This window comes from Microbacterium timonense, assembly GCF_900292075.1.
Lineage (GTDB): Bacteria > Actinomycetota > Actinomycetes > Actinomycetales > Microbacteriaceae > Microbacterium > Microbacterium timonense.
This window is the reverse complement of sequence record NZ_OLMV01000003.1, coordinates 173,015-230,685: the sequence shown is the minus strand read 5'-3', so window position 1 is coordinate 230,685 and position 57,671 is coordinate 173,015. Positions and strand designations below refer to the sequence as shown.

Here is a 57,671-nt window from a genome sequence, read left to right as displayed (position 1 = left end):
CGATGATTCCCGGTCGAAGTGGTGATCGCGCCGAACCCGAGTCATTCGACGCAAGCGCCGGCCGAGGAGGGTCGCACAAGCTGACACTCAGATGAGAGGACCGCTCGCGGAGGGGCGGGTGCCGTGCGGTCGCGTACCAGTGTCGCGACGACAGATCGCAGCGGGGAAACGCTCCCGCAGCGACATCGTTCGGGCTGCTCGTCGATCTCGAAGCCATGCAGGAGACGGGTCTACTCGCCTTCCACACCAAGAAAGGGAACATCATGACCATCCCCACCCGCGCTCTCGGTGCGTACGGCCCCACAGTGTCTGCCATCGGACTCGGTACCCTCGGCATGTCGGATCTCTACGGACCGACCGACGAAGCCGAGTCGATCGCTACCATCCATGAGGCCATCGACTCGGGCATCACACTGCTTGACACCGGAGACTTCTACGGTTCGGGCCACAACGAGATGCTCATCGCGCGTGCGCTTCGCGAACGCAACCGCGACGACGTCATACTGAGCGTCAAGTTCGGTGCGCGACGTGACCCGAGTGGTGCCTTCCTGCCGGTGCCGTACGACGTGACGCCTGAAGCTGTGAAGGACCGACTCGCATACAGTCTTCGCCGTCTGAACACGGACCACATCGACATCTACCGTCCGTCACGGCTCAACCCCAGCATCCCGGTGGAAGACACCATCGGCGCCCTCGCCGAGATGCAACAGGCCGGCCACATCCGCTACATCGGCCTTTCGGAGGTCGGGCCCGAGGCCATTCGCCGCGCTGCCTCTGTGACCTCCATCTGCGACCTCCAGATCGAATACTCACTGCTTTCCCGCGGCCCCGAGAACCAGATCATCCCGACTCTGCGGGAGCTCGGGATCGGGCTCACAGCGTACGGCGTGCTTTCGCGAGGCCTGCTCAGTGGACACTGGAGTGCGGCGCGCAACCTCACCAACGGCGATTTCCGCGCAACCAGCCCTCGCTTTCAAGGAGAGAACCTCCACGACAACCTCCGCCTCGTCGATGCGCTAGGGCGGGTCGCCGAGAACCTCGGCGCCACGACGGCGCAGGTAGCCATCGCATGGGTCGCCTCTCGCGGCGATGACATCGTCCCTCTTGTCGGGGCGCGCCGCCGGGACCGGCTCGAGGAGTCGATCGGGGCGGCGCGTCTGCAGCTCAGCCGGGACGCGATCGATGCCATCGAGCAGGCCATCCCCGCCGGCGCCGCAGCCGGAGACCGCTACGCTGCCCCGATCATGGCCACGCTCGACAGCGAGCGCTGAGCCCCACACCATCGGGCCCAGCAGCGGCCCTCCTGCGTCCACCCGGGCCCGGCAGCGGGACCGAGCCCGACCCGCCGAGCCAGGCGTGGTGCACAGGCCGCGTTCCACAGCTCGAGCAGCGGCTCACGCTGTCGGCGCCTTGCCAGGCGTGATCCGGACGAGTCGATTGACTCAAGCGGGCCTCGAGCACCCCGGACGAGGGTGCTGTCAGGCGTTCCCGCTCGCGGGTGAAACGCCGTCCTTGACAAACCATCTCAGAGGAAGACACGCCGATGCCGTACATCACCACCACCGACGGAACCGAGATCTACTACACCGACCAGGGCTCCGGTCAGCCCATCGTCCTGAGCCATGGGTGGCCGCTCAGCTCGGATGCATGGCAGGTCGAGATCAAGAAGTTCGCGGACGCCGGCTACCGCGTCATCGCGCACGACCGCCGCGGACACGGTCGCTCGTCGAAGACCTATACGGGCAACGACATGGACACGTACGCTCGTGACCTCGCCGAGCTCATCGAGGCACTGGACGTGCGCGACGTCATCGTCGTCGGGCATTCCACGGGAGGCGGGGAGGTCGTCCGCTACGCCGCGCAGCATGGCAAGGGCCGCGTCGTGAAGGTGATCACCGTCGGGGCCGTCCCCCCGATCATGGTGAAGTCCGAGACCAACCCCGAAGGCACTCCCATCGAAGTCTTCGACGGCATCCGCGCCGGCCTCATGAAAGACGCCTCGCAGTTCTACAAGGACCTGGCTGAGACGTTCTTCGGCGCCAACCGCGAAGGGGCTGAGGTCTCGCAGGGTCTCAAGGATGACTTCTGGCGCCAGGGCATGCTTGTCAATCTCGCTGCAGCCTACGACTGCGTCAAAGCGTTCTCCGAGACGGACCAGGTCGACGACCTCAAGGCCATCGACGTGCCGATCCTCATCGCTCATGGCGAGGACGACCAGATCGTGCCCATCCAGGATGCCGCGTACAAGTCCATCGAGCTCGTCCAGAGCGGCACGCTCAAGACGTACCCGGGTGCACCTCACGGCATCCACGGCGCGTACCAGGAAGCGCTGGATGCGGACATCCTCGACTTCATCAGGGGATGATCCTCAGCCTGGGGTGGCTCCGTCGCAGACCGAGCCACCCCGTCCGCACCACTTTCCTCGCGCCGAGGGTGCACGCGCCCGCCGCACACGAAACGTTCCGGACGGTGAACAGTGACCGGTGATGGAACCCTGATGACCCGATCGCGACGATCAGAGAGCAATGGAGTCATTCGTCTCTATTGGGCCTACGCGCGCCCTCATGAAACTTGCCTCGGACGCTCTCACCTGAGGCGTCGGCCTACTGGAAAGGACTGCGCCATGTCGCATCACCTCGACTCGCCCATCGCTCGTCAAGACGTGCGACTGGACATCACCGACCTGTACGCCTTCCGCGGCGAGACCGGAACCGTCGTCATCATCAACGTCTCCCACTCACTCGGGAACCCGCCGATCCCGGGCTTCCACCATGAGGGGATGTACGAGTTCAAGTTCGACACCGACCACGACGCGGAGGAGGAGATCACTTATCGCTTCGTCTTCGACGAACGTGCTTCGGACGGTTCACAGCGCTTCGTGCTTCGCCGCCTCGACGGCGACGTCGCGAGCGACCCGTTCGCTGAAGGGCGGGTCGTGGCGCAGGGAGGCACCGACACCGCGGTCCTCGGCGAAGACGGCATCCGCGTGTGGGCCGGCGAGGCCGGCGATCCGTTCTGGATCGAGCCGACCGTGCTGCACGCCGTCGGCCACGCCGTCCAGGATGGGACCAAGATCGAGCTCGGCGATTGGGTGCCTGCAGAGGCCACGAACTTCTTCGCCGGCCACAGCGTCTACGCCATCGTGCTGGAGGTGCCCGACGCTGTCTTCGACTCCGAGATCGAACCGAAGCGCGTCGGGATCTGGGCGGTGGCGAGCCTGCAGACCGATGCCGGAGGCTGGCGGTCGATCAATCGGATCGGGCTGCCTATGATCCACCCCCTTTTCACCCAGTTCAACGAGCAGCTCGGCGACGACCTCAACGCTGGTCGTCCCAGCGACGACGAAGAGCGCTACGGCGATCTCCTGAGGAGAGAGGTCGCCGGCATCGTCCGCGCCTACGGCACGTCGGAAGACCCGGAGGCCTACGCCGCGGGCGTCGTCGCAAGATTTCTGCCGAACATCCTCCCGTACACCATCGGAACAGCGGCGTCCTTCGGATTCAACGGCTGGAACGGTCGTACGCTGACCGACAACGCCCCTGACGTGATGTTCAGCATTGCGGCGAACACCCCCGTGGCGCTGGGGATCGGCAAGGAGTCGGTGACCGACAAGCCGTCGGCCTCCTTTCCGTACGTGCCCGCCGTTCCGGCCGGTCGCTGACCGAATCGGAAAGTGACGACATGACCGCTCCCGCGACGACACTTGTTCGACCGCGGCCGGCCGCATCCGAGCGCCGGCGGACGACTCTGTCGTTCGCCGGCGTCGGAGCCGCCATAGTGATCCTTCACGTGGTCGGATTCTCACTGCTGCTGACGACGCCCGTGCCATCGGCGACCGGCACGACGCTCGGGGTGGGCGTCGGTCTCACGGCGTACACGCTCGGCCTGCGCCACGCATTCGACGCCGACCACATCGCCGCCATCGACAACACCACGCGGAAGCTGCTCGAGGACGGTGGAAAGCCGATCACAGTAGGCTTCTGGTTCTCACTGGGACACTCCACGGTCGTCCTCGGCCTCACGGTGCTTCTCGCCCTCGGTCTCAGCGCTGTCGCCGGCCCGCTGCAGGACGAGAGCTCCACTCTTCATCAGGTCACCGGAGTGGTCGGGACGACCGTGTCAGGTCTTTTCCTCTACATCATCGCCGGCATCAATATCGCTCTGCTGGTCGCCACCACTCGCACCTACAAGCGCGTGCGCAGTGGCGAGCTGAGTATGGGTCAAGTCGAGTCCGACGCCATCGCACGCGGACCTTTGTCGCGCGTCTTCGGCGGACTGATGAGGGCGATTCGGGCACCCTGGCAGATGTATCCGCTCGGGGTGCTGTTCGGATTGGGATTCGACACGGCGACCGAGATCGGGCTGCTGGTGCTGGCCGCGTCGAGCGTGGCATCCGGCCTGCCCTGGTACTCCCTTCTGGCACTTCCGGTGCTGTTCGCCGCAGGGATGTCGCTGCTTGACACGGCGGACGGCGTCGTGATGCGCTTCGCCTACGGGTGGGCGTTCGCACAGCCCGTGCGCAGACTCGCCTACAACCTGACCGTGACTCTCGTCTCGGTCGTCGTCGCCCTCGTCGTCGGGACCACGGAGCTGCTCGCCCTGCTCGCCGAACGACTGCACTTGAGCGGCGGCCTGTGGACCTTCCTCTCCGACATCGATCTGAACGCTGTCGGTTTCGGCGTCGTCGGCGGGCTCATTGCGGCGTGGCTCGCGGCTCTCGTGGTGTGGCGTGTTCGTCGGACGGCCACCGGGGCCCTTCCGGCCCGGAGCAGGGGATGAGGGATGCCGCGGCCGGCCCGCGGCTTGCTCGGCTGCTGCCTATCCGCTCCGCTGGAAGGGCCTCGTCCTCGTCAAGCGGCGTTCTCTTCGGTGGTGGTGCTCAGAACGTCTCGCAGTGCGGCGCGGCTGGTCACTCCCAGCTTCGGAAAGGCGCGGTACAGGTGTCCGCTGACTGTTCTCGGCGAGAGGAACAGCTTCACACCGATCTCTTTGTTGCTCAGCCCCTGAGCGGCGAGTTCGACGATCGACCGCTCCTGCGCGGTCAGAGCCTGCGAGCCCAGGCCATTTCTCGCCTCCGGGTCTCGCGCGGCACGCAGATTCTCCCGCGTTCTCTCCGACCACGAGCGCGCGCCGAGCATGTCGAAGGCATCCAGCGCCCGATGAAGCACCTCTCGCGCCCGGACGCTCTCCGCGTTTCGGCGGAGCCATTCACCATACGCGAGTCGGACACGCGCGAGGTCGAAGGGCCAGTGGTCGCCGCCCGGCACAGCCTCAGCCGCAGCGAACAGTCTGTCGGGCTCCGCGCCTTCCGCTACGAGCGCCTGGGCGCCGAATGTCATCATCGCCATGCGGGGCGAGATCTCCGACACCGCGTTCGCGACCATCGCGCGCACGTGCGCACGGGCTGCGGCGGGTCGCCCGGTGCGCATCGCTGCCTCGACAAGATCGAACGCGACCCAGAGGGCGTGGGGGGTGTATGGCGCCAGCTCACCGGCGGGGCTGAGTCGCTCGGCGTATCGGAAGGCGGCATCCCAGTCGTTCTGGGCGATCGCCGCCAGCGTGCGCGCATGGTGCCCGAAGCGCTCGGCACCCAGGGCGTTGCGGGCTGACGTGATCGCGGTCAGCTCCGATGCCCAGCGGAAGGCATCCGCGGGGTCCCCTCGCACTGCGGCGAGTAGGGCCCGGTGGAAGACGAAGTACCAGGCGATGAATGCGTATCCGTGGTCACGGCATACGGCGAGACCTTCTTCGGCGAGCTGGTGCTGCTCGTCCCACCGTCCGGTACCGAAGTCGTCCAAGCACAGGTGCATGTAGGCGCCGAGGCTCGAGCGCACTGCGCCGCCGGAGCGTCCGTCTTCGATGAGACGCCAGGCACCGGACCGGCACCCCCCGAGCAGGTCGAGGTAAACCGACGAGGTGTTGACCCGGATGATCCGGTTCGGATCGTGTTCGTCTGCCTGCTCTTCGATCAGTTCGGCCAGACGCGCACGCACCGGCGCGCCCAGGCGGACGGTGTCGGGGAAGGCCCTGCTCTCGATGAAGAGCAGCTCCGGTACGTGCTCGCCGAACCGGTCCACCGCACGGTGGAGGGAAGCCCAGTACTCAGGCTTGCCCGCCCACCAGCACAGCAGCAGCAGAGAGGTGACCGCTTCCACGAGCTCGGTGTTCTCGGGCGACCAGTCATGGGTGCCGCTCTCGATCGCGCGGACCAGGACCCGATAGGCACTGTCGACGTCACCATCGCCGTTCACGGTCATATAGGCGGCTGCGGCCGTGGCGTGCAGCGACGTGCCGGCCGCCGGGTGAGCTCTGCGCGCCTCGGAGAGGAGTCGCGAGGCGTACTCCAGCTCGCCCGTGATGTCGGCACCCAGGTAGGCGGCCTCGGCGAGCCTCCGGCTCTCGTCGGCACGCTCCGGACTGAGTCGCGCGGCGCGGATGAGCGCGCTCACCGCCGTGCCGGCGTCGCCGCGTCGAAGTGACCGGCGCCCGACGTTCTCCAGTGCCGTCGCGACCTCCTCATTCGGTCCGGTGGCCGCGGCGGCGATGTGCCACGCGCGCCGGTCCGGGTCCGTCACAGCGTCGGCGATCCTGAGGTGCGCCTCGCGCCTTTCGGCCGCCGATGCCTGTTGCACGACGGCGGCCCGGATGAGTGGGTGGGGGAAGCGCACGGCCATCGTGTGGGTGTCGACAGCGAGCAGCCCTTCCGCTTCCGCGGGGGCGAGGGCGTCGACCTCGACTCCAAGAGCGACCACATCGCGCATGCGCTCGCGACCGTCCAGAGCGATGATGAGGATCGCCTTTCGCGCGTACGCGGGCAGATCGAGGATCCGCTGTGCGAAGAGCGAGCCCAGTCGTTGCGTAAGAGGAAGCGTCGACATCACGCTGTCCGCACCGAGGGAGTCCGCGGTACTGCGAGCCAGTTCCACCAGTGCGAGCGGGTTGCCGCGGGCCTCCTCGAGAACGCGCGCCCGCAGACGAGGCGGCAGGTTGGCGTCTTGTGACAGGAGCAGGCGGCGCGCGTCGGCGGAATCGAGCGGCCGCACCTCGATCTGCTGCCACCCCTCGACGTTCACGTTCTTTGCATCCGAGCTGCGGAAGGCAGCTATCAAACCCACTCGTGTGCCGACCAGTCGCCGGGCGAGAAACTGCAGGACTGCAGCGCTCGCCTTATCCACCCATGGGAGGTCATCCACCACGAGCAGGAGCGGGGCGGTCGCCGACGCTGTGATCAGGAGGCTGAGGACGGCGGATCCGAGAACGAGGAGCCGCGGTGGGGGTCCATCGCCGAGGCCGAGCGCCACCTGAAGCGCGCTTCCTTGTGCAGGGGGGAGTTCGTCGAGCATGTGGAGGAAAGGGCTGAGCAGCATGTGAAGCGCCCCGTAGCTGATCTCCACCTCGAACTCCACCCCGGAGGCCGACAACACGTGCATCCCGCTCTCGGATGCGAGGCTCCTTCCCTCCGCCAGGAGGCGGGACTTGCCGACGCCTGCATCGCCGGAGAGGCAGAGCGCACCACCACCCAGCGAGGAGAGTCCGTGAACGAATCGCGCCAGTTCCTCGACTTCACTCGACCGCCCTACGATCTGGGGAGGCGTCGTTCGTGGGGTGAGCTGGCTCATTCGACCGAGTCCTCTCGTGTGGTTTCCGGAAGCAGAAGTAGCGACGCGAAGGTGATGACGGCGGCGCCCGCGAGATAGAGGCCGACGCCGACGATGTCGCCGTCAGGTTTCCAAAGCAGTAGCGCGAGCAGCGGCGCGAGCGAGGCCCCCAGCACACTGCCGACGTTGTAGACGATGGCCGACCCGGTGTACCGGACCGAGGGCGGGAACAGCTCGGTGAGGAAGGCGCCCATCGGGCCGTAACTGAGGCCCATCAGCGCCAGCCCCGCCACCACGAAGCTGACCACCTGGAGCGTGCCGGCCGCCTCACCGAACCACGGCTGGAAAAGCAGGCCGAACACGGCGATGGCCACGGTGACGGGAACGAGAACGGCGCGACGCCCGAAGCGGTCTGCAAGCCTGCCGGCGATCGGGATGAGCAAGCCCGTCGCGACGATGCCGACCAGGAGGAAGCCGAGGAACATGGGTCGGTCGTAACCGAGACCCGCCTTCTGTCCAGGGCCGGGCTCGGTCGGCGCCGTGCCGTAGCTCAGGGCGAAGACGGCCATCAGGAAGAACAGCACGTATGTGGCAACGGACGCCAGGGTCCCGAACACGATGCGCACCGGATAATGGCGCACGACCTGCGCCAGTGGCACCCGCGCAACCGCCCCCGAACTCCTCACGGCCACGAACTCGCCGGTTTCCGTCAGCTGCAGGCGGGCCAGCAGGCCTACCACGAGCAGAACTGCGCTCACGAGGAAGGGCACACGCCATCCCCATTGTTCGAAAGCGGATGCTGCGCCACTCGGATCCGGCGGCATGACGGCCGTCAGCACCAGGAAGACCCCGTTCGCAAGGAGGAATCCCAGAGGTATTCCCAGTTGCGGCATGCTTCCACGCAGGCCACGCTGGTCCGCCGGCGCGTCCTCCACGGACAGCAACGCAGCCCCGCTCCATTCGCCGCCCAGGCCGATACCTTGCACGACCCTCAGCAGTGCGAGCAGCAGCGGGGCGGCAACGCCGACTGCCTCGTAGGTCGGCAGGCAGCCGATGAGGACCGTTGCCATGCCGGTGACCAGCAGCGCCCAGACGAGCGTGTGGTGGCGACCGAGTCGGTCGCCGAAATGGCCGAACGCCACCGCACCGATGGGTCGAGCGAAGAACGCGAGACCGAACGTGACGAGCGACGACAGCTGTGCTGCCACGGGGTCTTCTGCAGGAAAGAACAGCGCCGGGAACACCAGCACCGCGGCGGTCCCGTAGATATAGAAGTCGTAGAACTCGATGGTGGTTCCGATGACGCCGGCCACGATGATGCGGCGGCGTACACGCAACGACGCATCGCGAGGTGCATCGATCACGGCCACACCGGCAACATACGAACTTCTCAGCGCGGTCGCCTGGCCCATTGAGTGTCACTTGGGTGACCCAGTCAGTGTCAGGCGGAGGCGTCGAGGTCGAGATCGGGCAACCGAAACTCGGGATCGCGTGCTCGCTCCGCCAGTTCCGCGATGAGGTCCGCGCCCTCGGAGCCCGGGTCGGGGAACAGGATCGACAGGTGGTAGCCGCCCGTCCCGGAGACCTCGAAGTTCTGGAATGTCATTTCGACCGGGCCAAGGGGCGGTATGTCGTGAGTAGTGCGTCCGACCGACCACGGCGACGCGTCGTGCCTGAGCCAGAAGTGCCGGAACTCGCGACTGCGAACGAGCAGGTCTCCGACGATCTGTCGATATCGGGGGTCTGTGGGATCACCGGCGTAGCGGAGTCCGGCGACGGTGCCCGCGGCCAGGCGCTCCCAATCGAAGGCGATTCGCTTGAACCCCTCGGAGAAGATGAATTGAACGACGTTGTCACCGACCGCAACAGTTCCCCTGGTGACGATGTCCAACATCCGGTTCGTCGCCACGACATCCATGTTCCGGTCGAGCATTCCGGCCGGAAGGTGCGGCCATGCGTCGAGGAGAGCTCTGATCTGCTCGCCTGAGAGCGTCTCCGACCGTTCGAGCTCCGCAGCCTCGGGGTCCGTGTGAGCCACCAGTCGGCGCATGTACGACTCGGCGGCATCATCGAGGAGCAGCGCACGTGCGAGTCCTTGCAGCACGGGCTCTGAAGGCGTCTGGTGGTGGCCCTGCTCGAGCCGCAGGTAGTACTCGGGGCTGATGGCGGCGACCCGCGCCACCTCATCCCGTCGCAGCCCGGCCACCCTGCGGTTGGGATCCCTGGGCAGGCCGACGTCCTCGGGGCTCACGAGCGCGCGACGCGCCCGCAGATACTCCCCCAGCGGCGATGTCATGGCCCTGACACGATGCGCGCCAGCGCATCCGCGGACTCTCCGTCCGCTGTGCCCCACACGCATAGCCTGTGACCGTCGGTCTCGGGGATGTCGAGCATCTGCCAGGTCAGGCGAAGGGTCCCAACCGTCGGGTCGTTCAGCACGACCATGCCGCCCACGTCCGCCGTCCCCTCCTCAGCCCATGAAGCCGCGAAATCGTCATACTCGACGGCCATGTCGCCGACGAGCTCGATGAACCCCTGGTCCGGGCTGCTCCTGTCGAGCGAGTCGCGCAGCGCAGCCGCGGTCATGCCTTTCAGCTCCGCCAGTTGCGCCTCGCTGAACCAGGGCAGACGGTTCTCGAACGCATACCGCACCACGTTGACGCCAGGGTCGCAACCGGGGAACAGTCGCCGAACGAGCGAGTTCGCTGCAGTGACGTTGAGGTGGCGGTCCACCATGAAGGCCGGCACCTCGCGCCAGGTCTCGATCAACTGCGCGACGCCTCCACCGGCTGATCCGGGCTCATTCTGCACCGACACAGCGGCAACGCTAGAACACGCGCCAGCGGGACGCACGCCTGCCGCCCGAAATAGAGTCATCGCACCTGCATGGGTGCACGGGCCGGCAACGCGCAGCGCCTCATGTTGCGCAGCATCCTGTGGTCGCGGGAACATAACCATCTGGTCAGTTAAGAAGGGCGCGCCATGGCCACGACAGCACGCGGCGACGCGACGCGAACGCGCATCCTCGACGCCGCGCTCGCGGAGTTCTCGACGCACGGCCTTGCGGGCGCGCGTGTCGACCGCATCGCCGTGGCCTCGAAGTCGAACAAGAACCTGATCTACGTCAACTTCGAGAGCAAGGAGCAACTCTTCAGACGTGTCCTCGAGCACGGACTGCAGGACGCGTACCGCACCCTTCCCAGGAGCGCGATCGACCTCCCTGTCTTCGCCGGTCGGGTGTTCGACTTCGCTCACTCCCACCCAGCGCTCTACCGCCTCATCGAATGGGCGATCCTCGAGGGTCAAGCCGCCCTCCCTGCAGAGCGAGGTGACTTCTACACCGCAACCCTGGCATCCGTCGCCGAGGGTCAGCGGTTGGGGACCGTGACGACAGCGCACTCACCGGCCTTTCTCATCACCATGACGATGGCGATGTCGACCGCGTGGGTGCCCGCGTTCCCCTTCGGTGCCCCGACCTCTCCCACCGGCGTGCCCTCCGACGCACGAGAACAGCTGCTGAGTGCCGTCGCCGCGATAGCTTCGCCCACCCGATCGGACGACCCCCGGCCCGTGCCGCAGAGGGGCGTGGCGGTCACGCCGTCGCAGCAGCCGGACCACTGGCGACGGTGACGCGGTGACGAATGCTCTGGGGGCGTACCTCAAGGCGCGGCGGGGGATGGTGCGCCTGTACGACAGCGGCGACGACTCGGCTGCGAGGCGCGTCACGGGCTCACGCGTGGAGGAGGTTGCCCACGCCGCAGGCATCAGCGCTTCCTACTATCGCCGACTCGAGCAAGGCCGCGTGGCGATGCCTTCTCAGCAGGTGCTGGCGAGGTTGGCCGATGCGCTCCAATTGGACGCGTCCGGGGCGGCATACCTCAGCCGCCTCGCGGGAATCCGGCCCTTCCGTGAGCCGCGATTGGGTGCACCGAGCGACCTCGACGTGACGCTTTCCACCGCATTGGAGAGATGGTCTCATCTTCCGGCGGCCGTTCAGACCCGCAACTTCGACATCGTGCTGATCAACCGACTCTTCGAGGCGTTGACCAACGGAACCGTCCAGCCCGGCGCCAACTTCGTCGAGCTGTTCTTCTGCGGCGAAGCCGCGAGGCAGGCTCCCGATTGGGAAGAGACAGCAGCCCACAACGTGGCTGCCCTGCGCTACTACGGCGACCCGGCTGATGTCCGGTTTCGCGAGCTCACGGGAGGCCTCCTGGTTCGAGATCGTGACTTTCGCCGACTGTGGTCGCGCTACGACGCCGAGCCGTTCGATGCGGGCAGGAGCTGGCACGTCGCCGAGGGATTCGGCACCTTCTCACTGAGTTTCCGCAACCTCATCATCCCGGGGTCGGGCGGACACCTGCTCACCGTGTTCATCGCGGAACCCGGATCGGTGGGAGAGGCGGCGCTCCGCGAGCTCGCTGAGGCGTAAGAGGTGGCGGTTGGAGGGGCTGACGGGAATCGAACCCGCGCTGTCTGCTTGGGAAGCAGAAGTTCTGCCATTGAACTACAGCCCCGGATGCCGGCATCCCGGCATTCGCGCACCTGTTACGGCGCCCGGCCAGCATAACAGCACCTCCCCGATAGGCTGGGCCCGTGCTGCTGAGTGACCGCGACATCCGGCTCGAGATCGACGCGGGGCGCATCGGGCTCGACCCGTGGGAACCCGCGATGGTGCAGCCCTCGAGCGTCGACGTGCGACTGGACCGTTACTTCCGGCTGTTCGACAACCACAAGTACCCCTTCATCGATCCCGCCGAGGACCAGCCGGAGCTCACGCGCCTCATCGAGGTCGACCCGGACGAACCCTTCATCCTGCACCCCGGCGAGTTCGCCCTGGGCTCCACGTTCGAGCAGATCACGCTGCCCGACGACATCGCCGCACGATTGGAGGGAAAGTCGTCACTCGGGCGACTCGGTCTGCTCACCCACTCCACGGCGGGCTTCATCGACCCCGGATTCACCGGGCATGTCACGCTCGAGCTCTCCAACGTCGCGACACTGCCGATCAAGCTCTGGCCCGGAATGAAGATCGGCCAGGTCTGCTACTTCCGTCTGACGTCCCCGGCCGAGAGCCCCTACGGCTCAGGCGCCTACGGCAACAGGTATCAGGGTCAGCGCGGGCCGACGGCATCCCGCTCCTTCCAGAATTTCCACCGCACCGATGTCGGAGCGACGGATGCCGGAGCCCGCGGCCGCTGAGCCCTCGGTGCACGTCGAGCACATCGACGGTCATGCCGTGCGGCTGCGTGCACCGCACGACCTCTCGTTCCTCGCGCGATGGGGGAGCGTGTTCCGCGTCTTCGACGAGCAGGACTCCGGCAACCTCTGTTTCGGTGTCGACCAAGAGGGCACTCGACTGTTCGTCAAATACGCCGGCGCGCCCACGACGCGCTACGAAGGCCTGATCCAGGACGCCGTGCGCCGCAGTCGCCGCGCTGTCGAGGTGTACCGCGCGCTGCGGCATGACACCGTCGTCGCCCTTCGCGATGCGACGGACGTGGCGAGCGGACACGTGATGGTGTTCGAGTGGACGGATGCCTTGTCCCTCGGCCGCCAATACGGCGGCGGCACCGCACTCGACGGGCTCGACCCGGCGCAGCGCGCGGCAGCGGTCCAGCAGATCTACGACTTTCACGTCCACGTCGCACGGGAGGGGTGGGTCGCCGTCGACCTATACGACGGGTCGGTGATGGTCGACCCGCGATCCGGTGCCGTGACGCTGTGCGACCTCGACTTCTACGAGCGCGGATCCGTTGTCAACACGATGGGTCGCATGTGGGGTTCGCGTCGCTTCATGTCGCCCGAGGAGAACCGGCTGGGCGCGACGATCGACGAGGTGACGAACGTGTTCGCGCTCGGCGTCCTGGCGCACACTCTTCTCGGCAACGATGCGACCCGCTCGACCCACGCGTGGCTCGGGTCGCCGCAGCAACTCGCGGTGGCTACTCGCGCACACAGCGTTGCTCGCGGGGAACGGTGGCCGTCGATCGCCGCGCTCGCCGACGCGTGGCGCGACGCAAGCGCGTGACGCGGCGGGCCTGACGGTCGGGCCCGCCCCCTGCCGCGAGGAATCCCGCACTCTCATCGCGGGGTGCGGAGCCGTTCCCTCTCCGTCGCCGTGACGTCGTCTCGTGCTCGCACAGCGTTCACATAGGCCCTTCACAGTGAGCGCGGGCGTGCCCGTCCCCACTCGTTCGGCACGCCCATCCACGAGGACGAGGAAGGACGCGACCCCCATATGCGGCCGAGCAGTCACCGCCCCGACGGCGGACACAGAAGATGGACAGGAAAGGCGGCTGCTGTCGCGACGGCGGTCGCCGGCGTGCTGGTGGCCTCGGCCATGACGGCACCCGCGGCATCCGCGGCACCACCTGACCACCCCCAGCCCACCCCGGCGTCGGCGCCGACGCTGACCCCGGCGGACGGCAGCTATCTCCACGGCGTCGTCACCGTCGCCGCCGACGCCACGACCGCGGGCGACCCTGTCTCGAGCCTGACCATCGACGGCCGGCCCATCGGGGCGGCTCCCTCGCCGGGCGTCGCACATCTGTCGTTCGAGGTGGGGAGCAACTCGGCGGCTCTCAGCTTCCACAACTACCTCGTGGTCAACGGCCACCGCATCGACCAGGATCGCACCTGGGTCTCGGAGCGCGTCGATCTTCCGGTGCCCAACGACTGGCTCGTCACCGGGGAGAACACGGTGGAGATCTTCGCCGGCACCGCCGAGGCGGCGTGCGGCGTGAACTACGACGACTTCGTGATCACCGACGTGGGACTCGAGCTGCTGGGCGAGGTCGCCGACGGCGAGGAGAACCCCTTCACGTTCTCGTTCGGCGACGGCGACTGCGGCACCCAGGCCGGTGACATCGTGCACGCCGAGCTCTCGTTCTTCATCCAGGGGGATCCGCTCGCCTCACCTGGTCTGTCGGCCGAGGTCGACACCACGACGCTGGCCAACGGCTCGCACGAGATCGTCGCAGTGACCGCCGCGGGCGGTCGCGCGGCCCACACGGTGACGGTCAACAACGCACCGGTCGGTGCCCCGACGCTCACACCCGAGGACGGCACGCTCGCACACGGCACACAGACCGTCACCGCCGCCCAGGCTGCGGCGGGACCCGGCGGCGTGGCATCCCTCACCATCGACGGCGCCGAACCGGCCGCAGCGCAGAGCCTCGGCGCCGGTTCGTCGACCTTCAGCTTCACCGTGGGCTCGAACTCGATCGAGAACCGCTACCAGAACCACCTCCTGGTCAACGGGCACAAGATCGACATCCTCGGCGACTGGGTCAGCCAGCGCGTGGACGTGCCGGTGCCCAACCGGTACCTCGTCCCGGGTGACAACGTCGTCGAGATCGTCGCGGGCGACATCAGCTCGTCGTGTGGCGCGAACCTCGACGACTTCACGGTCGCCGATCTCGCGCTCGCCGTGAGCACCGGCACCGCCAGCGGCGTGTCGATCGCGCCGAGCTACGCCATGGGCGACGGCAACTGCGGTTCGTCGACGACGTCCCTGCCCAAGGCCGAGACCCACTGGAGCATCGACGCCCCCGGCGTCGGCGTGCTTCCGACCCTCGGCTCAGGGGAGGCGACACTGAGCTTCACGGTCGGCTCGAACTCGATCGACTCATCGTTCGCGAACCTCCTCTTCGTCAACGGCATCCGCTACGTGCTCGGTGGCGACTTCGTCAGCGAGCGCGCGAACGTCGTCCTGCCCAACGAGTGGCTGCTGCCCGGCTGGAACACGGTCGAGTTCGTCACGGGCACGACGGCGGCCGGCTGCAACCGCGACGACTTCACGATCTCGGACGTGGCGCTCTCGCCTGCCTCCGGAACGGCGACTCCGCAGCGCGCGAAGACCTCGTACGCGCTCGGCGACGGCACGTGCGGCTCGAACATCAACCTCTTCCGCGAGGTCGACCTCCACTTCCTGGTGACGGATGCCACGGCCCGGGGCCTGCGTGCCGAACTCGACACGACGGCGGTCGCTGACGGCGCCCACGTGCTGGCCGCCGCATCCAGCACGGGCGAGGTCGCGACCCGCACACTGCTGACCGACAACTCGGCGCCCGCCGTGGCATCCAGCACCCCGGCGGCCGGCGCCACGATCACGTCGGCGGTCGCGCTGGATGTCCAGCTCGACGATGCCACCGGGCTCGTCGGAACGCCGGAACTGACGCTCGACGGCGAGCCGGTCGTGCTCGGCGCGCCGGTGGGCCCAGGCCTCAGCGCCGGTGAGCACACCATCGCGGTGACCGCAGCCGATTCCCTCGGCAACGCCGCGACACGCGAGATCGTGTTCACGTCGGCGGGGATCCCCGACGCTCCCGCCGACCTCGCTCCGGCGGGCGGGACGACGGGCGTCTCCGGCAGCGTCACGCTGCAGGCGACCGTGTCGGAGCCCGATGGCGGTGACGTGACGGCGGAATTCGAGCAGGCCGAGATCCTCACGCCGAACCAGGGCTGGCAGGGGTCGGCGCCTGGCGTGCCGACGACCCTGCGCGTCGAGGGCGAGAGCAACGTCGGCGGCACGAAGGCGCTCGCGCCGGGCGACGGGCTGACGCTCGATTCGCCGGCGAGCCGTGACGTCTCCTTCCAGCGCTTCGACGTGCAGGTCAAGGGCCATGTCGCCGACCCGGTGCTGCGCTGGGAAGGCGTCATCGATCCGACCCGGGTCGCGTCGCTGCGCGCGTGGAACCTTCAGACCGCGGCGTGGGATGTGCTGGCGAGCTCGCGAGGCGCGCTGGAGGGCAACACGCAGCTGAGCGCCATGGTCGACGAGCGGTACATCGACCACCAGCAGGTGCACGTGATGATCACCGGTGAGGATCCGTTCGCCGACGAGATCGATCCGGGCGCCGAAGGCTTCGCCGACCCGGCGTCGTACGACTTCTCCATCGCGCACTTCACGGACACGCAGTACCTGTCCGAGGGTGCGACCGAGCAGGAGACGGCGGCGGAGCGGGCCATCTGGGAGAAGGCGTACGGCGACACCACCCGCTGGATCGCCGCGAACGCGAAGGACCGCAAGATCCAGTACGTCGCGCACACCGGCGACATCATCGAGAACAACATCCGCACGCCCGCGGACGAGGCGATGATGCAGGAGGTCATCGGCGAGTTCGAGGTGTCGTCTCGCCAGCAGGGCATCCTCGACGCGGCCGGTGTGCCCAACCAGGTCATCGCAGGCAACCACGACAACCGCTCGGGCACCGAGGACGGCCCCGGCGCACTGTACAACCAGTACTTCGGTCCCGATCGGTACGCGGCGCTGGACGACCGGTGGGTGAACGCCGAGTACGGCGGACCGTGGCGCGAGGGCGACAACCAGAACAACTACACGCTGTTCTCGGCGGGCGGCCTCGACTTCGTCTCGGTCGGTCTGTCGTATGGGGTGACCCGCGAGGAGGCAGAGTGGGCGGACTCGATCTTCAAGCGGTACCCCGAGCGCAACGGCATCCTGCTGTCGCACGACTATCTCGCCGCCAGCGCGCAGCAGGACGGCCGGAACGCGGCGTACGCCGCGCCCGACGGATCGATGCTGTTCAAGAAGGTCGTGGAACCGAACCCCAACGTCTTCCTGATCCTCGCCGGCCACGTGCACGGCGTCGGGACGAACGTGAAGCCTAAGGTCGGCGACATCGGTCACGGCGTCATCGAGCTGCTCGCCGATTACCAGAACTACACGGTGTCGGCCGAGGACCTCGGGCTCACCGAGATCGGCGGCTACGCGCCGACCGACCAGCTGCGGTTCGGTGCGAGCTATCTGCGCCTGCTGCAGTTCGACGTGGACCGCGGCGAGATGATCGTCGACACCTATTCGCCGTTCCTCGACGACTTCGGTGCCGACGAGCACGACCCCGCGCTGCGCTACAGCCCGCTCGCCGACAACATGGTGCTGCCGGTCGACATCACCTCGCGAACCACGAGCTTCCGCACCGACTCGCTGGCGCTGTACAACCCCGTCGCGAAGATCGGCCAGTCGGCCGTCCCGTCGGGCGCGGTCGCCTCGGTCGAGTGGAAGGGGCTGAAGCGAGGTACGGCGTACGCCTGGCTCGTCGTGGCCCGGTCCGCGGGCGGTGGGCAGACGGCCTCGCTTCCGACCGTGTTCGTGACGAGCGGTGCGAAGCCGGGTGCGGTCGCTCCGGAGCTCAAGCCGTACGCGACGCCGACCCCGGCGCCGGCCGCTCCGACCGCACCACCGACGCCGTCGCCGTCACCGACGCCGACCCCGACACCGACGGGGACCCCGTCAACGCGGTGATCATGAAGAGCTGACCGAAGCGCCGCCCTGGCCCACAAGGCCGGGGCGGCGCTTCGCGTCGCGTGATCGGCGGATAGCCGAGACGACGGATGCCGCGCGCAGCGGCTCGCGGCATCAGGGCGTGGGCTCCACGACGATCGGGTCATCGGCATAGACGCGGACTTGGGAACCGTCCAGCACGAACTGCATGGGGGTGCCCTCGGGGAAACGGTCCCGCAGCGCCTTGGGCGACCCGCCGTCGACGACGAAGGACGCCTGCGCGGGGAACCGACCCGCGCCGCAGCCGCTGGTGCCGAAGCTCACGTTGTCGCCGTCACCCCGGAACACCAGCACGCACGGGATCGGAGCCGCGTTCGGGCCTGTCGGCATCGACTGCGCCACCACTGAGAGACCGTAGAAGTCCTCGAACACGAGGTGGTCCCCGGACGGTGTGCCGAACAGGCCGTCCGGCCATTGTCCATCCGGATCCTCGTGCAAGACCGCCACCCCGCCTGCGTCCATCGCCTGCACCCCGAGCGTGAGTCCGACGCCGATGAGCACGCCGGCGACCACCGAGCAGGCCCAGAGCAACGGAAGCCGCCGGCGCCACCAAGGTGTTCGCGTGGTCGGGTGCTCGCCGTGCTCCGTCGAGGGATCCGGGATGCCGTCATCCGGCGCGCGGACGTCGTCCGGCGTGGAGTCGTCGACGCGCCCTGGCGTTACATCTGCTGCGGGTGAGCCAGGCGGTCCGCCGGCAGGCGACGGCGCTGGTGGCGCCACTTCGCCCCGTCCGGGTATCGCCGGCGCCGGCACCCCGCCGGTCTCGGGTGTGTCGGCCGCAGCGCGCGGCGCGTCGGCATCCATCGGCGTCTGCGGCGGCGGGACGGACGGGGCCGGCGTCCGCTCCCGTGCCAGCGTCTCCAGCTCGTGGAGCCGGGCCATCGCGACGGGGTCGTCGTGGATGTCGGCGTCGGGCCCGTAGGCGCGCGCCCGCAGCGCGCGGAGCTCGTCGTCGGAGCGGTCGGTCGGCGTTGACATCGAGCCCATCCTGCCGCAAAAGCCGCGTGGCGGCGCCGGTGCGGGGCGAGTTCCTCCCGCCGGGCGCCGCACCCGACGACGCTGCTGAAGCGCCCCCGTGGCGCCCGGGGGGAGAGAGATCAGCTTCCGGCGACGGCCTCGCTGACCTCGGTCGGGCTGTCGAAGGAGTCCTTCCCCGAATTCTCGAGCGCGGCGACCAGGTCGTCGGGAGCGCCGTTGTCTCGCGCGGTGGACACCAAGTCGTCGCGGCTGGCCGGGTAGTCGACGCCGCCGAGGTACTTCTGCAGTTCGATGGGGGTGGGGTTGTTGTCGCTCATGTCGCCTCCGTTCAGTGGAAGCGCCACGGTACGTCCGTTCTGCCGCGCGAGTCTCGGGGTTGACAGTGTCCCTGACGCGGGTGACGCGCGCGGTCAGTGCGCGGTGCGCACGCCCACGAGGTCGTGCACGAGCACAACGGCGGCGCGCGCGCCCTGGCCCGCCGCGACGATGAGCTGTTGCGGACCGGGAGAGGCGGCATCCCCCGCGGCGTAGACGCCGTGGAGCGACGTGCGGCCGGAGCGATCGGTGACGAGGTTGCCGAAACGGTCGCGCTCGAGCTCGATCCCCGAGAGGAAGTCGAGCGCCGGATGCCACTGCGGCCGAACGAAGCCGCCGTCGATCTCCACGCGCGTGCCGTCGGTCAGGCGCACAGCCGATACGGCGCCGCGGTCACCCTCGAGGTCGTCGATGGCGCCGCGCTCGACGACGATGCCGGATGCCGCGAGCTCGGCTTCTTCGACCGTGTCCACGGCGTCCGATCCGTGGGTGAAGACGGTCAGCCGGTCCGTCCATCGTGCGAGCAGGCGGGCCCTCGTGGCGAGGTCCGGCGTCTCTCCGATGAGCGCGAGCGGCCGGTCCTGCAGCTCCCACGCATCGCACGCGGCACAGCTGAAGATGCTCATGCCGTAGAACGCGCGCAGGCTCGGGATGTCGGGCAGGGTCTCCCGCAGCCCGGTCGCAACGAGCACCGAGCGCGCCGCGACCGCCGGGGGTGTGCCGGCGCCGCGGCCCTTCAGCGCCGCGATGAATCGCAGGCCGTCGTCGCCGTCCTTCTCGAGGAGCGCCGTGACGACGGTGCGGTCCAGCACGCGCACGTTCGGGTACGCCGCCAGCTCCGCGCGGGCGAGCTTGCGCAGTTCCAGCGGGGGGATGCCGTCGCGGGTCAGGAACCCGTGGGAGCGCAGGGTCGCGGCGTTGCGGGGGCGTCCGGCGTCGACGACCACGACGGAGGCCCGCGCACGGCCGAGATTGAGCGCGGCGGAGAGACCCGCGGGGCCGCCGCCGATGACGATCACGTCGACCTCGGTCGACGCCGGGGGAACGGGTTCAGTCATGGCCGTCTCCTTGTGGAGGAAGGGCGGCGACGAGCGGGTGGTCCCTGCGGATCACACCGACCTTGGCGGCGCCGCCCGGGGAGCCGACAGCCGGGAGTGAGCCTGTCGAAATCTCGAAGAACTCGACGTTGGCCTTGTAGTAGTCCTGCCACTCGTCGGGCAGGTCGTCCTCGTAGTAGATCGCCTCGACCGGGCACACCGGCTCGCACGCACCGCAGTCCACGCACTCGTCCGGGTGGATGTACAGCGACCGTTCGCCCTCGTAGATGCAGTCCACCGGGCACTCGTCGATGCAGGCGCGGTCCTTGACGTCCACGCACGGAAGGGCGATCACGTACGTCACGGGACGAGCGTTCCCCGCGAGATGCGCACCTGCTCGTCGCGCGGCACGACCTTCACCCGCTCGCGGGTGTGGAGGTGCGTTGCGCCCAGCTCGCGTTCGTGGGCGTCGAGCGCGAGCCAGCCGTCCCACGTCGTGTACGCGACCTCGCGCTCGTCGAGCAGTTCGAGCACGTCGCCGTCGATCGCGGGTGCGGTCAGGCGTCCGGCCTCCGCGTCGGCGACGAGGTGTGCGACGGTCTCCATGGCGTCGGACTTGGTGTGACCGATGAGGCCGACGGGTCCGCGCTTGATCCAGCCGGTCGCGTAGAGCCCCGTGATCACCGGCGCGTCGCTGTCGCCCGTGACCCGGGCATCCTTCACCCGCCCCTCGACGTTCGGCACGACGCCGGCGCGCTCGTCGAACGGGGCGTCGATGACGGGGGTGCCGTAGTAGCCGACGGCGCGGTAGAGCTGCTGCACCGCGAACTCGCGGAACTCCCCCGTCCCTTCGACCCGCCCGTCGCCCACCGGCCGGGTGCGCTCGAAACGGATGCCTTCGACCTTGCCTTCGCCGAGCACCTCGACGGGCGAGTGGTAGAAGTGCAGGTGCAGGCGCCGGCTCGCGCCGGTCGACTCGCGTGTGCGCCAGCCGTTCAGGATGCGGAGCATGACCTTGAGCTGGTTGTTCGAGGCGTTCGCCGGGTCGGCGTCGACGAAGTCCTCGTCGTGCACGACGATCTCGACGTTCGGCACCTCGCCGAGCTCGCGCAGCTCGATCGGCGTGAACTTGATGTCGGCGGGACCGCGGCGCCCGAAGACGTGCACGTCGGTGACGGCGGATGCCTCCAGCCCGGCGAGCACGTTGTCGGCGATCTCGGTCGAGCGCAGGTCGACGGCGTGCTTCGCGAGAACGCGGGCGACATCGAGCGCGACGTTGCCGTTGCCGATGACGGCCACCTCGCGCTGGTCGAGCGGCCACTCGGTCGGCACGTCGGGGTGTCCGTCGTACCACGCCACGAAATCCGCCGCCCCGTACGAGCCGGGCAGATCGATGCCGGGGATGTCGAGCGCGGCGTCGCGGATCGCGCCGGTCGCCAGGATCACGGCGTCGTAGCGCTCGTGCAGTTCGTCCAGCGAGATGTCGCGGCCGACCTCGACGTTACCGATGAACCGCGTGGTCCCGGCATCCAGCATCTCGTGCAGGGAGTTCACGATGCCCTTGATGCGCGGGTGGTCGGGCGCCACGCCGTAGCGGATCAGGCCGTACGGCGCGGGGAGCGACTCGAAGAGATCGATCGCGACGGCGCCTCCGGCATCCGTGACGGAGTTGGTGAGGATGTTGCCCGCGTAGATGCCGGCGGGGCCGGCGCCGACGATCGCGACGCGGAGGTTGTGGAGGTGCGAAGAGGTCACGGGGTGGGGGCCTTTCGGGGTGCGAGCGGGTCGTGGTTCATGAGATCCAGGGTGGCCATGGCCGCGGGCGCGTAGGGGCTCAGCCGCACCACATCGCCGACGACCACGACCGCGGGGGAGCGGACGCCTCGTTCCGCGGCCTGATGCGCGATGGTCGCGAGGGTCCCGACAGTGACCCGCTGGCGTGGTCCGAATCCGTCCTCGACGATCGCGACGGGGCAGTCCCCGCCGCGCTCGCCGCGCGCCAGGGTGATGGCGGAGTTGGCGAGCGTGCCGACGCCCATGAGCAGCACGACCGTGTGGTCCCGGCCGCCGCCCAGTGACGCGATCTGATCGTGGGCCGTGGCGACGGTGAAGGCGGTGGCCACTCCGCGATGGGTGAGCGGGATGCCGGCGATCGCGGGCACCGAGATCGCGCTGGTGATCCCAGGCACGACCTCGACCGCGACTCCCGCCTCCTGACACGCGTGGACCTCTTCGCCACCGCGACCGAACACGTAGGGGTCGCCGCCCTTGAGCCGGACGACGGTCTTGCCGTCGCGGGCCAGCCGGACGAGGAGGGCGTTGATCGCATCCTGCGGCACGGCGTGGTGACCGGGCAGCTTTCCGACGTCGACGACCTCCGCCGTCAGCCGGACGCCGTCTGCGGCGAGACCGTCCAGCACCGCGCGGGCACCGAGGCGGTCGGCCACGATGACGTCGGCGCTCTCGAGGGCGCGCAGTCCCCGGAGCGTGAGGAGCCCGGCGTCGCCCGGCCCCGCCCCCACGAGCCACACCTTCCCTGCGGCGACGCGCGTGGCCTGGCCCGCGCGTCCCGCCCGCGCCGCGGCATCCGTCCTCCCCCGGTCGGTTTGTGCGGAGGACACGCCGTTATCCGATGCGCCTTCACGGCGTTCCTCCACCTGAAACCGAAGGAGAGAGGCAGGGGCGGCGAGCCAGTCATCGGGCACCTGCCGTCACGAGAAGGCCACGGCGCTTCAGCATCCGCCGCTCCAAGGGGCCGAAGAACACGAGCTCGATGAGGATGCCGATGGCCAGGATGAGGATGATCGTGCCCAGCACGCCGGCGAGGTCGGCGAGCTCGCGCGACTGCTGCAGCATCGAGCCGAGGCCGAAGCCGATCGTGCCGCCGACGGCGATGATCTCGGCCGCCATCAGCGACCGCCACGAGAACGCCCACCCCTGCTTGAGACCGGCGAGGTAGCCGGGCAGTGCCGCCGGGAGGATCACCGAGGTGGCGAGCTGCCAGCGCGACGCCCCGAGCACGGTGCCGACGCGCCGCAGCTGCGGCGGCACCTGATCGATGCCCGCGATGAGTCCGTTGATGATCGAGGGGATCGCCCCCATCAGGATGACGAAGTAGACCGTCGCGTCGGAGAGACCGAACCAGATGATCGCGGCCGGCACCCACGCCACCGACGGCAGCACCTGCAGGCCCGAGATGATGGGCCCCACCGCGCGGCGGATCGGGCGGACCTCGGCCAGGAGCAGACCGATCGGCGTGCCGACGGCGATCGCGATGAGGAAGCCGACGATGCCGCGCTCGAGGCTCGTCGTGACCGCCTCCTGCAGGCGGCCGGAATCCCACGCGGAGCTCAGGGCTCCCACCACGTCGGCGGGGCCTGGCACGATGTCGGGTCGGGGATGCGCGATGACGACGTACAGCTGCCACGCGACGATGAGGAGGATGACGAACACGATCGGCGGCACGACGCTCGTCGCGAAGCGGCGCCACGGTCCCGGGTCGGCCTTGGCATCGGTCTGGAGGTTGTCGAGCCCGGAGGAGAGGCTGCGCAGATCGTCGGGCAGGGCAGCCGAATCCGGACCGGCGAGTGATGGGCCGACGACCGTCGGGGTCTCAAGCGGCATTGCGGCGGATCTCCTTCCGCAGCTGATCGGTGATCTCCACCGAAAGCGCGGCCACCTCGGGTGACTCGATGCGTCGCCCGGCGGTCTTCGCGATGCGCCACTCCTGCACGACGCGCCCGGGGCGGCTGCCCATGAGCACCACCCGCTGGCCGAGGCGGGCGGCCTCGCGCACGTTGTGCGTGACGAAGACGATGGTGCGGCCGGTCGCGCGCCACACGCGCTCGAGCTCTTCGTGCAGCAGGTCGCGGGTGATGGCGTCAAGCGCCGCGAACGGCTCGTCCATCAGCAGCACCGGCCGGTCCTGAGCGAGGGCACGGGCGAGGGCGACGCGCTGACGCATGCCGCCCGAGAGCTCGTGCGGGCGCTTGTCGGCGGCATCCGCGAGGTTCACGGCATCCAGGAGCGACAGGGCCTTGTCGCGGCGATCCGCGCGTGGCACGCCGCGGAGTCGCAGCGCGAGCTCGACGTTGCGGCGGGCGGTGAGCCACGGCATGAGCGCCGACTCCTGGAACATGACGGCGGAGCCCGCGTCGGGGGTCTGGATGCGGCCGGCGGTCGGCTGGTCCAGACCCGCGATGAGGTTGAGGAGGGTCGACTTGCCGCACCCCGACGCGCCCAGCAGGCACACGAACTCGCCGGCCTGGATCTCGAGCGAGACGTCGTCGAGCACGACCGGGCCCGAGCCGAAGCGCTTGGACACGCCGTCGATGCGCACGGCCGGAGCAGGCCTGGTCGCCGGCGGGAGCACCGGCGCGACACCGTCGAAACTCGGGCCCAGCGCTGCGGCGGTACCGGTGGGCGCGCCCGCCTCCGGGGACGCCGGCGCGGAAGCTGCCTTCCGGGTCGGCGCGGCCCCGGAGGCGGAAGCGGGTGCGGTGCTCACGTCAGTCCTCGCCGAGACCCGCGGCCGACACGGTGTCTTCGCCCGCTGCCGTCAGCTGCTCGTTGAGCAGGCGCAGGTCGAACAGGCCCTCGATCGAGCCGTCCTTCTGGGTGCCCGCCTCGATGCCGTTCTCGACGAGCGTCTGGAACGTCTCGGCGTGCGGGTCGACCGAGAACGTCACGTGCTCGAGCGCCCGCTGGATCACCGCATCATCCAGCGGCTTGCCGGTCTCCTTCTCGATGGCGCCGTTGATCACGGCCGGCGCCTCGGCAGGGTTGTCGGCGATCCACTGCACGGCGGCCTCATGGCCCTTCAGCAGATCGGCGACCACATCGGGGTGCTCGTCGAGGAACTGCCTGCGCACGAGGAGGACTGTCGTCGGGAAGGCGCCGTCGTCCCACAGGTCGGCCTCGTCGACGAGCACGTGAGCGCCCGCGTCGAGCACGAGACGTGACACCCACGGCTCGGGCAGCCACGCCCCGTCGAGCTGCCCCTGCTGGAACAGCGTCAGCGTCTGTGCGTTCTCGGTCGGGGTGACCTGCACGTCGCCGCCGCCCGACGTGTCGGTCTGGTACCCCTCATCGGCCAGCCACTTGCGCAGCGCGACGTCCTGGGTGTTGCCCAGCTGTGGCGACGCGAGCGTGGTGCCCTCGAGATCGTCCGGGGAGTCGATGCCGTCGCGGACGACGAGCGCTGCTCCTCCGGTGGCCGCTCCCGCCACGATGCGCGCCGATTCGCCGCCGGACTGGATGAACGTGTTGATCGAGGGGTTCGGCCCGATGTAGGTCGCGTCGATCGCGCCGGCCGACAGGGCCTCGATGGCGGCCGGGCCGGCGTTGAACACCTGCGTCGTGACGTCGACATCGCCGAGCGCGTCCTGAATGAGCCCTTCCTCGAGTCCGACGAGAGCGGGCGCGTGGGTCACGTTGGCGAAGTACCCCAGACGCAGCTCGTCGACGGGTGCGCTGTCGCCCGTTCCGTTGTCGTCGCCGGTGGAGGATGCCTCGGCAGAGGCGCAGCCGGCCATCATCGCGGCCACGAGTCCCAGGGTTGTGATGACGGTCGCGGTGCGGATCTTGTTCACGGTGTCGCCTCCTTCTGTGCGGTGGTGCTCTCGGTGGGTGGTGGATGTGCGGTTCCGCCGGGCTCGAGGGTGGTCACACCCCGGCGGGCTCAGCCCCGCACGATGCCGGCGGCGAGCGTGGCGCCGTCGGACGGATGGATCACGAGGAACGAGCCCCCGTGGCGGCTGGTGCGGTAGGGCTCGAGTGGCAGGTCGGCTGCCAGCCGCAGCCGCACCCGGCCGATGTCGTTGGTCTCGAGCGTCTGCGCCGCCTCATGGGCCAGCGCGTCGAGGTCGTAGCGCGACTCGATCTGCGCCACGATCGCCTGCACGGTCGCGGTGCCGTGCTTGACGAGCACGCGGATGCCGGGGGTCAACGGTCGCGCGTCGAGCTGGAAGAGCTCGGCGTCGAACTCCCGCCGGCCGCCCGGCAGCGAGCCGGCCGAGACCACGAGTGCGCCACGGGCCGTGTCGACGTCGTCCTCGAGCTCGAGGGAGACCGACTGCGGCGCGGTGGCCTCATCGGTCTCCGCGCCGGCGACCCGGATGCCCTTCACCGTGGTGGCGATGCCCGATGGGAAGATCTCGACCCCGTCTCCGACGCGCACGGCGCCGCTGGAGATCCGGCCGGCGACGGCGCGGTAGTCGCGGAGCCGTTCGGCCTCGTCGGGGTCGGTGCCCGGAGCCAGGCCGCCCTGCGGGCGCAGAACGAGCTGCACCGGGAGGCGCAGCGGCTCGGGTGCGGAGGATCCGGCATCCTGCGGCGACGATCCGGCATCCTGCGGCGCGGATGCCGTGGCCGGGGTCGCGTCGGCCGAGGGCAGCGTCTCGAGCAGTTCCAGGAGCGCCGGTCCGTCGTACCACGGGGTGCGCTCGGAGCGCTTGACGATGTTGTCGCCTTCCAGGGCCGAGACGGGCAGCACGTGCAGATCCTCGATGCCGAGCTCGGTCGCGACCGCCCGAGCCTGCGCGGCGACGTCGGCGAAGGCATCCGCCGAGAAACCCGTGAGGTCGATCTTGTTGACCGCGAGGATCACGTGCGGAACCCGCAGCAGCGCGACGACCGCGAGGTGTCGCTTCGTCTGCTCGACCACGCCCTTCCGCGCGTCGACCAGCACGATCACCGCATCGGCAGTCGTCGCACCCGTGACCATGTTGCGGGTGTACTGCACGTGACCGGGGCAGTCGGCGAGGATGAAGGACCGGGTGCCCGTGGAGAAGTACCGGTAGGCGACGTCGATCGTGATGCCCTGTTCCCGCTCGGCGCGCAGCCCGTCGGTGAGGAGGGCGAAGTCGAACGCGCCGTGCGCGAATCCACGATCGGCCGACGTGCGTGCGACCTGCTCGAGCTGGTCGGCGAGGATCGCCTTCGAATCGTGCAGCAGGCGGCCGACCAGCGTCGATTTGCCGTCGTCGACGGAGCCCGCCGTCGCGAACCGGAAGAGGGTCGGGGTCGGGGTCCCGGGCGTTTCGTCTCGCTCGTTCCTCGCTCGCTCGACGACCGGGAGGGTCTCCGGCGTTTCGTCTCGCTTCGCGGCTCCTGAGCTTGTCGAAGGGCGCTCAACGACCGGGGCTTGGGTGTCGATGCTCATCAGAAGTACCCGTCCTTCTTGCGGTCCTCCATGGCGGCCTCGCTGAGGCGGTCGTCGGCGCGGGTGGCGCCACGCTCGGTGAGGGTGGACACGGCGACCTCGGCGACGATCGCGCCCAGGTCGGCGGCATCCGATTCCACTGCTCCGGTGCAGCTCATGTCGCCGACCGTGCGGTAGCGCACCGTGCGTACCTCGACGGTCTCGTCCTCGCGGGGCGGCGAGAAAGGGCCGACCGGACGCCACATGCCGTCGCGGGCATAGACCTCGCGCTCGTGCGCGAAGTACAGCGAGGGCAGCGGAATGCCTTCGCGCTCGATGTAGCGCCACACGTCGAGCTCGGTCCAGTTCGAGATGGGGAACGCGCGCACGTGCTGGCCGGGGGTGTGACGCCCGTTATACAGGCTCCACAGCTCCGGGCGCTGGTTGCGCGGGTCCCACTGGCCGAACTCGTCGCGCAGCGAGATGATGCGCTCCTTGGCGCGCGCCTTGTCTTCGTCGCGGCGCGCCCCGCCGAAGACGGCGTCATGGCGGCCGGCGGCGATGGCGTCGAGCAGCGGCAGCGTCTGCAGCGGATTGCGGGTGCCGTCGGCGCGCTCTTGCAGGCGTCCGTCGTCGATGTAGTCCTGCACGCGGGCGACCTCGAGGCGGATGCCGAGCCGGGCCACGGTTTCGTCGCGGAAGGCGAGCACCTCGGGGAAGTTGTGGCCGGTGTCGACGTGCAGCACCGGGAAGGGCACCTTGCCGGGCGCGAACGCCTTGGTCGCCAGGTGCAGCACCACGACCGAGTCCTTGCCGCCCGAGAACAACAGCACCGGACGCTCGAACTCGGCGACCACCTCGCGGATCACGTGGATGGCCTCCGCCTCGAGCAGGTCGAGCGTGGAGAGGATCGAAACACCGGTCGTTGAGCGAGCGAAGCGAGACGAAACGTCCTGAGCATTCGAGATCGTCATTCGTGCAGCCCGCATTCCGTCTTGGAGGAGCCGGCCCAGCGGCCGGATCGGGGGTCTTCGCCGGGGGCGACCGGCTTCGTGCACGGCTCGCAGCCGATGGAGGGGTAGCCGAACCCGACGAGCAGGTTCACCGGCGCCTTGTGCGCGGCGGCGTAGGAGAGCACGTCGTCGAGGCTCCAGGCGGCGACCGGGTTGACCTTGACGAGCCCGTTGCGCTCGTCCCAGGTCACGAGCGGCGTGTTCGTGCGCGTCGGTGCCTCGTCGCGGCGCACGCCCGTGAACCAGACTTCGTAGCCGCCGAGCGCCTCCTGCAGCGGCGCGACCTTGCGCCGCGCGCAGCACAGGCTCGCGTCGCGCTCGAACAGCTTGGCGCCGAACTCGGCGTCCTGCTCCGCCACCGTTTGAGTCGGGGTGATGTCGACGATGCGCACGTCGAGCGCGCGCTGCACCTCGTCGCGCGTCGCGTACGTCTCGGTGAAGTGGTAGCCGGTGTCGAGGAACAGCACGTCGACGCCGGGCAGCTGCTCGGCCACGAGGTGGGGCAGGGCGGCATCGGCCATCGAGCACGCCACGGCCGCGGCATCCGTCCCGAAGTTGCGTGCCACCCAGGCGACGACCTCCGCGGCGGATGCCTCGTGGTCGGTGAGGTTGCGCAGCTCGATGTTGCCCTGCTCGGCGAGCGCCTTGAGCTCTTCGCGCGTGCGCTTGGTCGTGGCGCGGGGTGCGACTGACACGGTCATGACGCCTCCTCCCTTCCGCGAGACTCCAGTGGAGCGCCGAGACTGCGCGCGCCGACCGCTGTCTCGGCGGCCCGATGGAGTCTCGCGAACAGGGGAGCGGCGGCGGGGGTGCGGGTCGGAATCGGCGGGACGGTCACTGGAGTGCCTCCTCTTCCGCTCGGTGTGCCCACTGGGCGAACGTCTCGTTCGACGCGGCGTCGCGATCGGCGAGGAAGCGGGTCACGACGCGCTCGACGTAGTCCGCGATGCCGTCCGCCGCGACCTTCAGCCCGCGCACGGTGCGGCCCAGGCCCGGCTCGTCGCGATCCTGCGAGGCGAGGCCGCCACCGAGGTGCACCTGGTAGCCGGGCACCTGCTCGCCGTCGATCGTGACGAGCTGGCCCTTGAGCCCGATGTCGGCGGTCTGGATGCGCGCGCACGAGTTGGGGCATCCGTTCACGTGGAGGGAGATCGGATGCGGCAGCTCGAAGCCCTTCAGCCGTTCCTCGAGATCGAGGACGGCCGCGGTCGCGTTGACCTTCGTCTCGACGATCGCCAGCTTGCAGAACTCGATGCCGGTGCAGGCGATGGTGCCGCGGCGGATGAGGCTCGGCCGGGCCTGCAGTCCGAGGGCGTCGAGCTCGGCGACGAGCGGCTCGACGTTCTCGGCCGGCACGTCGAGGATCACGATCTTCTGGTGCGGCGTCGTGCGCAGGCGCGTGGAGCCGTGCGCCTCGATGAGATCGGCGAGGCGTGCGAGGGTGGGCCCCGAGACACGGCCGACGATCGGGGTGACGCCGATGTAGAAGCGGCCGTCCTTCTGTTCGTGCACGCCGACGTGGTCGCCGGGGGTCGCTGGCCTCGGGGCCGCCGGCCCGTCGGGAAGGGCGTAGCCGAGGTACTCGTCCTGCAGCACCTGCCGGAACTTCTCGGTGCCCCACTCGGCGAGCAGGAACTTCAGCCGCGCCTTGTTGCGCAGGCGCCGGTAGCCGTAATCGCGGAAGATCTGGGTGACGCCGTGCCAGGCATCCGCCACCTGCTCCGGTTTCACGAACGCGCCCAGGCGCTCGCCGAGCCGGGGGGTCGTCGACAGCGCGCCGCCCACCCAGAGGTCGTACCCGATGCCGAGCTCGGGGTGCTCGACGGCCACGAACGCGACGTCGTTGATCTCGTGGACGACGTCCTGGCTCGGGTGACCGGTGATCGCGGACTTGAACTTGCGCGGCAGGTTGGCCAGCGTCGGGTCGCCGAGGAAGCGGGCGGTGATCTCGTTGATCTGCGGCGTGGGGTCGATGAGCTCGTCCGCCGCGATGCCGGCGACCGGCGAGCCGAGGATGACGCGCGGAACGTCGCCGCAGGCCTCCGTGGTCTGCAGGCCCACCGCCTCGAGGCGGCGCCAGATCTCGGGGATGTCCTCGACGCGGATCCAGTGCAGCTGGATGTTCTGTCGGTCGGTGATGTCTGCGGTGTCGCGGCCGAATTCGGTCGAGATGCCCGCGATGACGCGCAGCTGCTCGGTGGTCAGCTGGCCGCCGTCGATGCGCACGCGCAGCATGAAGAACTCGTCCTCGAGCTCTTCCGGGGTCAGGGTGGCGGTGCGGCCGCCGTCGATGCCGGGCTTTCGCTGCGTGTACAGACCCCACACGCGGAAGCGCCCGTGCAGGTCGGTCGGGTCGATCGAGGCGAAGCCGCCCTTCGAGTAGACGTTCTCGATGCGCTCGCGCACGCTCAGGCCGTTGTCGACCTGTTTCCACTCCTCGTTGCCGTTGAGCGGCGTCGTGCCGTCGATCTTCCATTGCCCGTTCGGCTTCGACGACGCGCGCGGCGGGCGCACGGCCGCGCGCGGGCGGTCCGACGCAGAGCGCGGTTCGGTGTCGCTGATGGTCACGGTGGCCTCCGGGGTGTGTCCCGGACCGTCGTCCGGGCCGGACTCTATCGAGTCCATTCCGTGAGGCTAGAAGCGGGGGCCGTCGACACCTATCCCAGCGTCAAGGGGCGTTAACGTGCGTAACCGGACGACACACAGTTGCAGGCCGACGGATTGGTGGACTCAGTCGGAGAATCCGGCGGCGGTACGGTAGCGCTCGACGACCAGCTCGACGAGCGCCGCGGGCGGTTCGTCAGCACCAAGCAGCGGCGGCGCGACGGGCGAGGTGCCGGCCAGACGAACAGCGAGGTCGTGGAAATAGCCGGGCGCCAGAAGGTAATTCGCGACGACGACCCGGCCTCGCGCGGTCGCCGCGGCGACGGCGGCATCCAGCCGCGGGTCAGCGGCGGCGAGGAAACCGACGGTGACCTCCCGGTCCACCCGGGCCGCCAGCATCCGCCCGATCTCACGGCAGTCCTCGTTCGCCCGCTCGTCGCTGGATCCCGCGACGGCGAGGACGATCGCGTCGTCTGGAGCCGAGTCGACGGTCGCAAGCCTGGTGAGGAGCACGTCGACCAGGCGCAGGTCCGGCCCCAGAGCGGGCGCGATCGTGACTCCCTCACGGCCGGCGGACTGCTTCCGCAGGTCGACACGCACGTGGTACCCGGCCGAGAGCAGCAGCGGCACGATGACCACCGGCGTGCCCTCGGGGATCGCATCGAGGGATGCCGCGACATCCGGCTGCTGGACATCGACGTGCCCCAGCCGCACGATGACGCCCGGAATCCGGCGGGCCACCGCAGCCACCAGCGCTTCGACCGCCGCCTGCCCGGTGGGCGACGACGTGCCATGCGAGATGGCGAGGAGCGCGGGGGCCGACGTCACGGGCCCATTGTGCCGTGCGCGTGTGACGGGCGTGTGACGCCGCCGGGCCCGTTGCGCCGGTCGCGCCGTGGAGACGCCGCTCTGCCCGCGTCTCGTCCGTGAGACATCACTGACGCGCCGAGACTTCGTGTCAGACACGAAGTTTCGGCGCGCAGGTGGAGTCTCGCGGAGTGAGGACGGATGCCGGGGGTCAGGCGGCGCCGTACTCGCGGCCGCGCAGGAAGCCGGCGTCGAACCCGCGCTCGTAGGCGCGCTGTGTGCGGCGATCGCCGTCGCGGTGACCCCGGAAGCCGTAAGCGCCGGAGCCGGAGTGACCCCGGAACCCGTGGTGCCCGTGTCCGTGGTCCTCGTGCCCGCGGCCGTCGTGCCCGTGCCCGCGGCCGTCGTGCGCGTGCCCGCGGCCGTCGTGCCCGTGGCCGTGGTTCCCGTGGCCTTCGTGGCCGTGGCCTTCGTGCCCGTGGCCTTCGTGGTTGCGGTGGCCGTGGCCGGCGTGCGGGTGGTGGCCGTGGCATCCTTCCGTGTCGCCGGACTCGCTGCTGAACGGCTCATCGAAGCGCTCGGCCGGGCGGCCGGGGCGCCCCGGAGCGAACCCGCGGTGCCGGTTGCGGCCGTAGCCGTCGTGGATGTCGGGCTCGAACGGCCGCGGCCGCCCGCCGAACCCGGGGCCGAAACCACGTCCGGATCCCCAGCCGGGTCCGAAGCCGGGGTGGAACCCGGGCGCACCCTTTCCGCCGAATCCCGCGCGGCGTCTGAAGCCGGAGAATCCGCGGTCGGCGGCATCCTCGTTCCAGCCCAGTTCGCGGGCGATCGACTCCAGCGAAGCTGTCATGGCGGCATAGGCCTCGTCGCCGACGGCGCCGACGACGCGTGAGCGGATGCCGTCGACGATCGCGCCGATGCGCTCCTTCTCGGCCCGGCCGGCCCCCGTCAGCGTCCATGTGCCGTCGCCCTGCTGCGCGACCCAGCCGCGGTCTTCGAGGGTGCGCAGCCGCTTGCCCTTGCGGGTCAGCCGCTCGCGCAGCTCGGGTGCATCGACGTCGCCGGACAGCACGTTCAGCACCATCCAGTCGCGCCGGTCGATGCCTTCCGATCCGAGTGCCTCCGCGAACTCGCGGGTTAGCAGTCCGTCGACGACGTGCAACCAGTACCCGAGCGGGCGAGGGTCGGTGGGGCGAGGGGTGTCGTTGTGTTCGTTCTCGTGGTCGTCCATGGGAAGTCCTCTCGTGCGGCGGCTCGATCGCCGCCGGAATTGCATGTCAAAACGCATGTACATGCAGTGTGACATGGAGTACGGATTCATGTCAAGTCGCATGTAAATTGGGAGCATGCCCGAGACCCCCGCCGATCCATCGGATGCCATCGCCGCGGCGCTCGCGCGTCTGCGAGGTCGTCGGATGCCGCGCCCCTGGGCGGAGGGACAGAGCGGGCGGGGACGACCCGGTCCGCACGGCCACGGCCACGGCGGGCCGCACGGGCGGCATGCCCACTTCGATGCGCAGGCAGCGAACGGCGGACCCGCTGACGGCATGCCCGGCCACGCTCCCTGGCATCACGGTGGACCGCCACCCGGCTTCGGCGCACCGCCCTGGGCCGCTGCCGCTCGCATCGGCGGACCCGCACGCATGCGCTTGCTCGAGGCGCTGGCCGCGGCATCCCACCCGCTCTCGGTGGGAGAGATCGCCGACGCCGTCGGGGTCGATCAGCCGCGGGCGTCGCGCCTGGTGCAGCAGGCGGTCCAGATGGACCTGGTGCGGCGAGAGGCCGACCCCGACGACGCGCGGCGCACCCGCGTGGCGCTGACGGATGCCGGAACCCGCCTGGTGCGCGGCTTCCGAGGGGAGAGGCGCGAGGCCGTCGACGCGGCCCTCGCCGCCTTCACCGACGAGGAGCGCGCCGAGCTCGCCCGGCTGCTCACCAAGCTCGCCGACTCCTGGCCGGCCTGACCGGCACGACTGGCGTCGCCCGGGTTCCGGCATCCCGACCCGCCGACTCCCGCCCGCGACGCGAGTCGACACGTTCCGAGCGAGTCGATGCGTTCCGAACGGGCAGAACGTGTCGACTCGACTACAACGTATCGACTCGTGCGGGGCGCCGGACCGCAACGTGTCGACTCGTGCGGTGCCGGACCACGACGTGTCGACTCGTGCGGCGCCGGACCGCAACGTGTCGACCCGTGCCGCGCCGGACCCGCCGACTCCCGCCCGCGACGCGAGTCGACACGTTCCGAGCGAGTCGATGCGTTCCGAACGGGCAGAACGTGTCGACTCGACTACAACGTATCGACTCGTGCGGGGCGCCGGACCGCAACGTGTCGACTCGTGCGGTGCCGGACCACGACGTGTCGACTCGTGCGGCGCCGGACCGCAACGTGTCGACCCGTGCCGCGCCCGGACTCGTCCGGCGCCCGAGCACGACGTATCGACTCGTGCGGTGCGCGACCGATCAGCCGTCGATGTCGCGGCGCTTGAGCTTGACGGGCAGCAGCAGCAGGAGGCCTGCCAGCAGAACGATGACGATGCCGAGGATGCCGTAGTGCGTCGCGCCGAACCACGCGATGAGCGCGGCCCACAACAGCGGCGACAGGAAGCTCATGACCCGGCCGGTCGTGGCGTAGAGGCCGAACACCTCGCCCTGCATGCCGCGCGGCGTGACGCGGGCCAGCAGCGACCGGCTCGACGCCTGCGCGGGGCCGACCGCCGCCGACAGGATGATGCCGCCCACCCAGAACACCGGCTTGCCGCCCTCACGGAAGAAGAAGACGAACAGGGCGCTGGCGATGAGGATCGTCAGGGCGGTGATGATGACCGCCCGCGCGCCGAAGCGGTCGTCGAGGCGCCCCGCCACGATGGTCGACACGCCGGCGACGAGGTTCAGCGCGATGCCGAACGCGATGACCTCGGTCGGACTGAACCCGAACGACACCGCGGCGAGCACGCCGCCGAAGGCGAAGACCCCGGCCAGGCCATCGCGGTAGACGGCGCTCGCGATGAGGAACCAGAACGTCGGGCGGTGCTCGCGGTACAGCGCCACGATGTCGTGCACCAGCACGATGTAGCTGCGGAAGAAGCCGACCCGCGGGCGGTCAGGCCGGGCCGGTGACTCCGGCACCAGGAAGACGAAGGGCAGCGCGAACACGACGGTCCATACCGCCGCCCCGACCGCGATGAGCCGGTACGCCAATCCGCCCGAGACGTCCAGCCCGAACCACCCGGCGGTGTTGAGGACGACGACGATCGCGAGCGCCAGGATGCCGCCGATGTAGCCGAGACCCCAGCCCAGGCCGCTGACCCGGCCGATGGTCTTGGGCGTCGACACCTGCACCAGCATCGCGTTGTAGTTGACGCCCGCGATCTCGGACGCGACCGACCCGAGCGCGACCAGGATCGCCCCGAGCCAGAAGAACTGCGGCTGCGCATACACGAAGAACAGCGCGAACTGCAGGAGCGCCAGCACCGCCGTGGCGCCGACCACCCAGCGCTTCTTGGTTCCCGACGCGTCCGCGCGCTGGCCGAGCACGGGAGCCAGCAGGAGGATCAGGATGCCGGCGGCGAACGTGACCCAGCCGTACCACTCCGAGAGATCCGCCAGGCCTCCGCAGTACGCCGTCGCGGCGTCGGTCGCGCGCGAGCACACCAGGTCGCCGTCCGCGTTCTGCGCTGCCACGTCGGCGGGCAGGAAGCTGTCGGACACGAGGTACAGCGACACGAAGACGAAGGTCAGGATGACGGAGTTGAAGGGCTGCGTCGCCCAGTCCCAGACCGCCCACGCGAACACCTGCTTGCGCGGCACCGGAGTGTCGTCGGCGCCCTCGGCGTTGAGGGCTGCAGTGGAGAGCACCGGCTCGACGGGGCGCGCCGGCTCGTCAGGCGAGGGTTCGCGGGAACTCATGTCGGACACTCAAGCCCCCTTCGGTGAACGGCTGGTGCGCAATCACCGTAGCGCCCGGCGCCCTCGCCGCGCCGACGGCTCGGCGATATGCTCGCGGCACGCACGCGGGAGGACGACATGGCCGACGACGTGGCGGACGGGCGTCTCGAGGGGCCGGTGTCTGCAACGGGTCCCGTCGCGCATCGGCGCGGCCGATCGGCGGGCCGGCGCGACCGACGGGCGGCAGCGGCGGGCGGGGCGCAGGCTCTCGTCGCGTACTTCAAGGAACGCGTGTACGCGACGTTCACCGGACTCGCGATCGTCCTCGTGGTCGCCGCGAACGAGCACGCCGATGTCGCGCATGCGCTCTTCGCCCTGGTCCTGGGCGTGGTGGGGATCACCGCCGCCGGGTTCGTCTCCGATGTGGTCTCGCACTTGGCGGTGCACCGGACGTTTCCGGGACGTGCCGAGCTCGCGATCTCGCTTCGGGTCGCCGGCGGAGCGCTCAGCACGCTCGTGACGCCCGGCATCCTGCTGCTCCTTGCAGTTTTCGGCGTCATGGCGCTCGGCACCGCGCTGCGCGCGGCATCCATCGTCTACATCGCGACGCTGGCGATCATCGGCTGGTTCGCCGTCCGGCGCTCCGACCTCGTCTGGTGGAAGCAACTCCTCGCCCTCGCGATCCTCGTCGCGCTCGGGTTGCTCGTGGTCGGACTGCAGACCCTCGCCCACGCGATCTGACCCGCCGAGGTGATGCCTCTCCGACCGAGCCGGCGTTTCCTCCGCGGAGGCGGACGCGCCACCTCGCGGTGACCCGCCTGGAGACCTGAGTCGCCTCCGGGCGTCTCTCGCGCGCGACACAATGAGACGACGATCTCCCGAAGAGGCCCGATGCCGACAGCTCCCCTTGTGCGTTCCGCGCTCTCGCGCTCGCTCGATCGCGCACTGGCGATCGTCGCCGTGCTGTCCGGCATGCTCGTCGTGATCGCGATCGGCCTGACGCCTCTCGACGGCCCGGCCGGGCTTCTGCTCGCCGCGCTCCCCGCCGTTCTCGGCGTCTACGTGGTCGCGGGACTGATCGCGTGGAAGCGACGCCCGAGCAACGGCATGGGGTTCCTCATCCTCGTCGCCGGCGTCATGGTCTTCATCGGCGCGATCGGCAACACCGACGTGCCCGTCCTCGTCGCGATCAGTGCGATCGGCGCGACGCTGGCGCTGCCGGCGATGGTGCACCTGCTGCTCGCGTTCCCCTCCGGCCGTCTTCCCGACCGCCTCTCACGGACTCTCGTGGCGGCGCTGTACGCGGTGTCGCTGATCCTGCAGGCGCCCGAGTACCTGTTCGACCCCGACGGCTCGTTCCCGCCGTTCGCGGTCGCCGATCTTCCTGCGGCGGTCGCGCTCTTCGGCTTCCTGCAGACCGCCACGGCCACCGTGATCATGCTGTGCGTGGCGGTCGTGCTGTGGGGCCGGCTTCGCCGAGCGGATGCCGCGCACCGGCGCGTGCTCATCCCGTTGTTCTCATACGGCATCTTCACCGTCCTCTTCATGCCGCTCGTCGCGATCGCGATCGACCGGGTCTTCGGCGTGGATCCGATGGTGCGCGGATACCTGCAGTTCGCCGTCATCGCGGGGATCCCCGTCGCCTTCACGCTCGGCCTGCTGCGGGGCGGGTTCGCCCGCACCGGCGAACTGGAGGAGCTCGGCACGTGGCTGGGCACCGCCGATTCCGCGAAACAGCCGGTGGCATCGGCGCTGGCACGCACGCTCGGGGATCCGTCGCTGCGCCTGTACTTCGTCGCCGACGGGGGACGGGAGCTGGTCGATGCGGACGGCCGGGTCGCTCCCCAGGGGCCTCGCGCCGACGACCGCCGCGGCTGGCAGCCGATCGTCCTGCAGGGGAGAGAGATCGGCGCGATCGAGTTCGACGCCGCCTTGCTGGCCGACCGTGAGCTGGTGCGCACCGCGGGCCGTATCGTGGCGATCGCGGTGGACCGCGAACGTCTCACGGCCGAGCTGCGGGCGAGCGAACGCGCACTGATGCTCTCGCGCGAGCGGATCGTGGAGGCCGCCGACCGGGAGCGCCGTCGCATCGCCCGTGACCTGCATGACGGCTTGCAGGTCCAGCTCGTGCTGCTGGCGCTGGAGGCGCAGCAGCTGGCCACGACACCCGGGGGGACGGTGGCCGACCGGGCGACGCGCTTGCGGGTCGACATCGATGCGGCTGCCGCCGACCTGCGCATGCTGGTTCGCGACCTGGTGCCGGCCGCGCTGATCGAGCGCGGCCTGACGACGGCGGCCGAAGACCTGGTGGACCGGATGCCGATACCGACGTTCTTCGATTCCGAGGTCGACGACGACGTGCTCAGCGACGTGATCGAGGCGACCACGTACTTCGTGCTCGCGGAGGCGCTCGCCAACGTCGTCAAGCACGCCCGGGCCTCGATCGCCCGCGTCCGCCTCGATCTTCACGACGGCCGGCTTCGGCTGGACGTCGAGGACAACGGTGTCGGGGGTGCCTCGATGGCGGCGGGATCGGGCCTGCGGGGACTGGCCGACCGTGTCGAGGCGCTCGGCGGCAGCATCTCGATCTCGAGCCCGCCGGGACGCGGAACACGAGTGTGCGTGGAGGTACCGTGCGCGTAGTCATCGCCGAGGACGAGGCCCTGATCCGCCGGGGGCTCGAGCTGGTCCTCCAAGAGGGCGGCCACGAGGTCGCCGCGGCCGTCGGCGATGCCGACCGCATGGCCGATGCGGTCGCACACGAGCGGCCCGATCTCGTCATCACCGACATCCGGATGCCGCCGACGCACACCGACGAAGGGCTTCGGGCAGCGCTGCGCATCCGGCGGGAGCAGCCCGAGACGGCGGTCGTCGTTCTCTCGCAGCATGTCCAGCGGCGCTACGCCCAGGACCTGCTGGCGGAGGGGACCGACCGGGTCGGCTACCTGCTCAAGCAGCGCATCGCCGATGTCGAGACCTTCCTGGCTGATCTCGAGCGCGTCGCCGCAGGAGGCACGGCGCTCGATCCCGACGTGATCGCCGTCATGGTCGGGCGGGCGCGTCACTCGGAGGCCGCTGTCAGCGGCCTGACTCCACGGCAGCAGGAGGTGCTGTCGCTCGTCGCCGAGGGGCGCAGCAACGCGAGCATCGCGGCCAAGCTCTTCCTCACCGAGAAGGCGGTCGTCCAGCACGTCTCAAGGATCTACGACGCTCTCGGGCTGGCGCTCGACAGCGACTCGCACCGCCGCGTGCGCGCTGTGATCCAGTACCTCAACCGCGGCTGAGAGATCGGTCAGGGGAGCGGACTCACAGGCGGCGCTGCGAGACTTCGGGCATGGCGCGAACCGTGACCCCGCGAGCCGGCGCGCGCGGCACGGGGACTGCCGGGCGCCGGCGCGGAGCGGCGACGGGGCGTGCCATCACCGCCCGCAGCCGCTCGGCATCCGCGCGCCGGAAGGCCGCAGGGCGGGCACGCATCGCCCTGGTCACGGTGTGCGTCACCGCAGCGCTCGCCGCCGTGATCGGAGTCGTGGCGGTGATCGGCAACGCGGTCCGGAGCCTCAGCGAGTGCTCGGCCATCCTCGCCCTCAGCGACGATCGGACCTCGGTCTCCAGCTGGAACGCCGAGCAGCTCGACAACGCCGCCGTCATCATGGCCGCGGGCAGCGACCTCGGACTGTCGCCGCGCGATCAGGCGATCGGCGTGATGACGGCCATGGGCGAGTCGTCGCTGCGCAACCTCGACTACGGCGACTGGGAGACGAGCGGGGTCACCAATCCCGACGGCTCCCGCACCACCTCGATCGGGCTGTTCCAGCAGCAGGACAGCTGGGGTCCGCGCGAGCAGCGCATGGATCCCCACGCCGCGGCGACGCTGTTCTATCGCGCCATGGTCGCGGCGGTGCCCGACGCCGAGCGACAAGCGCTCGACCCGAGCATGATCGCCCATCGCACGCAGATCAACTCCGACGCCGACCACTACGCCGAGTACTGGCCGGCCGCCGTGGCCGTCGTCGAGAAGCTCTCGGGCGCCGACACAGGGCTCCTTCCCGACACTCCCCGCCCGGCGCAATCCACCTCGGGCACGTGCGTAAGTTGAGCCGCGGCGTATCAAGTTTGACTTGACGGATGCTACGACCCCGGCGTATGGTTGAGCCATCGCGACTCAGCTTTGGGTCGACGAGCCGACTTTTCACATAAACCCCGGGCTGCGGCATCCGTCGTCGCCCATATGAAGGAGAGAACACATGGCACGTGCTGTTGGAATCGACCTCGGTACGACCAACTCGGTCGTGAGCGTCCTCGAGGGCGGCGAGCCCAAGGTCATCGCGAACGCCGAGGGTTTCCGCACGACCCCCTCGGTCGTCGCATTCACCAAGGACGGAGAGGTGCTCGTCGGCGAGACCGCCAAGCGCCAGGCCGTCACCAACGTCGACCGCACCGTCTCGTCGGTCAAGCGCCACATGGGCACCGACTGGACGTTCAGCGTCGACGGCAAGAAGTGGACGCCGCAGGAGATCTCCGCGCGCATCCTCCAGAAGCTCAAGCGCGACGCCGAGCAGTACCTGGGCGACACGGTGACGGATGCCGTCATCACGGTGCCCGCCTACTTCAACGACGCCGAGCGCCAGGCGACGAAGGAGGCCGGCGAGATCGCGGGCCTGAACGTCCTGCGCATCATCAACGAGCCCACCGCTGCCGCCCTCGCCTACGGCCTCGACAAGGGCAAGGAAGACGAGCTCATCCTCGTCTTCGACCTCGGTGGCGGAACCTTCGACGTCTCGCTGCTCGAGGTGGGCAAGGACGACGACTTCTCCACCATCCAGGTGCGTGCGACCGCCGGTGACAACCGCCTCGGTGGCGACGACTGGGACCAGCGCCTGGTCGACTACTTGATCAAGCAGTTCAAGGACACCACCGGTGTCGACGTGTCGGGCGACAAGATCGCGCTGCAGCGCCTCAAGGAGGCCGCGGAGCAGGCGAAGAAGGAGCTGTCGAGCTCCACGTCGACGAGCGTCAACCTGCCGTACCTGTCGCTGACCGACTCCGGCCCGGTGTCGCTCTCCGAGACGATCACGCGCGCGAAGTTCGAGGACCTCACCAAGGATCTGCTCGACCGCACCAAGAAGCCGTTCGAGGACGTCATCCGCGAGGCCGGCATCAAGGTGTCCGACATCGACCACGTCGTGCTCGTGGGCGGTTCCACCCGCATGCCCGCCGTGTCGGAGCTCGTCAAGCGTGAGACCGGCAAGGAGCCCAACAAGGGCGTGAACCCGGACGAGGTGGTCGCCGTCGGCGCGGCCCTCCAGGCCGGTGTCCTCAAGGGCGAGCGCAAGGACGTTCTTCTGATCGACGTCACCCCGCTGAGCCTCGGCATCGAGACCAAGGGCGGCATCATGACGAAGCTCATCGAGCGCAACACGGCCATCCCCACCAAGCGCTCGGAGACCTTCACCACCGCCGACGACAACCAGCCGTCGGTCGCGATCCAGGTCTTCCAGGGCGAGCGCGAGTTCACCCGCGACAACAAGCCGCTGGGCACCTTCGAGCTGACCGGCATCGCGCCGGCTCCTCGCGGCATCCCGCAGATCGAGGTCACGTTCGACATCGACGCCAACGGCATCGTCCACGTGTCGGCGAAGGACAAGGGCACCGGCAAGGAGCAGTCGATGACCATCACCGGCGGCTCGTCGCTGCCGAAGGAGGACATCGAGCGCATGGTGCGCGAGGCCGAGGAGCACGCCGCCGAAGACAAGAAGCGTCGTGAGGCGGCCGAGGTCCGCAACCAGGCCGAGACGCTCTCGTACTCGATCGAGAAGCTGATCAAGGACAACGAGGACAAGCTCCCCGAGGACGTCAAGAACGACGTGCAGGCGGACGTCGACGCCCTCAAGACCGCGCTGGCGGGGGAGGACGACGAGGCCGTGAAGACCGCGTTCGACAAGCTCAACCAGAGCCAGGGCAAGCTGGGCGAGGCGATCTACGCGTCGAACCAGGCTTCGCAGCCGGCTCCGGATGCCGCGGCGGGCGAGTCGCCCGACGGCCAGGGCTCCACGAGCACGGATGAGGACGTCGTCGACGCCGAGGTCGTGGATGAGGACGAGACGAAGTAATCATGGCTGACAAGAACTTCGAAGAGCCGCGGGACGAGTCGGTCCCGGAGCCCGTCGAAGGGTCGTCCAGCGTGCCGGGGTCGGAGGAGCAGTCCTCCGGCCCCGCGCCGCAGGAGGATCCCGACGAGCTCACGGTGGACGACATCCTGGGGGCCGAGCAGAGTGCCGAAGCCGCGGCCGAGGATGCGGTCCTCGCCGACCTCGAGTCGCAGCTGCTGAACGACCTGAAGCGCCTGCAGGCGGAGTACGCGAACTACCGTCGCCGCACCGAGGAGCAGCGCGAGATCGAGATCGAGCGCGCACAGGGGGCGGTGGCCAAGGGACTGCTGCCCGTGCTCGACGACCTCGACCGTGCCCAGAAGCACGGCGACCTCGAGGAGGGCTCACCCTTCGCCGCGATCGCCGAGAAGCTGCGCGGCGTCGCCGAGCGCATGGGGCTGGTCACCTACGGCGCGGCGGGTGAGATGTTCGACCCGCAGCAGCACGAGGCGATCTTCCAGGTGCCGACCCCCGGGACGACGGACCCGACGATCCTGGAGGTCGTCGAGATCGGCTACCGCCTGGGTTCTGTGGAGCTGCGTCCCGCCAAGGTCGTCGTCGCGGTGCCGGCCGAGTAGTCCGAGGGGAGGATCCATGGCCAGTCAGGACTGGTTCGACAAGGACTTCTACTCGGTGCTCGGCGTCTCGAAGGACGTCAGCGAGGCGGACCTCAAGAAGACGTACCGCAAGCTCGCCCGCAAGTATCACCCGGACTCAAACCAGGGGGACGCCGCTGCCGAGGCGAAGTTCAAGGAGATCAGCGAGGCGTACTCGGTGCTCTCCGACCCCGAGCAGCGCACGGAGTACGACCAGATCCGCGCGATGGGCTCGGGCGCCCGCTTCACGGCGGGCGGCCAGGGCGGCGCCGGCGGCTTCGAGGACGTCTTCTCGATGTTCAACCAGGGCCGCGGTGGGCGGTACCAGACCGCCGAGGACTTCGACGACATCTTCGCGATGTTCAATCAGCAGCAGCGGGGCACGGGCTTCGGCTCGGGACGCTTCGGGCAGCCGAGCGGCGGGTACCGCGGCTTCGGGGGCCCCACGCGCGGCGCCGACGTCACCGCGCGCACGACGATCGACTTCGTCACCGCGACCAAGGGCGAGACCATCACGCTGCAGGGCGAGGACGGCAAGCCGTTCAAGGTGAAGATCCCCGCCGGCGTGGCCGACGGACAGAAGATCCGACTGCGTGGACGTGGCCGGCCGTCGCCCGACGGCGGTGAGAACGGCGACATCGTCGTGCAGGTCACGGTGCGCCCGCACCCGGTGTTCAGCCGCGAGGGATTGAACCTGCGCGTGACGGTCCCGGTGACCTTCACCGAGGCTGCGCTCGGCGCCACGATCGAGGTGCCCACCCTCGGCGGCGACCCCGTCCGGCTGCGGGTGGCACCCGGAACCCCCTCGGGACGTGTGCTGCGGGTCAAGGGCCGGGGCGTGCAGACGGCCAAGGGCACCGGCGACCTGCTCGCCGAGGTGCAAGTGGCCGTGCCGTCCCACCTCGACGACGCCGCACGAGAGGCGCTCGAGCGCTTCCAGTCCCTCGAGCCCAAGGAGAACCCGCGCGCCGACCTGATGGCCAAAGCGCGAGGCTGACATCATGTACGGCGTTCCTCGGTCGTTGAGCGAGCGAAGCGAGACGAAACGCGTTCCTCGGTCGTTGAGCGAGCCGAAACGCGTTCCTCGGTCGTTGAGCGAGCGAAGCGAGACGAAACGCGGACCGGGATCAGGGAGGTGACACATGGGTGAAGACCACGAGATCGATGAGGATGCCCCGATCTTCGCCATCGCCGTGGCCGCCGAACTGGCGGGCATGCACCCGCAGACCCTCCGGCAGTACGACCGGCTCGGGCTTGTCGTGCCCGCTCGCACCCAGGGCGGGTCTCGTCGCTATTCGCTGCGGCACGTGGAGCAGCTGCGGGAGGTCGCCCGCATGTCTTCGGACGGCATGGGGCTTCCGGCGATCATGCGCATCCTCGAGCTCGAGAACCGGGTACAGGAGCTGCACAGCCGGGTGCGCGACCTCGAGGACCGCATGCGTGCGGAGCTCGAGAAGCGCCCGGGTGCCCGTGTGTTCGCCGCCGGCGCGACCGGCTCGGTCGTGACCCTGCGGCAGGGGACCCGGGTGCGGCGGGCGACGGAACTCGTCGTGTGGCGGCCTCGCACGCCTCTTCCTCCCGCGGCGGGCCCCGAGCGACCGTCGGACGACTGACGCGACTCGCCACCGCGCAGACCGTGGAGCCGAGCGGCCCGAAGGTCGTGGGTACGGCGCGCGAATTCGGCGAGCGGGTGATGCCGCGGGTGAAGATTCGCCGCAACGCGGGTTTCCCTGATAAAAACCTGAATGAGCCGGTCGAGGATGACACGCGACCGGCGCCACGCGTGGCAGTTCCCCAGTTGCCACGCGTCCGAGGCCCCATGTGCGGCCTCGGCCCGAGCCCCGTCGGACCCCAGCCGGCGGGGCTCTTTTCAGGGCTCGGAGCACCAGACCGGGTGATACGCCGGGTGAAATTTGTGTGAGACGGTTCTCATCGACGATAGCCTCGCGCTCGAAGTCCCTCGTCGGCACAGCGTCGGCGGCTGGGAACTCAGCACGCGGTCGGGCAGGGCTCACCGCGAAAACTCGGGGGAGTGGCATGGCGAGGCGTCAGCGCGCGCGTATCGGCGAACACAGCGTACGGAGCATCCGGCGGATCGGAAGGGCCACAGTGGCTGCCCTCGCGGCGACCCTCATGGTGGTCTCCGGGGCGACAGCGGCTGATGCCGCGATCGTGGCAGCGCACGAGATCACGGCGAACTGGGCGGCACCGGTGCCGACGAGCGTGCAGTACGGCAACCCGGTCATCGCCGAGTGGCACATCAACACCAACGACGCCGCGCAGCCGGAGTCGAACGAAGACGTGACCAACGTCACCGTCACGCTGACCGCGAGCAACGGGAAGTTCGCCAGCCTTCCGTCCGCGTGCAAGACGACCGGCGCGACGCCGGTCTCGTCGATCTCGGCCGACGGGGTCACGCTCGTGTGCAACGTCGGCACGGTGAAGGCGGGAACGGCGACGGTGCTGCAGACCCCCATCCGGGCGACGAGCACGAACGGCCAGCCGCTCTCCGCCTCGGGCACGGTCACCTCCGACCAGGCCGCGGCCCCGTCGACGGTCGCGGCCCAGACGCCACTGCCGGTCACGTACAACTACGGCATGGACCTCGTCATCTCGACGCCGTCCAGCGCGCCCGCAGAGGGCGGTCAGCGCTCGCGTGTGCTGGTGAACAATCAGCCGCGGTACCAGATGATCGTCGACTGGGCCGTCGCCGCGAACGTCGGAAGCCGGCCGGGACCGGTGAACTACTCGTTCGTCCTCAACGTGAGCTCCACGTCGACGGGAGCCAACACCAACCTCATCGCCCCGACCGAGTGTCGCCCCGTCAACGGCGAGGTCGCCGCCGGCATCCCGTTCTCGGCGACGAACCGTCCGGACCGTGCGGCGTTCCCCGGCGGCTGCACTCTCACCAAGCTCAATGCCACGCAGTACCGCGTGACGCTCACCAACATCGACTACAGCCTCACTCGCGTACCGGTGAACGATTCCAAAGGCCAGGCGCTGCCCGCGGGGCGCAACTACATCGCTTCCGGCGCCCTGATCTTCAACCACCCCTATCCGGTGACGGCCAGCCAGACCTTCTCCTTCGCGGCCGCCGCCCCCGCCTGGACGTACCCCGGCACCACCCAGACCACGGCCGACCCCGCCGCGAACAACACCGACGCGGTCACCCTGTATCCCGAAGGTGACTTCAGCAACCACTGGGCCGGCACTCCGGCAGCATCACGATCCGCCTGGGACGACCAGCTGTTCGTCGCGCCCGGGGCGGGATCGACCTGGACACTTCCCAGCCCCACCGGGCAGGCCGCGGGCCAGCCGCTGCCGTTGTACATGCAAGCGAACAGCTTCGCGTGGAACGACTACCGCGGGCCGAACGCGGGCAACATCGCCGGCGTCTGCACGATGAACCAGACGGCGACCACCGTCCCCGCGCCCGAGAGCAACAACTTCGTGCTCCGGTACATGGACGGTGGCGGATTCGATGGTGCACGAGGCGGTTACCAGCAGATGCCGACTCTGCGTTACTGGTACACGACCGCCAACATCGACACCCGCACGTTCACGTGCGATTCGACGGCCGTCACGTGGGTCAGCGCCACCCCCGCCGGGGGAGTGGTCACGGGCGACCCGCGGGTGACCGGCACCAGTGTGGTATCGCTTCCGGCCAACGTCACGGCCGTGAAGGTCACGTGGAACCCGGCCGTCGACAAGCCGCTGTACGTGTTCGTCCGCGGCTTCGGCTACATCAAGGCGAACGCGACGCCGTGGGTCGCCGGGCAGGTGGACATCCGCGACGAAGGCTGGACCGTCGGGTCGTTCAACCGCCCGAACGTCGTGACCGGCTCGGCGAACACCTGGTACAACGCGGGCCACAGCAGCGGCAGTGTCAACACGGCCACCCCGTGGAGCGCGTACACCGCGGCCGGCCACGGCACGAATGCCTACCGTGATGTGTTCCGCATTATCGGCAACACCGGCACGATCTCGAAGTCGGCGAGCCCGCAGACGGCCGGTCCCGGTCAGCCGGTGACCTACACGGTGCGCGCCGCCACCAACAGCACGACGACACCGCCGACGAACAGCAACCTCACCGTCGTCGACCTGCTGCCGGCGGGGATGCAGTACATCGCCGGATCGGCACGGATCGACGGCACCGCCGTCACCCCCACGTCCACGACAGTGAGCGGGCGGCAGCAGCTGACCTTCGCCATGACCAACTCGCCGGCGAACACGCAGCGCGTGATCACGTACCAGGCGATGCTTCCGGCGAACGCCACGGTCGCCCCCGGCACCACCCTCACCAACACGGCCGAGGTTCGCGTACCTGGCGACAACCGCGAGCTCGCGCTCAGGCAGGCCTCGGCATCCGTCGTCGTCCCCAACAACGGCACCACCACGTTCGGCAAGAGCTCGGCCGCGACGTTCGTGCCCTACGCCGGCGGCAGCTCGTTCTGGCGCATGACGCTCAACTCGCTCGATCCGTCGTCGAACGCCTACACCGACACCATCGACGTCCTGCCCTACAAGGGGGACGAGAACGGCACGAACATCGACGGCGGTTACGAGGTCACGCGCGTCAGCGTGCCGGCGACCACGTGGCGTGTGTTCTACACGACGACCGCCCCCAGCACGCTGAGCGACGATCCGCGCACGAAGTCGAACGGCACCAACCCGGGCGCGATCGCCGGCAACACGGTGGGATGGACCGCCGTCACGCTGAGCGGAACGAACGCCGCGATTCCCGCGAGCGCCACCGCGATCCGCGTCATCGGCCCTGCGCTCGCGCCGGGCGCTCAGCAGTCGTTCGACGTGCACTTCACGACCTCGCCGCCGTCGAGCACCGACTGTGCGACGCCCGCGGCCGCCGACAACAAGCCGGGTCAGGTCATCGTCAACGCCGCCACGAGCATCGCGGCGCACACCGGACTGCCGATGAAGTCGTCGGCGACAACGACGATCGCGGACTGCAACCAGATCGAGATCAAGAAGTACGTCCTCGAGAAGGGCGGCGACCGCACCGACCCCGATGCGTGGCACGACGCGCAGGACGCCAGTGATTTCGCACAGTACGCCCGCGACGACTCGGTGCCCTACCGCATCACGGTCACCAACCGCGGCACCGGACCGCTCACGAACGTCGCCGTGGCCGATCCGATGTTCCCGCAGTGCGCCTTCACCGTCGCCATGCTGGCCGCAGGAGCCTCGGAGTCCCGCGAGTGCACCGCAGGCCCCGCAGCGCTCGGCACGACCATCAACGAGGCGTTCGTCAACGTCACGCCTCCGGTCGGCGAGCCGCTGACCGCAAGCGACCCGGCCGGGATCGTGGTGCCGCTGCCTCCCGCCGTCACGAAGACGTCGAACCCGGCCGCCGGCACCCCGGTGCTCGCCGGTGACCGCATCACGTACACGGTGACGGTCACCGAACCCGAGGACAGCCCCGCACCGTTCCTGTCGCCGAGCTTCGTCGACGACCTGTCCAGCGTCCTCGACGACGCGGTCATCGACGAGGACAGCATCACCGTCGCGACCTCGGCCGAGGACGGCGACCCCGGTTCGGCCGTCCTCGACGGCAACGCGCTGCGCTGGTCGTCGGAGAGCATCTTCCCCGGCGAGGTGATCACCATCAGCTACTCGGTCACGGTCAAGGACTACGACCAGGTCGGCGACCATCGCCTGCGCAATGCGGTGACGCCCGGCACCGACATGGAGTGCGACACCTGCACGACAGAGCACCCCGTGCCCGGCATCCATTTCACCAAGTCCGCAACGCCGTCCGTGGTGACGCCGGGCGGCACGGTCACCTACACGATCGACATCCGCAACACCGGTCAGGTCGCCTACGGCGCGAACGGCTTCGCTGCGGCGTCCGTCACCGACCCGCTGACTGATGTGCTCAAGGATGCCGCGTGGGTCGGTTCCTCCTCCCCCGGCGTCTCCTTCGACCCGGCGACCGGCGTGACGTGGAGCGGACCTCTCGAGGTCGGTGCGAGCACGTCGTTCAGCTTCCAGGTGCAGGTCAACCCCGCGGGTGTGGACGAGGACACGCGCGATGACCGCCTGGAGAACACCATCGTCTCCGAGACGCCGGGCAGCAACTGCGCCGAGAACTCGACGGACCCGGACTGCGACGCTGTCGTGCGGGTGCAGTCGTACACGGTGGAGAAGTCGACGGCCGAGACGCCCGTGGTGCGCGGCGACGTCGTCACCTACACGCTGACCGTGCGCAACACGGGAGAAGTGGCCTACACCGCCGAGAACCCGGCATCGTTCGACGACGATCTGACCGACGTCCTCGACGACGCCGACTTCGTGATCGGCAGCGCGACCGGCGGCGCCGTCTTCGCTGACGAGCACCTGACCTGGTCAGGCACGCTCGCCGTCGGCCAGGTGCGCACCTTCACCTACTCGGTGGCGGTCAAGCAGACGCCCAACCCCGACAGCATGACGCTGAACAACACGGTCACCCCGACCGGCGTGGGCGGCGCATGTGCGGGCGACGGGCTGTGCGACACGTCCACGCCGATCGCGCAGTTCCACGTCGAGAAGTCCGCCGACCCGGCGTACGTGAACCCCGGCGGCACGGTGCACTACCGCATCGTGGTGACCAACACCGGTGGCGTCGCGTTCACGGATGGCTTCCCGGCATCCTTCCGCGACTCGTTCGCCGGGATCGTGGATGACGGCGAGCTGGATGCGACAGTGGACGATGACGGCCAGATCGTGGACGGCAGCGTCACCTGGTCCGCCGGCGATCTGACCTATCAGGGCTCGGTGCTCGACTGGTCGGGCCCGCTGCCCGTCGACGGCACGGTGACGATCGAATACGACGTCCTCGTCGACAACCCCGACCGAGGCGACCACCTTCTCGCCAACCGCATCACGACGCCCACCGGCCTCGCGAACTGTGACACCGGCTCGACCGACCCCGTCTGTGAGACGGAGACCCCGGTCCAGTCGTACGAACTGGTGAAGGTGGCCAGCACGGGCGTCGCCGAAGTCGGGGACGATGTGATCTACACGATCACCGTCCGCAACACCGGCCGCGTGCCGTACCCGGCAGGTGACGGCGAGCCGCAGGCGGCGATCTCCGACCCCATCGGCGACGTGCTCGAGCACGCGACGTACCTCGGCGACGTCCAGGTGGTCTCCGGCGGCGGTGTCGCGGACTACGACGCCGGCTCGCAGACGATCACCTGGATCGGCGACCTGCCGGTGGGTGACGGCGAGGTCGTGATCACGTACACCGTCGAGATCACCTCGGCGACCGCTCCCGGCGAGAGGCTGCTCAACCGCGCGAGCACCGACAGCCCCGGCGGCAACTGCGACCCGTCCGTCGACCGCGACATCGCCGACCCCCGCTGCTGGGTGGAGATCCCGACGCGCTCGTACGAGGTCGTCAAGTCGGTCGACGACACGATCGTGGAGCCGGGTCAGCAGGGCCCGACGTACACGATCACGGTCACCAACACCGGCTCGGAGGACTACACCGGCACGGCCATCGGCGACGACGACGCCGCGGAGATCCGCGACGACCTCACCGACACGCTCGGCGACTCGGGCAACCCGATCCTCGTGTCCCAGCCCGCGGGGTGGCAGGTCACGTTCGACGGCGGTGTCCTCGTGGCGGCCGGGCCTCTGGCCGTGGACCAGACCGTCACGTTCGTCTACACCGTCGACGTCGATGAACCCGACACCGGTGATCATCGCATGGACAACCGGGTGGAGACCCCGCCCGGCCGCGGCGGGAACTGCACGCCGATGTCGACGGACCCGAACTGCGACGTGACCGTGCTGGTACGCGAGTTCACGGTGGAGAAGACCGTCGCACCGCAGGTCGCCGAGGTGGGTGACACCGTCGTCTACACCGTGACGGTGCGCAACACCGGAGCGGTCGCGTACACCGCGGGCGACCCCGCCGGTTTCAGCGACGACCTGACCGACGTGCTGCGCGATGCGGAGTGGGGTGCGGTGCTGCAGGGCGGAGCCGCGTTCGACGGCACGAACACGCTCACCTGGTCGGGCGCACTGCCGATCGGCGGTGAGGCGATCATCCGCTATACGGTCGTCGCCAACGGCGAGACGGACGACGACATCCTCGTCAACGGGGTGGAGCCGGTCGGACCCGGCGGCTCGTGCGTCGACGACGACAGCTGCACCACCGAGGTGCGGATCCGGTCGTTCCAGTACGAGAAGACGGTCGACGCCACGTCGCTCACCGAGGGCGACGACGTGACCTACACGATCACCGTGCGCAACACCGGCGCCGTCGCGTACACCGACGCCCTCCCCGCCGACATCGTCGACGACCTGTCGGGCGTGCTCGATGACGCCGGCGGCCTGCGCGACATCACGATCGCCCCCGATCAGGGCGAGGCCACCGTGACCGGCAGTGCACTGCGCTGGGCGGGACCTCTCGGAATCGATCAGACCCTGACCATCCGCTACACGCTGACGGTGGACGACCCCGACACGGGTGACCACCACCTGGTGAACGCGGTCACGAGCTCCACCGGCGAGTGCGCGGCAGCCGGGGACTGCACGACCGACACTCCGGTGCGCAGCTACCTCGTCGAGAAGTCGTCGAGTCCTGCGGTCGTCACCCCGGGCGAGGATGTCGCGTACGCCATCACCGTGACCAACACCGGTGCGGTCGCGTACACCGACGCCGATCCGGCGTCGTTCACCGACGACCTCTCCGACGTGCTCGACGTCGCCGGCGCGCCGTCCGACCTCGCGGTGGAGGGCGACAGCGACAACCTGCCGACGTGGCACGCCGACCAGTCGGAGCTGCGCTGGCAGGGCGAGCTGCCTGTCGACGGCGTGGTCATCATCCGCTACACCGTGACGGTCGACGCTCCGGTGGCCGAAGACGCCGACTTCCTTCTGGAGAACGTGGTCACGCCCACGGGCCCGGGCGGAGAGTGCGGCGACTGCGACACGGTCACGCCGATCCGCGCGTACGACACGGTGAAGACGGCGAGCCTGCGCCAGGCGAGGCCGGGCGACGTCGTGACGTACACCGTCCGGGTCGAGAACATCGGCCAGGTGGCGTACGCCGCACCGACGCAGGCGACCTTCACCGACGACCTGGGCGGTGTGCTCGACGACGCGACGGGCCCGACCGCCCTGACCGGCGGCGCCACGTTCGCGGACGGCGTGGTCTCGTGGGCGGGCGACCTGCCCATCGGCGGGGTCGCGGTCGTCACGTACGCGGTCACCGTGCTCGACCCGGCTGAGACCCCGACTCCCCCGGCCGACGGCATCCTGCGCAACGCGGTGCTCACGCCGCCCGAGGGAGGCTGCGCGCAGCCGACGGCCCCGGACTGTGCGACCGAGACGCCGGTGCGCGCGCTGCACTTCGAGAAGACGGTCGACCAGGAGGTCGCCTTCGCGGGCGACGTGATCGAATACACGATCACCGTCGAGAACACCGGTGCCGTGGACTTCACCGCGCAGGCGCCGGCGCAGTTCGACGACAGCCTGTCGCGCGTGCTCGAAGACGTCACGACGGTCACGGAGGAATCGCTCCAGCTGGAGGCGAGCGCCGGTGAGGCACGGTTCGATGCACCGCGCAGCACCATCCACTGGGAGGGACCGCTCGCGGCAGGGGCGACCGCGACGATCACTTATCAGGTGACGATCGCGAACCCCGACCGGGGCGACCACTCGCTGGCCAACCGGATCGTGACACCGCCCGACATCCCGTCGAACTGCGGTCCCGACTCGGACGACCCGCTGTGCGACACGACGACGCTGGTGAAGGAGTACCACCTGTCGAAGTCGGCGGACAAGACCGAGTTCTTCCCCGGGGACGTCGTGGCGTACACGATCACCCTCACGAACACGGGCCAGGTGGCGTACACCGCCGACGAACCGGTCGTGTGGGAGGACCCGCTCACCGAGGTGCTCGACGACGCCGTGTACAACCTCGACGCTGCCGCGTCCTCTTCGGTGGACGGTGCGACCGTGAACCCCGTGGCTTGGGACGCGGATGCCGGCACGCTGAGCTGGAGCGGCGCGCTCGAGGTCGGCGAGGTGGTCACGTTCACCTACACGGTGAGCGTGAGCAACCCGGTACCGGACGGAGCCGACAAGATCCTCTTCAACCGGGTCACCTCGACCACACCGGGAGGCAACTGCTCGCCCACGAGCGAGGACCCGATGTGCGAGGTCGACCTCGGCGGGCCCTCACTCCACGTGGAGAAGACCTCGACCACGCAGACCGCGTTCGCCGGTCAGGTCATCGAGTACGCCATCACCATCACCAACGACGGCGGCATCGATTGGACGACCGCCCGCCCCGCGCAGATCGACGACTCGCTCGTGGACGTGCTGGACGACGCGACCTACAACGGCGATGCCACACAGGGCGCGCAACTGGTCGGCTCCCGCCTGCAGTGGCGGGGCCCGCTCGCCGTCGGAGACTCGCTCACCATCGAGTACTCGGTCACGGTCAACGCACCCCGGACCGGCGACGGCATCATCGACAACGTCGTGACGACGCCTGCGGAGGTGCCGAGCAACTGTGTCGCGATCCCGGCGCAGAACCCCGACGAGTCGGCGGGTGGCGCTGCCGATCCGGCCGCCTCGACCGACCCGGATTGCGCCACGCGCACCCTGGTGCAGTCGTACGAGACGGTCAAGTCCTCCGACGCCGGCGAGAAGGTGAAGCCCGGCGACACCGTCACCTACACGATCGTCGTCCGCAACACCGGTCAGGTCGCGTACACGGAGGACGAGCCCGCCCTGTTCGTCGACGACTTCACCGGCGTGCTCGACGACGCCCGCTACCGGGCGGACGCGACCGGCGGCGCGACGTTCGAGGCGCCGAAGCTCTCGTGGACAGGAAGCCTCGGCGTCGGCGAGGTGACGACGATCACGTACAGCTTCGTCGTGAACGAGCACGGTGGCGACAACGTGATGCGCAATGTGCTGTTCAGCTCGGGCGAGATCGGCGGCAACTGCGTGGATCCGAGCGTCGTCGACTGCCAGGTGAGCACTTCGGTGGAGCGACCGCTCGCGATCACCGGCGGCGGCATCGCACTGCCGCTGCTCGGGCTGCTGGTCGCCCTCTTCGCCGGGGGTGGACTCTTCCTATGGCTGAGCCTGCGCCGACGCAGCCGGCGGGACGCATGAGGTCACTGGTCGCTCTGGCGATCACCCTGCCGGCGCTGCTGATCGCAGCGCCGGCAGCAGCCGTGGCGGCCGGCGATGCGATCTCCGTCACCGTCTCGGACGAGGTGGATGAGGCGACTCCCGGTGACACCGTGCGCTACACCGTGGTCGTCGAGAACGCGGGGGATCAGCCGTTCTCGGGCACGGTGAATCTCCGCGTCCCGGAGTTCGTCGAGCTGGGGGCATCGGATGCCACGGTCGGCGGGGGTGTCGCCAGCTGGAGCGCCGAGATCCCGGCTCAGGGTTCGGCCAAGTTCCAGGCGGTGATCCTCGTGGGGGAGGTCCCTGAAGACGCGTACCAGGTGGTGACGCTCGCCGAGGTGGTGGATCCGCGCGGAGGTGTCGTCGTACGCGCCGCCGATGCGAACGAGATTCCCGGCGCACAGCGCCCCGCCGACGTCCCGGGGCTCACCGCCCCGACGGCGCACCTTCCGGAGTGGCTGATGCCGGCGGGAATCCTCGCCGCCGTGATTCTGGCCGCTGTCTCGCTCGCGACCTTCGGGATGCTGATGGCTCGACGGAAGCGGCCGCGCACCGGCTGAGTCACCGGCATCCTTCGGCGAGGCCCCCTCATCGGCACGCGACCGGTTGACCGCCGAACGGCGCGGATGCCGATTATGGGAATGTTCTCAGGTAACGTTGAAGAACGTTTCAGGGTGCGCGTGTGCGTTCACCCGGGAGCCTCCAGGGGGGAAGCTGTGAACCGTCGACTGTTGATGCCCGATTCCTCGGTCAGTCCGGATCCGACGAAGCGGTATCCACCGCCGCGCGCAAGCGCACAAGCGCTCAGCTCCTGAAGCGGCGTCGTTCGACCGCGCATCCGAGGCCGCCGGCGGGCACGCTCGACGACCCGCCAGAGTCGCCGCCCTGGCGTCTCGGCATCCTCAGAGCGTTCGAACGGACGCCACAGCGTGGAACGACTCACCGGGTTCCGGGGCGGGAGGGCGCGGATCGGGTGACAGACAGAGAACTCTGGGGTGAGACGAAGGAAACGAAATCGACGTGTGGCAAGTACAGCGGCTCGATGTCGGAGTGCCCCGAGTCCCGGCGGACGTCATCGCCCGACCGCGAGTGACCGACCTCCTGGAGGATGCCGCACCGCTCACCGTCGTCCGCGGCGCGTGCGGCGCCGGGAAGACCGTCGTACTGCACGAGTGGGTTCAGCGAACGAGCGACCGAGTGCTGTGGATCACCGCCGACCCCGCCGCGACCGACAGCGTGGGGCTCGCACGGATGATCGCCCGACGCCTGGGCGGTGCGAGGGAGCAGGGAGCGCCGCCGGCAGAAGAAAGCTGGGACGGGGTGCGCCGCATGCTGGCCGGGCAGGAACAGCCGCTCACCATCGTCGTCGACGACGCGGCGATCCTGAGCCGGGAGGCGCTGGTCGATCTCTGCGAGACGCTCACGCGCGTACCGACCCTGCGGGTGATCGCCGCCGCGAACCGGCGCACCATGCTCGACGACGACGGCGTCACGCTCATGATCGACCGCAAGCTCATCACGCCGTCGCAGTTGATGTTCGACGAGGAAGAGGTGCGGCGCGCGCTGGGGGTCGACGGCGAAGCGGCCCGCAAGGTGCTCGCGATCACCAACGGGTTCCCGGCGGTCATCCATGCGCTCATGAAGCGCTCCATGGTCGACCACCCCTCGGTCCTGGACGAGGCGGTGGAGGCGGTCGAGGAGTACATGAGGATCCGGGTCGTACGCTCCGGCTACGATCCGTCGCTCATCTCCGCGCTGGTGCGGATCAGCGCTGCCGACGTCGTCGACGAGTCACTGGCCCGTGAGCTGAGCGTCGACCCGCGCGCCACCCGGTACCTCGACGAGGCCGAGCGCTACGGCTTCGGAACGTGGACCCACGCGCGCGGTGGACGAGTCTTCTCATTCGCGCCCTTCGCGCGGATGCTGCTGCGGCGGGAGCTGGAGCGGCGCTTTCCCGCGGATCTGCCCGTGCTGCGCACGGCGGTCGTCGAGTGGTCGCTGCGCCACGCTCGCCCGGACCACGCGCTGCGGGTCTCGATCGAGGGCGGCGACTTCGCGTTGGCGCGACGCGTCGTGACCGCGTCATGGTTCGACCTGCTGAACCATGGCGGCACGGTGCGCAGCGTGCTCGGCGGCATCCCGCTCTCGCAGCTGCGAGACGAGCCGCTCCTGCTGATGCTTCTCGCCGTCTGCTACAACGCGGTGCGGGTCCGCCGGCTGCGGGGGCTGCAGCTGTTCCGGATGGCCGTCGCCGCCGCCAATTCCTCCCGCGCCGACCTCAGCACGACCGAGCGGCTGTTCATCTGGGTCGCCGAGAGCGTCGCCCTGCGCGTTCTGGGCATGCACGAGCGCGCCGCCAACGTCGCGGTGCGGGCGCTTCGCCTGCTGTCGGACACCCCCGAGGAGGACAAGGAGCCGTACGCGAACCAGGTGCCGCTCCTGTGCGCACAGCTCGGGATCTCTCTGTACTACGGCGGTGACCAGCGTCAAGCCATCGAGTGCTTCGCGTACGGTGCCGCGGTGGCCGCCGCCGGCGAGGTCGAGCATGCGATCAGCAACCTCTCGATGCTCGGCGGCATCCACGCGCTCAACGGCGACCTGCCGGAGGCTCGCCACTACGTGCGGCTCGTCAGGGAGGGCGGGTGGAGCCGGCGCTACCTCGATGGCTACCAAGGCACGTTCTACCGGATCGCAGAGGCGGTGCTCGCGCTGGAGGAATCCGACGGCCTGCGCGCCGCCGAGCACGTCGCCAAGTTCGCGCCGCACCATGCCACGAGCGAGCACTGGATCGCGATGGCGACCGTGGAGGCACTGGTCTCGGTGCGGCTCGGGCGTGCCGCACTGGGGGCGGCTCAGCTGGAGTCCCTCGTCGAGCTGCGGGGGAGGGAGGGCCACAGCGCCAGTGCTCGCCGTGCTCTCACACGGGTGCGGACCGTCCTCGATCTCGCGCAGGGCAAGACGCAGGCGGCGAAGGCCGTCCTTCACAAGGATGCCCCCGAAGACCGCTTCGAGACCATCGTGGAACGTGCCCGCGTCGCCCTCGTGGACGGCCGGCCCCGAGACACGCTGCGCATCCTCGGCCAGTCGCGGGTGCGCCCGACCAACGCCAGGCTGAGTGCTTCGGCGTCACTGCTGCGTCTGGCGGCCCTGCTGCGCACCGGTGGGCACGCGGCGGCGCAGAACGAGGTGTCCAGCGTCGCGGCTCACTTGTGCGAACGCGGACTTCGCTTCCCCCTCGCACTGCTGCCACCGGCGGACTCACGCGCGGTGCAGGAGCTTCTCGCGACGACATCCATGTGTGAGATCGAACCGGTGGAGTCGGTGCTGCCGGACTCGGCCAGCATCCCTCCGCTCACCGATCGTGAGCTCGTCGTGCTGCGGTCGCTCACCACGGGCCAGCCCCTGTCGGCCGTGGCAGAGGAACTCGGTGTCTCGCCCAACACGGTCAAGACGCAGGTCAAGAGCATCTACCGCAAGCTGGGTGCGGCCGGCCGTGAGGAGGCCATCGCGGCAGCCGCCGCGCACCATCTGCTGACCGACCTGGGGTGATCGCGCAGAGGTGCACCGGGTGATCCACCGGGTGAAAGACCGGGTGAAATTTCGCATACGGGGTGTCTCTTTGCGCTAGAAAGGTAGGCGGCGTCGCCTTCGCGACGCCGGTGCGCGGGGAGGAACGCGGGGGGGCTGCTCGAGCGATCTGAGGATCGCCGTGGTCATCGCCGTGCAACCGGGCATTTTGGGCTGGGTTCGCGGCTGTCACCTGTCGCACCACTCGGGGGAGTGTCTCTGGTGCTGTCACAGGTGTGGTCGTCATGCGCGCCCGCTGGCTGTTCGCAACAGAGGAGAGTGCCTTGTCTTCGTCTCATTCGCCGGGTCATCGGTCGCGACGTCTTCGCTTGCCCGTGCAACGCCTGACGGCCGCGATCGGAGCGATCGGCCTCGCCCTCGTGGCACTGGTCGCCGTGCCGACCGCGGCCTCCGCCGCTCCGAACCCCGCCATCCTCGTGGGCGACGTCACCATCGCGCCCGCCGATCAGCAGGCGACGGTCGGCGACACGCTGACGGTGTCGGGCGATTGG

At 69.4% G+C, this 57,671-nt stretch carries 42 protein-coding genes, 1 tRNA gene and 1 pseudogene (1 of these 44 cut by a window edge); 22 read left to right on the top strand and 22 right to left on the bottom strand.

From position 1 onward, the window contains the following. Nucleotides 1-263 precede the first annotated feature (263 nt). From C9992_RS10315 to nicT, 4 genes are all read left to right on the top strand, one after another. Complete coding sequence (locus C9992_RS10315; protein WP_106815893.1) at nucleotides 264-1,271, top strand: aldo/keto reductase; 1,008 nt, start codon at nucleotides 264-266, stop codon at nucleotides 1,269-1,271. A 272-nt stretch (nucleotides 1,272-1,543) separates the two neighbouring features. Further along, entirely contained in the window at nucleotides 1,544-2,365 is an 822-nt protein-coding gene (locus C9992_RS10310) for an alpha/beta fold hydrolase (protein WP_106815519.1), read from the top strand. A 258-nt stretch (nucleotides 2,366-2,623) separates the two neighbouring features. After that, a complete protein-coding gene (locus C9992_RS10305) occupies nucleotides 2,624-3,661 on the top strand; it encodes a DUF4331 family protein (protein WP_106815518.1) in 1,038 nt (345 codons plus the stop codon). Nucleotides 3,662-3,681: 20 nt separating this feature from the next. After that, nucleotides 3,682-4,779, top strand: a complete 1,098-nt coding sequence (gene nicT / locus C9992_RS10300) for a Nickel transporter NicT (RefSeq protein ID WP_106815517.1) — start codon at nucleotides 3,682-3,684, stop codon at nucleotides 4,777-4,779. A gap of 71 nt (nucleotides 4,780-4,850) precedes the next feature. Here nicT and C9992_RS10295 read toward each other — a convergent pair whose 3' ends face one another. From C9992_RS10295 to C9992_RS10280, 5 genes and pseudogenes are all read right to left on the bottom strand, one after another. Next, entirely contained in the window at nucleotides 4,851-7,073 is a 2,223-nt protein-coding gene (locus tag C9992_RS10295) for a helix-turn-helix transcriptional regulator (RefSeq protein WP_235008181.1), read from the bottom strand. A gap of 66 nt (nucleotides 7,074-7,139) precedes the next feature. Further along, nucleotides 7,140-7,619, bottom strand: a pseudogene (locus C9992_RS18570) (AAA family ATPase); the annotation flags it as partial. Beyond that, on the bottom strand, nucleotides 7,616-9,010 hold the full coding sequence (locus C9992_RS10290; protein ID WP_106815515.1) for an MFS transporter: 1,395 nt from the start codon (nucleotides 9,008-9,010) through the stop codon (nucleotides 7,616-7,618). The pseudogene C9992_RS18570 and the gene C9992_RS10290, both read right to left, overlap by 4 nt. A gap of 29 nt (nucleotides 9,011-9,039) precedes the next feature. Next, nucleotides 9,040-9,894: a helix-turn-helix transcriptional regulator gene (locus C9992_RS10285; RefSeq protein ID WP_160150867.1), complete on the bottom strand. Its 855-nt coding sequence runs from the start codon at nucleotides 9,892-9,894 to the stop codon at nucleotides 9,040-9,042. After that, nucleotides 9,891-10,415, bottom strand: coding sequence for an MmyB family transcriptional regulator (locus tag C9992_RS10280; protein WP_146145318.1), 525 nt, complete (start codon nucleotides 10,413-10,415; stop codon nucleotides 9,891-9,893). Before C9992_RS10280 ends, C9992_RS10285 begins: the two co-directional genes overlap by 4 nt. A gap of 165 nt (nucleotides 10,416-10,580) precedes the next feature. Here C9992_RS10280 and C9992_RS10275 point away from each other — a divergent pair, with 165 nt between their 5' ends. Both C9992_RS10275 and C9992_RS10270 read left to right on the top strand, forming a co-directional pair. After that, complete coding sequence (locus C9992_RS10275; RefSeq protein ID WP_106815512.1) at nucleotides 10,581-11,228, top strand: TetR/AcrR family transcriptional regulator; 648 nt, start codon at nucleotides 10,581-10,583, stop codon at nucleotides 11,226-11,228. Nucleotides 11,229-11,232: 4 nt separating this feature from the next. Next, complete coding sequence (locus tag C9992_RS10270; protein WP_146145317.1) at nucleotides 11,233-12,030, top strand: helix-turn-helix domain-containing protein; 798 nt, start codon at nucleotides 11,233-11,235, stop codon at nucleotides 12,028-12,030. Between the two features lie 11 nt (nucleotides 12,031-12,041). Here the strand turns inward: C9992_RS10270 and C9992_RS10265 are convergent. Continuing rightward, nucleotides 12,042-12,115 (bottom strand) — tRNA-Gly (locus C9992_RS10265). Nucleotides 12,116-12,194: 79 nt separating this feature from the next. Between C9992_RS10265 and dcd the strand changes: the two genes are divergently transcribed. The 3 genes from dcd to C9992_RS10250 all read left to right on the top strand — a co-directional run bounded on the left by dcd (nucleotide 12,195) and on the right by C9992_RS10250 (nucleotide 17,865). After that, a complete protein-coding gene (gene dcd / locus C9992_RS10260; RefSeq protein WP_106815510.1) occupies nucleotides 12,195-12,800 on the top strand; it encodes a dCTP deaminase in 606 nt (201 codons plus the stop codon). Continuing rightward, nucleotides 12,778-13,629: a serine/threonine-protein kinase gene (locus C9992_RS10255; protein ID WP_160150866.1), complete on the top strand. Its 852-nt coding sequence runs from the start codon at nucleotides 12,778-12,780 to the stop codon at nucleotides 13,627-13,629. The genes dcd and C9992_RS10255 overlap by 23 nt, the downstream gene beginning before the upstream one ends. A gap of 210 nt (nucleotides 13,630-13,839) precedes the next feature. Further along, nucleotides 13,840-17,865, top strand: coding sequence for a metallophosphoesterase (locus C9992_RS10250; protein WP_106815508.1), 4,026 nt, complete (start codon nucleotides 13,840-13,842; stop codon nucleotides 17,863-17,865). Between the two features lie 114 nt (nucleotides 17,866-17,979). Here the strand turns inward: C9992_RS10250 and C9992_RS18085 are convergent, their stop codons facing one another. The 15 genes from C9992_RS18085 to C9992_RS18405 all read right to left on the bottom strand — a co-directional run bounded on the left by C9992_RS18085 (nucleotide 17,980) and on the right by C9992_RS18405 (nucleotide 33,030). Beyond that, entirely contained in the window at nucleotides 17,980-18,882 is a 903-nt protein-coding gene (locus tag C9992_RS18085) for a hypothetical protein (RefSeq protein WP_160150865.1), read from the bottom strand. Nucleotides 18,883-19,001: 119 nt separating this feature from the next. Then, the gene (locus C9992_RS10240; RefSeq protein WP_106815506.1) at nucleotides 19,002-19,199 is read right to left on the bottom strand and encodes a DUF2795 domain-containing protein; all 198 of its coding nucleotides are present in this window, start codon (nucleotides 19,197-19,199) and stop codon (nucleotides 19,002-19,004) included. Nucleotides 19,200-19,292: 93 nt separating this feature from the next. Next, the gene (locus C9992_RS10235; RefSeq protein ID WP_106815505.1) at nucleotides 19,293-20,255 is read right to left on the bottom strand and encodes an NAD(P)/FAD-dependent oxidoreductase; all 963 of its coding nucleotides are present in this window, start codon (nucleotides 20,253-20,255) and stop codon (nucleotides 19,293-19,295) included. Continuing rightward, nucleotides 20,248-20,598, bottom strand: coding sequence for a ferredoxin (gene fdxA, locus C9992_RS10230; RefSeq protein WP_106815504.1), 351 nt, complete (start codon nucleotides 20,596-20,598; stop codon nucleotides 20,248-20,250). Before fdxA ends, C9992_RS10235 begins: the two co-directional genes overlap by 8 nt. Then, entirely contained in the window at nucleotides 20,595-21,989 is a 1,395-nt protein-coding gene (locus C9992_RS10225) for an FAD-dependent oxidoreductase (RefSeq protein WP_106815503.1), read from the bottom strand. Before C9992_RS10225 ends, fdxA begins: the two co-directional genes overlap by 4 nt. Then, nucleotides 21,986-22,855: a uroporphyrinogen-III C-methyltransferase gene (gene cobA / locus C9992_RS10220; RefSeq protein WP_106815502.1), complete on the bottom strand. Its 870-nt coding sequence runs from the start codon at nucleotides 22,853-22,855 to the stop codon at nucleotides 21,986-21,988. Before cobA ends, C9992_RS10225 begins: the two co-directional genes overlap by 4 nt. Nucleotides 22,856-22,928: 73 nt before the next feature. Next, on the bottom strand, nucleotides 22,929-23,858 hold the full coding sequence (locus tag C9992_RS10215) for an ABC transporter permease (protein WP_106815501.1): 930 nt from the start codon (nucleotides 23,856-23,858) through the stop codon (nucleotides 22,929-22,931). Continuing rightward, nucleotides 23,848-24,573, bottom strand: coding sequence for an ABC transporter ATP-binding protein (locus C9992_RS10210; protein ID WP_200826310.1), 726 nt, complete (start codon nucleotides 24,571-24,573; stop codon nucleotides 23,848-23,850). Before C9992_RS10210 ends, C9992_RS10215 begins: the two co-directional genes overlap by 11 nt. Before the next feature lie 169 nt (nucleotides 24,574-24,742). Next, nucleotides 24,743-25,825, bottom strand: coding sequence for an ABC transporter substrate-binding protein (locus tag C9992_RS10205; protein WP_106815499.1), 1,083 nt, complete (start codon nucleotides 25,823-25,825; stop codon nucleotides 24,743-24,745). A gap of 89 nt (nucleotides 25,826-25,914) precedes the next feature. Continuing rightward, nucleotides 25,915-27,396: a sulfate adenylyltransferase subunit 1 gene (locus tag C9992_RS10200; protein ID WP_106815498.1), complete on the bottom strand. Its 1,482-nt coding sequence runs from the start codon at nucleotides 27,394-27,396 to the stop codon at nucleotides 25,915-25,917. Next, nucleotides 27,396-28,349, bottom strand: a complete 954-nt coding sequence (cysD, locus tag C9992_RS10195) for a sulfate adenylyltransferase subunit CysD (RefSeq protein ID WP_235008180.1) — start codon at nucleotides 28,347-28,349, stop codon at nucleotides 27,396-27,398. Before cysD ends, C9992_RS10200 begins: the two co-directional genes overlap by 1 nt. After that, nucleotides 28,346-29,089: a phosphoadenylyl-sulfate reductase gene (locus tag C9992_RS10190; RefSeq protein WP_106815497.1), complete on the bottom strand. Its 744-nt coding sequence runs from the start codon at nucleotides 29,087-29,089 to the stop codon at nucleotides 28,346-28,348. The genes cysD and C9992_RS10190 overlap by 4 nt, the downstream gene beginning before the upstream one ends. A 133-nt stretch (nucleotides 29,090-29,222) precedes the next feature. Then, nucleotides 29,223-31,013: a nitrite/sulfite reductase gene (locus C9992_RS10185; protein ID WP_327317373.1), complete on the bottom strand. Its 1,791-nt coding sequence runs from the start codon at nucleotides 31,011-31,013 to the stop codon at nucleotides 29,223-29,225. A 105-nt stretch (nucleotides 31,014-31,118) separates the two neighbouring features. Further along, complete coding sequence (locus C9992_RS18410; protein ID WP_106815496.1) at nucleotides 31,119-31,820, bottom strand: sirohydrochlorin chelatase; 702 nt, start codon at nucleotides 31,818-31,820, stop codon at nucleotides 31,119-31,121. A gap of 190 nt (nucleotides 31,821-32,010) precedes the next feature. Continuing rightward, nucleotides 32,011-33,030, bottom strand: coding sequence for a MarR family winged helix-turn-helix transcriptional regulator (locus tag C9992_RS18405; protein ID WP_106815495.1), 1,020 nt, complete (start codon nucleotides 33,028-33,030; stop codon nucleotides 32,011-32,013). Between the two features lie 115 nt (nucleotides 33,031-33,145). On the opposite strand from C9992_RS18405, the gene C9992_RS18400 reads away from it, so the two are divergent. Then, nucleotides 33,146-33,763 carry a MarR family winged helix-turn-helix transcriptional regulator gene (locus C9992_RS18400; RefSeq protein WP_235008179.1) on the top strand — a complete coding sequence of 206 codons (618 nt, stop codon included), beginning with the start codon at nucleotides 33,146-33,148 and terminating at the stop codon, nucleotides 33,761-33,763. Between the two features lie 499 nt (nucleotides 33,764-34,262). Here C9992_RS18400 and C9992_RS10165 read toward each other — a convergent pair whose 3' ends face one another. Next, nucleotides 34,263-35,708, bottom strand: coding sequence for an MFS transporter (locus C9992_RS10165; RefSeq protein WP_106815494.1), 1,446 nt, complete (start codon nucleotides 35,706-35,708; stop codon nucleotides 34,263-34,265). 117 nt (nucleotides 35,709-35,825) lie between these two features. Here C9992_RS10165 and C9992_RS10160 point away from each other — a divergent pair, with 117 nt between their 5' ends. The 12 genes from C9992_RS10160 to C9992_RS10105 all read left to right on the top strand — a co-directional run. Beyond that, nucleotides 35,826-36,428, top strand: coding sequence for a hypothetical protein (locus C9992_RS10160; protein WP_200826285.1), 603 nt, complete (start codon nucleotides 35,826-35,828; stop codon nucleotides 36,426-36,428). A gap of 150 nt (nucleotides 36,429-36,578) precedes the next feature. Continuing rightward, nucleotides 36,579-38,330: a sensor histidine kinase gene (locus C9992_RS10155; RefSeq protein ID WP_106815493.1), complete on the top strand. Its 1,752-nt coding sequence runs from the start codon at nucleotides 36,579-36,581 to the stop codon at nucleotides 38,328-38,330. Beyond that, entirely contained in the window at nucleotides 38,321-38,971 is a 651-nt protein-coding gene (locus C9992_RS10150) for a response regulator transcription factor (RefSeq protein WP_106815492.1), read from the top strand. Before C9992_RS10155 ends, C9992_RS10150 begins: the two co-directional genes overlap by 10 nt. A 50-nt stretch (nucleotides 38,972-39,021) precedes the next feature. After that, on the top strand, nucleotides 39,022-39,786 hold the full coding sequence (locus C9992_RS10145) for a peptidase M23 (RefSeq protein ID WP_235008178.1): 765 nt from the start codon (nucleotides 39,022-39,024) through the stop codon (nucleotides 39,784-39,786). A 148-nt stretch (nucleotides 39,787-39,934) separates the two neighbouring features. Further along, the gene (gene dnaK, locus C9992_RS10140; RefSeq protein WP_106815491.1) at nucleotides 39,935-41,800 is read left to right on the top strand and encodes a molecular chaperone DnaK; all 1,866 of its coding nucleotides are present in this window, start codon (nucleotides 39,935-39,937) and stop codon (nucleotides 41,798-41,800) included. A 2-nt stretch (nucleotides 41,801-41,802) separates the two neighbouring features. Beyond that, entirely contained in the window at nucleotides 41,803-42,417 is a 615-nt protein-coding gene (locus tag C9992_RS10135) for a nucleotide exchange factor GrpE (protein WP_106815490.1), read from the top strand. 16 nt (nucleotides 42,418-42,433) lie between these two features. Next, nucleotides 42,434-43,432, top strand: coding sequence for a DnaJ C-terminal domain-containing protein (locus C9992_RS10130; RefSeq protein WP_106815489.1), 999 nt, complete (start codon nucleotides 42,434-42,436; stop codon nucleotides 43,430-43,432). Nucleotides 43,433-43,577: 145 nt separating this feature from the next. Then, nucleotides 43,578-44,048, top strand: a complete 471-nt coding sequence (locus C9992_RS10125; RefSeq protein ID WP_106815488.1) for a heat shock protein transcriptional repressor HspR — start codon at nucleotides 43,578-43,580, stop codon at nucleotides 44,046-44,048. 496 nt (nucleotides 44,049-44,544) lie between these two features. Next, nucleotides 44,545-53,571, top strand: coding sequence for a DUF7927 domain-containing protein (locus C9992_RS10120; protein WP_160150864.1), 9,027 nt, complete (start codon nucleotides 44,545-44,547; stop codon nucleotides 53,569-53,571). Then, nucleotides 53,532-54,152 carry a DUF11 domain-containing protein gene (locus tag C9992_RS10115; RefSeq protein ID WP_106815486.1) on the top strand — a complete coding sequence of 207 codons (621 nt, stop codon included), beginning with the start codon at nucleotides 53,532-53,534 and terminating at the stop codon, nucleotides 54,150-54,152. Before C9992_RS10120 ends, C9992_RS10115 begins: the two co-directional genes overlap by 40 nt. Nucleotides 54,153-54,612: 460 nt before the next feature. Further along, nucleotides 54,613-57,141, top strand: coding sequence for a LuxR C-terminal-related transcriptional regulator (locus C9992_RS10110; RefSeq protein WP_106815485.1), 2,529 nt, complete (start codon nucleotides 54,613-54,615; stop codon nucleotides 57,139-57,141). A gap of 353 nt (nucleotides 57,142-57,494) precedes the next feature. Continuing rightward, a protein-coding gene (locus C9992_RS10105) for a DUF5979 domain-containing protein (protein ID WP_106815484.1) crosses the window boundary here: on the top strand, nucleotides 57,495-57,671 show its start. 3,966 nt of this gene lie beyond the right edge of the window; the window shows 177 of its 4,143 coding nt (coding positions 1-177); the start codon lies at nucleotides 57,495-57,497; the stop codon falls past the right edge of the window.

Excerpts from the sequence above, each read along its gene's own strand:
- C9992_RS10240 (WP_106815506.1), bottom strand. The coding sequence starts at position 19,199 with ATGAGCGACAACAACCCCACCCCCATCGAACTGCAGAAGTACCTCGGC.
- C9992_RS10145 (WP_235008178.1), top strand. The coding sequence starts at position 39,022 with ATGGCGCGAACCGTGACCCCGCGAGCCGGCGCGCGCGGCACGGGGACT.
- C9992_RS10155 (WP_106815493.1), top strand. The coding sequence starts at position 36,579 with ATGCCGACAGCTCCCCTTGTGCGTTCCGCGCTCTCGCGCTCGCTCGAT.
- C9992_RS10185 (WP_327317373.1), bottom strand. The coding sequence starts at position 31,013 with ATGGACTCGATAGAGTCCGGCCCGGACGACGGTCCGGGACACACCCCG.
- C9992_RS10165 (WP_106815494.1), bottom strand. The coding sequence starts at position 35,708 with ATGAGTTCCCGCGAACCCTCGCCTGACGAGCCGGCGCGCCCCGTCGAG.
- cysD (WP_235008180.1), bottom strand. The coding sequence starts at position 28,349 with ATGACGATCTCGAATGCTCAGGACGTTTCGTCTCGCTTCGCTCGCTCA.
- C9992_RS18400 (WP_235008179.1), top strand. The coding sequence starts at position 33,146 with ATGCCCGAGACCCCCGCCGATCCATCGGATGCCATCGCCGCGGCGCTC.
- C9992_RS10305 (WP_106815518.1), top strand. The coding sequence starts at position 2,624 with ATGTCGCATCACCTCGACTCGCCCATCGCTCGTCAAGACGTGCGACTG.
- C9992_RS10310 (WP_106815519.1), top strand. The coding sequence starts at position 1,544 with ATGCCGTACATCACCACCACCGACGGAACCGAGATCTACTACACCGAC.
- C9992_RS10190 (WP_106815497.1), bottom strand. The coding sequence starts at position 29,089 with ATGACCGTGTCAGTCGCACCCCGCGCCACGACCAAGCGCACGCGCGAA.
- C9992_RS10200 (WP_106815498.1), bottom strand. The coding sequence starts at position 27,396 with ATGAGCATCGACACCCAAGCCCCGGTCGTTGAGCGCCCTTCGACAAGC.
- C9992_RS10235 (WP_106815505.1), bottom strand. The coding sequence starts at position 20,255 with ATGACTGAACCCGTTCCCCCGGCGTCGACCGAGGTCGACGTGATCGTC.
- C9992_RS10250 (WP_106815508.1), top strand. The coding sequence starts at position 13,840 with ATGCGGCCGAGCAGTCACCGCCCCGACGGCGGACACAGAAGATGGACA.
- C9992_RS10130 (WP_106815489.1), top strand. The coding sequence starts at position 42,434 with ATGGCCAGTCAGGACTGGTTCGACAAGGACTTCTACTCGGTGCTCGGC.
- C9992_RS10215 (WP_106815501.1), bottom strand. The coding sequence starts at position 23,858 with ATGCCGCTTGAGACCCCGACGGTCGTCGGCCCATCACTCGCCGGTCCG.
- C9992_RS10255 (WP_160150866.1), top strand. The coding sequence starts at position 12,778 with ATGCCGGAGCCCGCGGCCGCTGAGCCCTCGGTGCACGTCGAGCACATC.
- C9992_RS10115 (WP_106815486.1), top strand. The coding sequence starts at position 53,532 with ATGGCTGAGCCTGCGCCGACGCAGCCGGCGGGACGCATGAGGTCACTG.
- C9992_RS10125 (WP_106815488.1), top strand. The coding sequence starts at position 43,578 with ATGGGTGAAGACCACGAGATCGATGAGGATGCCCCGATCTTCGCCATC.
- C9992_RS10290 (WP_106815515.1), bottom strand. The coding sequence starts at position 9,010 with ATGGGCCAGGCGACCGCGCTGAGAAGTTCGTATGTTGCCGGTGTGGCC.
- C9992_RS10135 (WP_106815490.1), top strand. The coding sequence starts at position 41,803 with ATGGCTGACAAGAACTTCGAAGAGCCGCGGGACGAGTCGGTCCCGGAG.
- C9992_RS10285 (WP_160150867.1), bottom strand. The coding sequence starts at position 9,894 with ATGACATCGCCGCTGGGGGAGTATCTGCGGGCGCGTCGCGCGCTCGTG.
- C9992_RS10160 (WP_200826285.1), top strand. The coding sequence starts at position 35,826 with ATGGCCGACGACGTGGCGGACGGGCGTCTCGAGGGGCCGGTGTCTGCA.
- dnaK (WP_106815491.1), top strand. The coding sequence starts at position 39,935 with ATGGCACGTGCTGTTGGAATCGACCTCGGTACGACCAACTCGGTCGTG.
- C9992_RS18085 (WP_160150865.1), bottom strand. The coding sequence starts at position 18,882 with ATGTCAACGCCGACCGACCGCTCCGACGACGAGCTCCGCGCGCTGCGG.
- C9992_RS10315 (WP_106815893.1), top strand. The coding sequence starts at position 264 with ATGACCATCCCCACCCGCGCTCTCGGTGCGTACGGCCCCACAGTGTCT.
- C9992_RS18405 (WP_106815495.1), bottom strand. The coding sequence starts at position 33,030 with ATGGACGACCACGAGAACGAACACAACGACACCCCTCGCCCCACCGAC.
- C9992_RS10275 (WP_106815512.1), top strand. The coding sequence starts at position 10,581 with ATGGCCACGACAGCACGCGGCGACGCGACGCGAACGCGCATCCTCGAC.
- nicT (WP_106815517.1), top strand. The coding sequence starts at position 3,682 with ATGACCGCTCCCGCGACGACACTTGTTCGACCGCGGCCGGCCGCATCC.